At 70.6% G+C, this 56,051-nt stretch carries 54 protein-coding genes (2 of these 54 only partly in view); 24 read left to right on the forward strand and 30 right to left on the reverse strand.

Features of this window, described 5'->3' with window-relative positions; genetic code table 11:
* A protein-coding gene (locus tag ABC271_RS01985; RefSeq protein WP_412923244.1) for an SDR family NAD(P)-dependent oxidoreductase crosses the window boundary here: on the reverse strand, positions 1-169 show its beginning. Its footprint begins 536 nt before the window's first position; only the first 169 of its 705 coding nucleotides appear in the window; the start codon lies at positions 167-169; its stop codon lies off the left edge, out of view.
* A gap of 97 nt (positions 170-266) precedes the next feature.
* Entirely contained in the window at positions 267-752 is a 486-nt protein-coding gene (locus tag ABC271_RS01990; protein WP_412923245.1) for a pyridoxamine 5'-phosphate oxidase family protein, read from the reverse strand.
* Positions 753-981: 229 nt separating this feature from the next.
* Here ABC271_RS01990 and ABC271_RS01995 point away from each other — a divergent pair, with 229 nt between their 5' ends.
* The 4 genes from ABC271_RS01995 (at position 982) to ABC271_RS02010 (ending at position 5,967) form a co-directional block, all read left to right on the forward strand.
* Positions 982-2,025 carry an alpha/beta hydrolase gene (locus ABC271_RS01995; RefSeq protein ID WP_412923246.1) on the forward strand — a complete coding sequence of 348 codons (1,044 nt, stop codon included), beginning with the start codon at positions 982-984 and terminating at the stop codon, positions 2,023-2,025.
* A gap of 156 nt (positions 2,026-2,181) precedes the next feature.
* Complete coding sequence (locus ABC271_RS02000; RefSeq protein ID WP_412923247.1) at positions 2,182-3,558, forward strand: amidohydrolase family protein; 1,377 nt, start codon at positions 2,182-2,184, stop codon at positions 3,556-3,558.
* Between the two features lie 226 nt (positions 3,559-3,784).
* A complete protein-coding gene (locus ABC271_RS02005) occupies positions 3,785-5,116 on the forward strand; it encodes a carboxypeptidase-like regulatory domain-containing protein (RefSeq protein WP_412923248.1) in 1,332 nt (443 codons plus the stop codon).
* 62 nt (positions 5,117-5,178) lie between these two features.
* Complete coding sequence (locus tag ABC271_RS02010) at positions 5,179-5,967, forward strand: alpha/beta fold hydrolase (protein WP_412923249.1); 789 nt, start codon at positions 5,179-5,181, stop codon at positions 5,965-5,967.
* 186 nt (positions 5,968-6,153) lie between these two features.
* Here ABC271_RS02010 and ABC271_RS02015 read toward each other — a convergent pair whose 3' ends face one another.
* The 8 genes from ABC271_RS02015 to ABC271_RS02050 form a co-directional block, all read right to left on the reverse strand.
* Complete coding sequence (locus ABC271_RS02015; protein WP_412923250.1) at positions 6,154-7,362, reverse strand: MFS transporter; 1,209 nt, start codon at positions 7,360-7,362, stop codon at positions 6,154-6,156.
* The gene (locus ABC271_RS02020) at positions 7,359-8,138 is read right to left on the reverse strand and encodes a creatininase family protein (RefSeq protein WP_412923251.1); all 780 of its coding nucleotides are present in this window, start codon (positions 8,136-8,138) and stop codon (positions 7,359-7,361) included. Before ABC271_RS02020 ends, ABC271_RS02015 begins: the two co-directional genes overlap by 4 nt.
* Positions 8,135-9,463, reverse strand: a complete 1,329-nt coding sequence (locus ABC271_RS02025) for an FAD-binding oxidoreductase (protein WP_412923252.1) — start codon at positions 9,461-9,463, stop codon at positions 8,135-8,137. Before ABC271_RS02025 ends, ABC271_RS02020 begins: the two co-directional genes overlap by 4 nt.
* Before the next feature lie 186 nt (positions 9,464-9,649).
* On the reverse strand, positions 9,650-10,831 hold the full coding sequence (locus tag ABC271_RS02030; protein WP_412923253.1) for an ABC transporter substrate-binding protein: 1,182 nt from the start codon (positions 10,829-10,831) through the stop codon (positions 9,650-9,652).
* Positions 10,832-10,972: 141 nt separating this feature from the next.
* A complete protein-coding gene (locus tag ABC271_RS02035; RefSeq protein ID WP_412923254.1) occupies positions 10,973-11,869 on the reverse strand; it encodes an ABC transporter permease in 897 nt (298 codons plus the stop codon).
* A complete protein-coding gene (locus tag ABC271_RS02040; RefSeq protein WP_412923255.1) occupies positions 11,866-12,645 on the reverse strand; it encodes an ABC transporter ATP-binding protein in 780 nt (259 codons plus the stop codon). The genes ABC271_RS02035 and ABC271_RS02040 overlap by 4 nt, the downstream gene beginning before the upstream one ends.
* Before the next feature lie 7 nt (positions 12,646-12,652).
* Complete coding sequence (locus ABC271_RS02045; protein WP_412923256.1) at positions 12,653-13,936, reverse strand: amidohydrolase family protein; 1,284 nt, start codon at positions 13,934-13,936, stop codon at positions 12,653-12,655.
* Positions 13,937-14,154: 218 nt separating this feature from the next.
* Positions 14,155-15,339, reverse strand: coding sequence for a glycosyltransferase family 4 protein (locus ABC271_RS02050; protein WP_412923257.1), 1,185 nt, complete (start codon positions 15,337-15,339; stop codon positions 14,155-14,157).
* Positions 15,340-15,583: 244 nt separating this feature from the next.
* On the opposite strand from ABC271_RS02050, the gene ABC271_RS02055 reads away from it, so the two are divergent.
* Together ABC271_RS02055 and ABC271_RS02060 are read left to right on the forward strand one after the other, a co-directional pair.
* Complete coding sequence (locus tag ABC271_RS02055; RefSeq protein ID WP_412923258.1) at positions 15,584-16,810, forward strand: glycosyltransferase family 4 protein; 1,227 nt, start codon at positions 15,584-15,586, stop codon at positions 16,808-16,810.
* Positions 16,807-17,817: a glycosyltransferase gene (locus ABC271_RS02060; RefSeq protein WP_412923259.1), complete on the forward strand. Its 1,011-nt coding sequence runs from the start codon at positions 16,807-16,809 to the stop codon at positions 17,815-17,817. Before ABC271_RS02055 ends, ABC271_RS02060 begins: the two co-directional genes overlap by 4 nt.
* Positions 17,818-17,848: 31 nt before the next feature.
* Here ABC271_RS02060 and ABC271_RS02065 read toward each other — a convergent pair whose 3' ends face one another.
* Genes ABC271_RS02065 through ABC271_RS02080 form a run of 4 tightly spaced genes read right to left on the reverse strand, consistent with a single transcriptional unit; the run spans position 17,849 to position 21,697 of the window.
* Positions 17,849-18,796 carry a PDR/VanB family oxidoreductase gene (locus ABC271_RS02065; protein WP_412923260.1) on the reverse strand — a complete coding sequence of 316 codons (948 nt, stop codon included), beginning with the start codon at positions 18,794-18,796 and terminating at the stop codon, positions 17,849-17,851.
* Positions 18,793-19,428 carry a helix-turn-helix domain-containing protein gene (locus tag ABC271_RS02070; RefSeq protein WP_412923261.1) on the reverse strand — a complete coding sequence of 212 codons (636 nt, stop codon included), beginning with the start codon at positions 19,426-19,428 and terminating at the stop codon, positions 18,793-18,795. Before ABC271_RS02070 ends, ABC271_RS02065 begins: the two co-directional genes overlap by 4 nt.
* The gene (locus tag ABC271_RS02075) at positions 19,425-20,723 is read right to left on the reverse strand and encodes an amidohydrolase family protein (protein WP_412923262.1); all 1,299 of its coding nucleotides are present in this window, start codon (positions 20,721-20,723) and stop codon (positions 19,425-19,427) included. Before ABC271_RS02075 ends, ABC271_RS02070 begins: the two co-directional genes overlap by 4 nt.
* Positions 20,720-21,697 carry an XdhC family protein gene (locus tag ABC271_RS02080; protein WP_412923263.1) on the reverse strand — a complete coding sequence of 326 codons (978 nt, stop codon included), beginning with the start codon at positions 21,695-21,697 and terminating at the stop codon, positions 20,720-20,722. Before ABC271_RS02080 ends, ABC271_RS02075 begins: the two co-directional genes overlap by 4 nt.
* 51 nt (positions 21,698-21,748) lie before the next feature.
* Here ABC271_RS02080 and ABC271_RS02085 point away from each other — a divergent pair, with 51 nt between their 5' ends.
* Positions 21,749-22,333 carry a nucleotidyltransferase family protein gene (locus ABC271_RS02085; protein ID WP_412926090.1) on the forward strand — a complete coding sequence of 195 codons (585 nt, stop codon included), beginning with the start codon at positions 21,749-21,751 and terminating at the stop codon, positions 22,331-22,333.
* Here the strand turns inward: ABC271_RS02085 and ABC271_RS02090 are convergent, their stop codons facing one another.
* Positions 22,334-22,912 (reverse strand): TetR/AcrR family transcriptional regulator, encoded by a 579-nt coding sequence (locus ABC271_RS02090; protein WP_412923264.1) that lies wholly within the window; start codon positions 22,910-22,912, stop codon positions 22,334-22,336.
* Between the two features lie 83 nt (positions 22,913-22,995).
* Here ABC271_RS02090 and ABC271_RS02095 point away from each other — a divergent pair, with 83 nt between their 5' ends.
* From ABC271_RS02095 to ABC271_RS02120, 6 genes are all read left to right on the forward strand, one after another.
* Positions 22,996-23,877 carry an NAD-dependent epimerase/dehydratase family protein gene (locus tag ABC271_RS02095; protein WP_412923265.1) on the forward strand — a complete coding sequence of 294 codons (882 nt, stop codon included), beginning with the start codon at positions 22,996-22,998 and terminating at the stop codon, positions 23,875-23,877.
* Between the two features lie 242 nt (positions 23,878-24,119).
* Entirely contained in the window at positions 24,120-25,238 is a 1,119-nt protein-coding gene (gene chvE, locus ABC271_RS02100) for a multiple monosaccharide ABC transporter substrate-binding protein (protein ID WP_412923266.1), read from the forward strand.
* Positions 25,239-25,313: 75 nt separating this feature from the next.
* A complete protein-coding gene (mmsA, locus tag ABC271_RS02105; RefSeq protein ID WP_412923267.1) occupies positions 25,314-26,843 on the forward strand; it encodes a multiple monosaccharide ABC transporter ATP-binding protein in 1,530 nt (509 codons plus the stop codon).
* 5 nt (positions 26,844-26,848) lie between these two features.
* On the forward strand, positions 26,849-28,069 hold the full coding sequence (gene mmsB / locus ABC271_RS02110) for a multiple monosaccharide ABC transporter permease (RefSeq protein WP_412923268.1): 1,221 nt from the start codon (positions 26,849-26,851) through the stop codon (positions 28,067-28,069).
* A gap of 87 nt (positions 28,070-28,156) precedes the next feature.
* Positions 28,157-29,368, forward strand: coding sequence for an ROK family protein (locus ABC271_RS02115; protein WP_412923269.1), 1,212 nt, complete (start codon positions 28,157-28,159; stop codon positions 29,366-29,368).
* A gap of 142 nt (positions 29,369-29,510) precedes the next feature.
* A complete protein-coding gene (locus ABC271_RS02120; protein ID WP_412923270.1) occupies positions 29,511-30,368 on the forward strand; it encodes a lytic transglycosylase domain-containing protein in 858 nt (285 codons plus the stop codon).
* A 7-nt stretch (positions 30,369-30,375) separates the two neighbouring features.
* On the opposite strand, the gene ABC271_RS02125 is transcribed toward ABC271_RS02120, so the two are convergent.
* The 7 genes from ABC271_RS02125 to purS form a co-directional block, all read right to left on the reverse strand.
* Positions 30,376-31,299: a 2-hydroxyacid dehydrogenase gene (locus ABC271_RS02125; RefSeq protein ID WP_412923271.1), complete on the reverse strand. Its 924-nt coding sequence runs from the start codon at positions 31,297-31,299 to the stop codon at positions 30,376-30,378.
* A gap of 46 nt (positions 31,300-31,345) precedes the next feature.
* The gene (locus ABC271_RS02130; RefSeq protein ID WP_412923272.1) at positions 31,346-32,800 is read right to left on the reverse strand and encodes an FAD-dependent oxidoreductase; all 1,455 of its coding nucleotides are present in this window, start codon (positions 32,798-32,800) and stop codon (positions 31,346-31,348) included.
* Positions 32,797-33,288 (reverse strand): ureidoglycolate lyase, encoded by a 492-nt coding sequence (locus ABC271_RS02135; RefSeq protein ID WP_412923273.1) that lies wholly within the window; start codon positions 33,286-33,288, stop codon positions 32,797-32,799. The genes ABC271_RS02130 and ABC271_RS02135 overlap by 4 nt, the downstream gene beginning before the upstream one ends.
* Before the next feature lie 63 nt (positions 33,289-33,351).
* A complete protein-coding gene (locus tag ABC271_RS02140; RefSeq protein WP_412923274.1) occupies positions 33,352-34,080 on the reverse strand; it encodes a GntR family transcriptional regulator in 729 nt (242 codons plus the stop codon).
* 23 nt (positions 34,081-34,103) lie between these two features.
* The gene (locus ABC271_RS02145; RefSeq protein ID WP_412923275.1) at positions 34,104-35,552 is read right to left on the reverse strand and encodes a LuxR C-terminal-related transcriptional regulator; all 1,449 of its coding nucleotides are present in this window, start codon (positions 35,550-35,552) and stop codon (positions 34,104-34,106) included.
* A 252-nt stretch (positions 35,553-35,804) separates the two neighbouring features.
* Positions 35,805-36,512 carry a phosphoribosylformylglycinamidine synthase subunit PurQ gene (gene purQ, locus ABC271_RS02150; RefSeq protein WP_412923276.1) on the reverse strand — a complete coding sequence of 236 codons (708 nt, stop codon included), beginning with the start codon at positions 36,510-36,512 and terminating at the stop codon, positions 35,805-35,807.
* The gene (purS, locus tag ABC271_RS02155; protein ID WP_022878640.1) at positions 36,509-36,757 is read right to left on the reverse strand and encodes a phosphoribosylformylglycinamidine synthase subunit PurS; all 249 of its coding nucleotides are present in this window, start codon (positions 36,755-36,757) and stop codon (positions 36,509-36,511) included. Before purS ends, purQ begins: the two co-directional genes overlap by 4 nt.
* Positions 36,758-37,009: 252 nt before the next feature.
* Between purS and ABC271_RS02160 the strand changes: the two genes are divergently transcribed.
* From ABC271_RS02160 to ABC271_RS02185, 6 genes are all read left to right on the forward strand, one after another.
* Positions 37,010-38,281, forward strand: coding sequence for an ABC transporter substrate-binding protein (locus ABC271_RS02160; protein WP_412923277.1), 1,272 nt, complete (start codon positions 37,010-37,012; stop codon positions 38,279-38,281).
* A gap of 76 nt (positions 38,282-38,357) precedes the next feature.
* Complete coding sequence (locus tag ABC271_RS02165) at positions 38,358-39,416, forward strand: carbohydrate ABC transporter permease (RefSeq protein WP_412923278.1); 1,059 nt, start codon at positions 38,358-38,360, stop codon at positions 39,414-39,416.
* The gene (locus tag ABC271_RS02170; RefSeq protein WP_412923279.1) at positions 39,413-40,318 is read left to right on the forward strand and encodes a carbohydrate ABC transporter permease; all 906 of its coding nucleotides are present in this window, start codon (positions 39,413-39,415) and stop codon (positions 40,316-40,318) included. Before ABC271_RS02165 ends, ABC271_RS02170 begins: the two co-directional genes overlap by 4 nt.
* A 29-nt stretch (positions 40,319-40,347) precedes the next feature.
* A complete protein-coding gene (locus ABC271_RS02175) occupies positions 40,348-41,823 on the forward strand; it encodes a glycoside hydrolase family 1 protein (protein ID WP_412923280.1) in 1,476 nt (491 codons plus the stop codon).
* A gap of 143 nt (positions 41,824-41,966) precedes the next feature.
* Positions 41,967-42,980 (forward strand): LacI family DNA-binding transcriptional regulator, encoded by a 1,014-nt coding sequence (locus ABC271_RS02180; RefSeq protein WP_412923281.1) that lies wholly within the window; start codon positions 41,967-41,969, stop codon positions 42,978-42,980.
* Positions 42,981-43,107: 127 nt separating this feature from the next.
* Positions 43,108-43,674, forward strand: coding sequence for a hypothetical protein (locus ABC271_RS02185; protein WP_412923282.1), 567 nt, complete (start codon positions 43,108-43,110; stop codon positions 43,672-43,674).
* Between the two features lie 3 nt (positions 43,675-43,677).
* Here the strand turns inward: ABC271_RS02185 and ABC271_RS02190 are convergent, their stop codons facing one another.
* The 5 genes from ABC271_RS02190 to ABC271_RS02210 form a co-directional block, all read right to left on the reverse strand.
* On the reverse strand, positions 43,678-44,469 hold the full coding sequence (locus tag ABC271_RS02190; RefSeq protein ID WP_412923283.1) for a MerR family transcriptional regulator: 792 nt from the start codon (positions 44,467-44,469) through the stop codon (positions 43,678-43,680).
* Positions 44,462-44,971, reverse strand: coding sequence for a VOC family protein (locus ABC271_RS02195; RefSeq protein WP_412923284.1), 510 nt, complete (start codon positions 44,969-44,971; stop codon positions 44,462-44,464). The genes ABC271_RS02190 and ABC271_RS02195 overlap by 8 nt, the downstream gene beginning before the upstream one ends.
* Positions 44,972-45,016: 45 nt before the next feature.
* The gene (gene nhaA, locus ABC271_RS02200) at positions 45,017-46,348 is read right to left on the reverse strand and encodes a Na+/H+ antiporter NhaA (protein WP_412923285.1); all 1,332 of its coding nucleotides are present in this window, start codon (positions 46,346-46,348) and stop codon (positions 45,017-45,019) included.
* A 193-nt stretch (positions 46,349-46,541) separates the two neighbouring features.
* Positions 46,542-47,879: a uracil-xanthine permease family protein gene (locus tag ABC271_RS02205; protein ID WP_412923286.1), complete on the reverse strand. Its 1,338-nt coding sequence runs from the start codon at positions 47,877-47,879 to the stop codon at positions 46,542-46,544.
* 135 nt (positions 47,880-48,014) lie between these two features.
* Entirely contained in the window at positions 48,015-48,944 is a 930-nt protein-coding gene (locus ABC271_RS02210; protein WP_412923287.1) for a phosphoribosylaminoimidazolesuccinocarboxamide synthase, read from the reverse strand.
* A gap of 119 nt (positions 48,945-49,063) precedes the next feature.
* On the opposite strand from ABC271_RS02210, the gene ABC271_RS02215 reads away from it, so the two are divergent.
* The 3 genes from ABC271_RS02215 to ABC271_RS02225 all read left to right on the forward strand — a co-directional run bounded on the left by ABC271_RS02215 (position 49,064) and on the right by ABC271_RS02225 (position 53,159).
* Entirely contained in the window at positions 49,064-50,767 is a 1,704-nt protein-coding gene (locus ABC271_RS02215) for a BCCT family transporter (protein ID WP_412923288.1), read from the forward strand.
* Between the two features lie 110 nt (positions 50,768-50,877).
* The gene (locus ABC271_RS02220) at positions 50,878-51,498 is read left to right on the forward strand and encodes a PadR family transcriptional regulator (RefSeq protein WP_412923289.1); all 621 of its coding nucleotides are present in this window, start codon (positions 50,878-50,880) and stop codon (positions 51,496-51,498) included.
* On the forward strand, positions 51,495-53,159 hold the full coding sequence (locus ABC271_RS02225) for an MFS transporter (protein ID WP_412923290.1): 1,665 nt from the start codon (positions 51,495-51,497) through the stop codon (positions 53,157-53,159). Before ABC271_RS02220 ends, ABC271_RS02225 begins: the two co-directional genes overlap by 4 nt.
* Before the next feature lie 123 nt (positions 53,160-53,282).
* Here ABC271_RS02225 and ABC271_RS02230 read toward each other — a convergent pair whose 3' ends face one another.
* Together ABC271_RS02230 and purD are read right to left on the reverse strand one after the other, a co-directional pair.
* On the reverse strand, positions 53,283-53,459 hold the full coding sequence (locus tag ABC271_RS02230) for a hypothetical protein (protein WP_412923291.1): 177 nt from the start codon (positions 53,457-53,459) through the stop codon (positions 53,283-53,285).
* Between the two features lie 331 nt (positions 53,460-53,790).
* Entirely contained in the window at positions 53,791-55,062 is a 1,272-nt protein-coding gene (gene purD / locus ABC271_RS02235; RefSeq protein WP_412923292.1) for a phosphoribosylamine--glycine ligase, read from the reverse strand.
* 146 nt (positions 55,063-55,208) lie between these two features.
* On the opposite strand from purD, the gene ABC271_RS02240 reads away from it, so the two are divergent.
* On the forward strand, positions 55,209-55,565 hold the full coding sequence (locus tag ABC271_RS02240; protein WP_412923293.1) for a sterol carrier family protein: 357 nt from the start codon (positions 55,209-55,211) through the stop codon (positions 55,563-55,565).
* A 60-nt stretch (positions 55,566-55,625) separates the two neighbouring features.
* On the forward strand, positions 55,626-55,961 hold the full coding sequence (locus tag ABC271_RS02245; protein WP_412923294.1) for a potassium transporter Trk: 336 nt from the start codon (positions 55,626-55,628) through the stop codon (positions 55,959-55,961).
* Positions 55,962-55,986: 25 nt separating this feature from the next.
* Here the strand turns inward: ABC271_RS02245 and ABC271_RS02250 are convergent, their stop codons facing one another.
* Positions 55,987-56,051, reverse strand: partial view of a zinc-binding alcohol dehydrogenase gene (locus tag ABC271_RS02250; protein ID WP_412923295.1) — the 3' portion only. The gene runs 547 nt beyond the window's last position; only the last 65 of its 612 coding nucleotides appear in the window; the start codon falls outside the window, past its right edge; its stop codon occupies positions 55,987-55,989.

Consider the following 56,051-nt stretch of genomic DNA (forward strand, 5'->3'; position numbering starts at 1 on the left):
GCCGCGTATCGAGAGGGTCGAGCAGATCGACCGGGAAGAAGGATGCCGATCCCCCGGCGGGTGCGCGCCGGTCGAGGACGGCGACTCGAGCGCCGTCGGCGGCGAAGCGCTCCACGATCGCGGCGCCGATGCCGCCGGAACCTCCTGTCACGATGACGCGTTGCGACATGGTTCTCCCTTCACACGGTGTCGAGCCCCCTCGGCGTCACCGTACGCGCCGGCCGGAACGCGCTCGCGACGCGCGTGTTTCCGCGGCGTAACGGGGCTCAGCCCGCGAGCAGCGCCCACACGGCGGCGACGTCGACCTCGAGCCGGGCGTCGGTGCCGCGCGAGCGCCACGCGTCGCGATCGAACACGAACGCCCGCGTGACCTCGAGCACGTAAAGACGCTTCGCCGGCACGGCGAGCACGGCGGCCGGGTCGTCGTCGCCGGCGTCGCGGGGGAGGCGTGCGGCGAGGATGTCGCGGATCGCCGAGGCCTCGGCATCCACCTCCCGCGCCGCGAACTCCAGCTGCACCCCGTCGGCGTCGGCGGGCGCGGCCGACGAGTCGAACACGACCCCGGATGCCACCCCCGACGCCGCGATCGCGCGGGCGTGCCGCGACGAGACGTCCGACTCGACGTACAGGCCGCGGGGGAGGAGTCGGTACTGCGCCGCGGCCGTCCAGGGTCCGTCGGCGTCCGCGGTACCGATCACGACGAAGTGCTGCGCGCGCAGGATCGCCGCCGCGCGCCGCTCGGGAGAGGTCATGCGGCCATCGTCGGTGGTACGGGCGACGCGCGTGTTTCCGCGCCGTAACGCTTGCTGGGCGCTCGACCGGGCGAGGTCCTCGCGCCCGTACGGTGGCAGTGGCGGCGTGCCGGGCGGTTCCTTCGGGTGCTTGGTGTCCGAGACCCGCGGACCGTGTCGCGTGGCATCCGCGTGTCCTGGACACTCGAGGCCCGCATCCGCACCCGACCCCACCCACCCGAGGAGAACCGTGACCGACAGCGTGCACCCCGCGATCACCGACCCCGACGTGCGCGCGCACCTCGCGCGGCTCGCAGCCCGGGCGGGCACGATCCCCTCGGGAGCCACGGATGCCGACGGCGACGACGCTGCGCGGATCGCCGAGCTGCGCGCGAACCCGTCGTGGGTGCGGCTGCCCGACGACGCGCACGTCGAGTCGATCGACACGGATGCCGACGGCCTCGCGCTGCGGATGTACCGGCCGCGCGCCGGGCACCGCGGAACGCTCGTGTTCGCCCACGGCGGCGGATGGGTCGCCGGCGACCTCGACAACAACGACGCCCTGTGTCGCGCGCTCGCCGTGGCCACCGGCGCCCAGGTGCTGAGCGTCGACTACCGGCTCGCGCCCGAGCATCCCTTCCCGGCCGGACTCGACGACCTCGACCGCGCCCTGCGGTTCGCCGCGGACGGGGCCGGCGGGCTCGTGCCCGACCGCGAGCTGCTGGGTGTCGCCGGACACAGCGCGGGCGGGAACCTCGCGGCCGCGCTCGCCCTCCGCTCGCGCGAGGGCCGCGCTCCCGGCATCCGTGTGCAGGTGCTGCTCTGCCCCGTGCTCGACGCTCCCGACCCCGACCGCCCCAGCTACCGCGCCCACACCGAGAACCTGCCCCTCACCGCGAAGGGGATGCAGTGGTACTGGGGGCTGTATCTCGGCGGCGCGGGGGCGGCGGGCGGTGCGCACCCGGCCGCCGGGGCGGTCGACGCGGCGAGGGATGGGGCGCACCCGGCCGCCACGGCGGTGACGGATGCCACGGCCCCGGTGCCCGTCGAGGCCGCGCCGCTGCGCGCCCCCGACCTCGCCGGTTCGGCTCCGGCGGTGATCATCGCGGCGGGCGTCGACCCGCTCTCCGACGAGGCCGAGGAGTACGCCGGGCGGTTGGCGGCATCCGGAACCCCCGTCGAGTTCGTGCGCCGCGAGGGTGTGCCGCACCTGTTCCTGGTGTTCCCGTCGACGCCCGCGCGCGACGCCGTGCTCGCCGCCGTCGCGCCGGCGGTGCGCGCCGCGTTCGCCTGAGTCGCTCGAACCTCGTCCCACTTATGGTTGCCTGGGCGGCTCCCAACCGACCATAAGTGGGACATGCTCCGTCAGAAGTGGGACGAGGAAGCCCCGCAAACGCCCCGCCGCACGCTCGGAACACCGCGGAAACACGCGATTGTTACCGTCATCAACATGTCGCTTCTGGTCACGAACGCACGGCTCATCACGGTCCCCGCGGGCACCGACGACCCCGGCTACATCGAGCGCGGGTACATGCTCGTCGAGGACGGACGCATCGCCGCGATCGGCGCCGGCGACCCCGATCCGGGAGTCACCGCCGACGAGATCCTCGACGTGGACGGCAAGTTCGTCGCTCCCGGATTCGTCTCCTCGCACAGCCACCTGTTCACGAGCGGCTCCCGTGGACTCGGCGTCGATCAGACGCTCTACGGCTGGTGCACCTCGATGTTCAGCGTCCTCAACAACGCCTCTCCCGACCAGATCTACTGGGCGACGCTGCACGGTTCGCTCGACTTCCTCGCCAACGGCGTGACCACCGCGTACAACTTCACCGACCCCCTCTTGCCGTGGGAGCCCATGGTCGAGGGCAAGCGCGCCGACGGCGGCGGTGTCCTGCGCGACCACGCGTGGCACACGCGACAGGCCGACGGATGCCACGACGCGGGCCTCCGCTTCGTCGACTCCATCGCGCTCGATGCCACCGTCGGCACCGACGACGAGATCTTCGCCCGGTTCGAGGCATCCCTGGATCACGTCCTCGCGATGAATCCCGACATCGCGCTCGGCGCCTCGATCATGGGGCAGGTGCAGTGGTCGACGCGGCCGGATGCCGCCGAGATCGAGGTCGCGGTCATGGACCGCTTCGGCGTAACCAACCAGGCGCACTTCCTCGAGACGTACGAGGCGATCGAGCACCAGCAGACGAAGTTCCAGCTGTACAAGAACGCCGGCGCGCTGCGGCCGGGCATGATGTTCGGGCACTTCATCCAGACGACGCCCGAGATCATCGCGGATGCCGCCGCCGGCGGTGCCGCGATGTCGTGGCAGCCGGCATCCAACGGGCGTCTGGCGTCGGGGATCGCCCGTGTGCCCGAGATGCTCGACCTCGGCATGAAGGTCGGCATGGGCCTCGACGACCAGGCCTGCACCGACGTCGCCGACCCGTGGCAGAACATGCGGATGGGCATGTTCATGCAGCGCGCCCGCACCCACGACCCGCTGTCGATGATGCCCGAGCGCGTGCTGCGTCTGCACACCCTCGGTGGCGCCGAGATCTTGGGCGTCGACGACCGAGTCGGCAGCCTCGAGGTGGGCAAGTTCGCCGACTTCGTGGTGGTCGACCCGCGGCTCCCCGACGTCGGACCGCTTTGGAACCCCGTGCGCAGCTACGTGCTCGCGTGCGGCCTGCGCAACCTGAAGCAGGTGTACGTCGGCGGCGAGCTCGTGAACGAGAACGGCGTCTCGACGAACCCGCTCGCGGCCGAGGCATCCGAGGTGCTGCACACGCAGCTCCCCGCGCTGGCGGACGAGTTCGGCGTCATCCTGTAGCAGCGCTGCGCCATGACGGGGGTTTCTCCGACCGCGAGACCTCATCGCGGCGACTTCTCCCGCGCGGCCCGCGCACGACATTTCGGCGAAATGAAGTTCTCGCCCCGGGCAGGACCTGAGGGGACAGTCCGGCCGGAAACAGGCGCGGGAACTGATATACAGAAACAACGCGGGAAGGCTGACTCGAGAGTACGTGTCGCCGGCCACGCGCCGGAGATGGGGCTCCATGTCGAAAGTCAAACTAGGTCGCACGCGGCTGGCAGTGACCGCCATAGCAGTGGTGGTCGCGGTGGGTCTCAGCGTGCCGGCGCACGCAGAGGCACAGGCGGCCGAGCCGACGCCCATTCCGACGATTTCGGCGTCGGCTAAAGCGACGCCGACGCCGACGCCGACCACGACCCCGAGTCCCTCCGCTTCGGCGGCGCCGACACTCGCTCCAGCGACGCCGGCTGCTACGGCGCCGACTCCCGTGCCTGCGGCCTCGAACACCGCCGCACCGGTCCCGACGAATTCTCCGACGTCATCTTCCGATGTTTCTCCGTCGCCGACGCCCACCGCGTCTGCCGGCATCCCCTCGGCGCCCGTGTCGGACGGCTCAGGAGCGAGGGTCGCGGCGGCCCCCGCAAAGGGGATCATCACAGGGCACATCTCAGTGCCGTCTTCGTTGCGGAAAGAATATCCAGCCGGCTACATCGAGATCCGGGCCTACCCCGTCGAGCGTGGCGGCGCCGGATATCGCACGTCAACAACCTCGATCCCGAACATTTTCGACTATCGACTCGACCTCGCGCCGGGTGACTACAAGTTGCTGTTTCTCGCCAGAGGAGGGCTGCCGGTCGTCGATCAATGGTGGGGAGGAGGCAGCACCTACGCCGAGGGGGCGACGGTGACAGCCGTGAGTGGGAGCGGCCATGTGACGGCCGGAATCGACATCACGATGGCCGCCTCTCCCCTCGCCACAGCTGGAGGCAAAGTCACTTTGCCCGGGGAGATGTCGCTCGCCAATAATCCCACCCGGGCACAGATCATCATTCCCTCGTCGGGGAAAGTGATCCGCGAAGAGGTCGTGCAGGCTGACGGGAAGTGGACGGCGCCGTACCTGACTCCCGGGAGCTACTGGGTTCGGTTTGTCACGAACAACCCTCGAGTGTTTGCGGCGTGGTGGTCAGGTAGCGATTCCGGCTCTCGGACGGCGGTCACGCTCGCCCCTCAGGAGGTCAGGTCGGACCTGAACGTCGTCATGACGAAGTACTCTTCGATCAGAGGTCGGGTGATCATGCCGGCGGGAGTAACGCTACCGGCTGGGCAGATCAAGGTAGACGTCTTCTCCAGCACGAACTCGCGTGATGTCGTTGCCTCAGCCACCGTTCAAGCGAACACAGGTTTCTACATCGACGGCCTTCGGGCTGGAACGTATCGCGTCCGCTTTTCGTCGACGACGGTGCCGATCAAGACGCAGTGGTGGAGCACCGGCACGAGTCATGCGACCGGCGGCGACCTCACCCTTGCCGCGTCTGAACAGCGAAACTGGGTCAACGTGACCTTGGCGAAGAAGTAGAGGCAGAAGGCTGCCTGCCGGGCCACTCCGCCACCTGACTTCGAGAGTCTGAACCTGGGCGGATGCGCACGACCATCGCGGGCCTCGACGTCCACACGTCCCACGACGATCTCTCCGGACGCGACGTGCTGCTGTGGCACCACGGATCGCCGCAGACGGGAGCGATCCTCCCGCCGGTGCAGGCGGCTGCCGACGCCCGCGGACTCGCCGTCGTGTCCGTCGCGCGCCCCGCGTACGCGTTCTCGCCGCGCATTCCGGGCCGGACCGTAGCCGATGTCGCCGCGGGGCTGCGCCCTGTACTCGAGGCGCTCGGCGTGGCATCCGTCGTCTCGGTCGGGGCTTCGGGCGGCGGCCCACACGCGCTCGCGTGCGCGGCCGCGATGCCCGGGCTCGTCCGCCGTGTCGTGACGTTCGCGTCTCCCGCGCCGTTCGACGGCAGCGACGACTGGTTCGCCGGGATGCAGGCGCCGCAGGCGATCCGCGCGGCGGTGACTGGGGAGGACGCGCGCCGTCGGTTCGCCGAGACCGACGAGTTCGATCCGGATTCCTTCGTGGATGCCGACTACGCGGCGCTGCAAGGGGAGTGGGCATCGCTCGGGGCCGACGTCGGGGCGTCCGCCGCGTACGGTGACGACGGCCTCATCGACGACGACCTCGCATTCGTCCGGCCGTGGGGGTTCGCGCTGACCGACGTCGCGGCATCCGTTCTGCTCGTCCACGGAGAACGAGACCGCGTGATCCCGCCCCGACACGCGCGGCTACTCGCCGCGGGTCTGCCGAACGCGTCACTCGAGCTTCACCCCAGCGACGGGCACGTGTCGGTGCTGCGGCACCTCGCCGCGTCGCTGTAGCCTCCCCGTCGCGCTCCTCGACCTCGTGCCTCCGCACCCCGTCCAGTCCCGCATCCAGTTTCGCGACACTCCATTCCGCCGGCAACATCCGCGCAGCCTGCAAGGAGCTCGTCGGCGCGATGAAGTCTCGGCGTACCCGCGACGCAGCCCCGCCGCCCAACCCGCGTCAGCGCCGCACCACCCGCGTCAGCGCCGCACCGCTCGCAGCACCCCTTCACCCGCGGCCGCGACCACCGCGGTGCACGCCAGGGCCACGGCGATGGTGACGAGCGCGGTCGCGGGGCCCGTGGCATCCAGGGCCGATCCGGCGATCACGCCGCCGATGGGGACGCCGAGCGACATGGCCGCGGTCGGGTAGGCGAGCGTCTCGGTCACGCGTCCTTCGGGGGCGCGGGCGGATGCCACGAGGATCCCCGAGATCATCACGGGCGACAGCAGCAGTCCGAGGAGCAGGATCGCGAGGAATAGCACCGGGGTCAGCCCCTGCGTGAGGGGTAGCGCGAGCGCAGCGACCGCCGCCGCGGCGGCGAACCCGATGAAGCGGGTGATCGGCGACACCCTCCACGCCCGCGCCCCGGTGATCACCGACCCCACCGCGATCGCGAGCGCCAGCGCGCTGAACGCGGGGCCCGCGAGCCACGGACGTCCGCCGACCTCGGCCCATCCGACCAGCGTGACGTCGAACGCCCCGAACACGCCGCCCAGCGCGATGCACGCGAGAGCGACGGGCACGACCCCGGCGGGGGGAAGCACGAACCGCGCGCGGCCGGTCGCGCCGGTCGCCGTCGGTTGTGTGCCGCGCTGCGATGCCAGCCACACCCCGCCGATCACGCCGAGCGTGAGCGACCCGAGCATCGCGAGCGCCGGGTTGAGCGCGGCGGCCACCGCGGTGATGGCGGGCGGTCCGGAGATGAAGACCATCTGGTCGCCGATCGTCTCCAGCGCGAGGGCGTGAGTCCGCTGCGACTCCGGTGCGAGCACCGTCCACCGTGCACGCACGGCCGAGGTCAGGTCGGGCGTTGCCGCCCCGGTCGCGAACGCGCCCACGAGCCACGTCCAGAACGGCGCATCCGTCAGCACGAGGGCGAGCAGAGCGGATGCCGCGAGCACGAGGCATCCGAGCGAGATGAGGATGACGCGGGCCTGGCCGTGGCGGTCCATGCGCGATGACCACAGCGGAGCGGCCACCGCCATGCCGACGACGAGCGGTGCGACGACGATCCCCGCCGAGGCGAAGCTGCCGGTCGCCGACGAGACGAGCAGGATGATGCCGAGCGACAGCGTGGCCCGCGGGAAGCGGGCCAGGACCCCGGCGGCGACGAACGACCGCGCGCCGGGGAGGCGCAGCACCTGCGCGTACGCGCGGATGCCCGTGGCCTCGGCCGCGACGCTCACGCGGTGTAGTCGAATCGGCTGATCTCCTCGAGCGCCTCGACGACGAACGACACGCTGTCCTCGAACAGCTCGGCGCCGTGCGCGGCGTTCGCGCCCGTCGGGTCGCCGAGCACCCCGGTGGGGCCGAAGTCGTTCGAGAGCCAGCCGAAGGTCACGGGCTTGCCATTGAAGCCGATGTGCCGGAAGTCGCCGATGTGCGCGGGCACGGTCGCTTCGAATTTCGACGCGTCCACGAGCTCGGGCCGCAGGTGCATGATCATGCTCGTCTCGCCGTGCCCGGCGTGGATGCCGGTGCCGTGCTCGTCCGGGCCGCCGTCGGTGCCCGTGAACGAGGGCACACGCGCGGCCGGCATGAAGAACGTGCGCAGGCCGAAGCGTCGGCGCAGCTCGCGGTTCGCGACGTTGAGCAGCGCGACATTGCCGCCGTGACCGTTCAGGAACACGAGCGTACGCGCGCGCGTGGTGAGCAGGGAGCGGCCGATGTCGACGATCGTCTGCATCATGGTCTCGGGCGTGAGCCACAGCGTGCCCGGTGCCCACGAGTGCTCGTCCGACTTCGTGATCGACAGCGTCGGCAGCTGCCAGACGTCGAGGCCCTGGGCGGCGGCGCGCGCAACGGCGGCCGTGGCGGAGGCCTCGGCCACGATGGCATCCGTCGCCAGGGGCAGGTGGGGGCCGTGGTGCTCGATGGCTCCCGTCGGCAGGACGATGATCGATTTCTCGGTGAGGGCCTCTGCCGCGGCGGGACCGCTGAGCTCCGCGAGCAGGCGGCTCATCGGATCGCCCCCTTCCGTGCACCGGCGTACGCCGGGTCGAGCTTGCCGGGATTCAGCAGCCCGTTCGGGTCGGTGCTCTTGGCGAGCTCGGCGGTCTGCTCGACGTTGAAGTCGACGTTCCACTGGTGCGGGTTGTGCACGCCCACGCCGATCGCGTTGAGATCGGCGATACCGCGGTACACGTCCTCCTCACTGACGTAGGGCGCGGCGAGCATCCCGATCGGGTGGAGCTTGGTCGACTCGATGTGGAGCTTCGCGCCGGGGAACACCGCCTCGACGGCGTCCACGTCCTCCGCCAGCGGAGTGCCCGCGACCTCGAGGTGGAACACCTCGTGCGGCTGGCTCTTCTGGTACCACTCGATCGGGTGGTTGTAGCTGAGCATCGACAGGCGGATGCTGGCCTGCGGCCCCTCGCGCACGGCCTCCACGCGGCCACCCGCTCCCTCGACGATCGCCGTGACGGTGTCGATGAGCGACGCGTCGATGATGGCCCGCAGGCTCGACCGGCCCTCGGGGATCGCCTCGTCGGCGGGGAGGGCCGCCGAGATCTCGGGTCCGTCGCCCGACACCAGGCGCGGCGTGGGGTCGAGGTTGCCGATGGTCTGCAGCACCGAGAGCGTGCCGGCGAAGTCGGGGAAGCTGGCCCACAGACCGCGCCACTCGCGTAGCGGCTCGAGTCGAACGGTGGCGCGGACGATGACGCCGGCCGTGCCGTAGTTGTGCACGTACTTCTGGGCTTCGTCGCCCTCGACGTGGATGATGTCGGCGCTGCCGTCGGCGTGCACGACGTCGAGCGCGGCGACGAAGCCGCGGTCGTTGGAGCCGTGCTCGATGGAGCCGGTGCCGCCGGAGCCGCCGGAGAGGAAGCCGCCGAGCGTCGACTGCGCGGTCGAGGGGTACATCCACAGCGCCTGGCCGGCGGCCCACGCGGCCTGCTCCAGGAGCACCATGGGGGTCCCTGCCTCGGCGGTGATGAAGCCGTCCCCGACCTCGATGATGGCCTTGGCGCGGGTGGTGTCGACGACGAGGCCGCCCTGCATCGGGATGGCCTGGCCGTAGTTGCCGGTGCCCTTTCCTCGGACGGTGACGGGCACGCCGTGCCGTGCGGCCGCGGCGACCGCGATCGCGATCTGCTCGGCATCCGTGGGGAACACGACGAGGTCGGCGAGGCCGAGGGGGAGCTTGGCGGCGATGATCGGAGACATCGGCGACCCGTCGACGCTGGCGCGCTCGCGCACGCGCGGTTCGGTGCTGACGGCCGCGGGGCCGAGCAGCTCGAGAAGGTCGTCCTCGAGGGAGAGGACGCGGGTGGCGGTGTCGCTCATGGGGGTGTCTCCGGGTGACGCGGGTGGGTGATGTTCCGGTGTCCGATCCCCGAGACTTCATCGGACTGACGACGGTGGCGCAGGCTGCGCGGGGGTTGTCGGCGGGATGAAGTCTCGGCGAACCGAAACCCGGAGGGGGGAGAGGGGGCCGGCCCGGCCCGCGCGAAGCGGACCGGGCCGGATCGATCAGAACGAGATCGAGGTGTCGATGAACTCGTTCGTGTACAGGTCGGCGGGGGTGTAGCCGGACGCGGGCGGGGTGCCCAGGTCGGTGTAGACCTTGCTCGCCTTCTCGAAGAAGTCCGCGAAGCGGGCGTCGTCGAAGTTGCCGTAGGTCGAGTCGGGGCCGTCGCCGACGAGGCCGAGGTCGACCTGCGTCTTGACCGAGTAGTCCGCCACGCCCTGCGTGTAGGTCCAACCGGTGTTGTACTCCTCGACGAGCTTGAGGATCAGGTCGTTCGCGGCCTTCGGGTCCTCGTAGTACGCGACGCCGGCCTTCTGCAGGACGGGGACGAGCTTCGTGAGGCAGGGCGAGAGCTCGTCGAAGTCCGCGGCCTTCACGGACATCGAGGACTGGTAGGTCTGCCATCCGGAGTCGTGGATCAGGGCGAACTTCACCGGCTTGCCCCAGGCCGAGACCTCGTTCTGGTAGACGTACGGCTCAGCCGAGGCGAAGCCCTGCTGCATGTCCTTGCCGCCGGCGGCGACGAAGTTCGACGGGGTGCCGTCGTACGAGCCGTCGAGGATGTCGGCGCTGGCGAGCCCGGCGCTCTTGAGGTACTCGATGTACGCCGAGCCGTCGAAGAAGCGCCAGACGCCCTTGTTCGCCTCGAGCGCGGGCTTGACGTCCTCGATCGTCTTCACGTCGGGGTAGGTCTCGGGGTCCCACATGACCATGGTCGGGCTGATGTCCAGCGGCGCCATGACGGCCTTGGTGGGCGTGGTGCTCGAGAGCTGGATCGCCTCGTCGGTGCTGACGTAGCCGAGGGTGATCGCGTCGTCCTGGTACATCTGGGCCGACACGGTCTGGAAGCCGATGGCGGGGCCGCCGGCGCGGATCTCGAGGTTCACTCCGGTGTACTCGCCGTCCGACATCAGCGGGCCGATGACGGCCTTGGTGTTGGCGTCGACCGTGTAGTCGTCCTTGATCATCTCGTAGAGGTGGCCGTGCTCGGCCTCCGGGTTCCAGTCGGTCTGGACGACGATGGTCGCGGGGCAGTCGGCCGACAGGTCGACCGAGCCGATCGTCATGTCGCTGCTGCTCGGTGCCGCCTGATCCGCGGCGCTGCCGGCGCACGAGGTGAGCGTGAGGGCGATCGCGAACGCGCCGGTGACGGCGGTACCGCGGACGAGGGTGCTGCGCTTCATGCTGTTTCGCTTTCTGTGACGGGTGGAACTCTCGGGTACGGAGGTGGTGCAGGAGGGGTCGGATGCCACGCCCGCGGGCACGCCCGAGGGCGCGGTGCCGTGGCATCCGGGGTCTGTGCGGTGCGGGTGATGCCCGCGTGATCAGCGCGCTGCTTCGTACCAGCGGCCGACGGCGACCTTCGACAGCCAGCCGAAGAAGGCGAAGATGACCACGCCGAGAAGGCACGCCGCGAGGATCGAGGCGAACAGCTCGGCGCTCTGCAGGCGCGACTGGTAGTTGGAGATGAGCGAGCCGATGCCCGGTTCGCCGCGGCGGAAGAAGTAGTCGCCGACGATCGCGCCGATGACCGAGAGGCCTGCCGAGGTGCGCATGCCGACGAAGATCGACGGGAGTGCGGCGGGGAGGGTGAGCTTGGTGAGCACCGTCCACTTGTTCGCCTTCTGGAGGCGGAACAGCTCCCGCTGCGACTTGTCCACCGACTGCAGGCCGAACAGGGTGTTCGAGACCATCGGGAACAGGGCGATCAGGATGCAGACGATGACGCGGGCGGTGAACTCGTACCCGAACCAGAAGCCGACCAGCGGCACGAGCGCGAGGATCGGGATGCACTGCAGGATCACCGCGTAGGCGTAGGTGCTGCGCTCGACCCAGCGGGCCAGCGACATCGCGATGGCCCAGCCGATGCCGAGGATCATGGCGACCGCGAGACCGGTCAGGGCGACACCCGTGGTGCGGAACAGCGCCACCCAGATGTCGACGCTGACCTGCGGGTTGAAGAAGCCCTTCGTGAACATCTCGTGCGGCATCGGCAGGAGGAAGCCCTTGCCGGTGGCGGTGAGGAGGCCCGCGATGAGGTACCAGACGCCCACGAGCACGGCGAGGACGCCGAGCGGCGGGCCCGCCATGATCAGCGCGCGGGCGACCGGGCCGCGACCGCGCGGCGGAGCCTTGGGGCCCGCGTCGCCCGACGGGGCCGGGGTGGATGCCGTGGGCTCGGACGCCTCGGAGACGACCGGCTCTGCAGAGGTGGTGCTCATGAGTGTCCTTCCCGGAGGGCGTGGGAGACCTCGCCGACGAGCTTGGCGAACTCGCCCGTGTAGCGGATCTCGGGGTCGCGCGGCATGTCGAAGGGGACTTCGAACGTGTCGACGAGGTGGCCGGGGCGACCGGACATCACGACGACCTTGGTGGAGAGGTAGACCGCTTCGGAGACCGAGTGGGTGATGAAGAGTCCGCCGAACTTCTGCTCGACGAAGATCTTGAGGAGCTCGTCGTTCAGGCGTTCGCGGGTGATCTCGTCGAGGGCGCCGAACGGCTCGTCGAACAGGAACAGTTCGGGGTCGAGCGTGAGCGAACGGGCGAGCGAAGCGCGCATCTTCATGCCGCCCGACATCTGCTTGGGCAGGTGCTTCTCGAAGCCGTTGAGGCCGACGAGATCGATGGCCCATTTGGCCTTCGGGGTGCGCACCCGCTTGGGCTGCCAGTTGAGCTCGGCGAGGAGTTCGACATTCGACTGCACGTCCCGCCAGGGCAGGAGCGTCGCGTCCTGGAAGACGTAGCCGATGCGGTCGGTGTTGACCGTCGCGTCTCCTTCGCTGGCGGACTCGAGCCCGGACGCGATGCGCAGCAGGGTCGACTTGCCGCAGCCGGACGGGCCGACGACGCTGACGAACTCGCCGCGCTGGACGACGAGGTCGACCCCCGAGAGGGCGGTGGTGCCGTTGGGGAACGTCATGGCGACGTTCCGGAAGTCCAGCAGCGGCGCGGCGGGGTCCGCGAGCGTGGCTGCCGGTGTGGGGGAGGCGAGGGTCACGAAACGCTCACTTTCCGGTCGGGACGAGGGTCGGAAGCGCCGGTGCGGGTGCGTCGGCGAGGGGTGTGTGGGAAGGGAGCGCCGTCTGCGTCGACACCGTCGTGCGGCTGACGACGCGCCCGCGGTACAGGACGACGCGGTCGGCGGAGGCGAAGGCGACCGCGTCGCCGAGCGAGTCGGCGCGGACGGCGACCAGGTCGGCGCGGGCACCGGGGACCGGACCCGCGAACGGGAGGCCCATGACGTCGCGCGCACCGGTGGTGACGGCATCCACCGCGTCTTCGGGGGCGAGGTGCCCCGCGGCGACGAGGAGGGACGCGGTCTCGAGGTGGTCGCAACGGCCCACGGGGTTGAACGGGTCGCGGACGTTGTCGGCTCCCGCCGCGACGCGCACGCCGGCGGCCTTGAGTCGGCCGATCGGCGCGATTCCGCGGGGCACCGCGTGGTCGGCATCCCAGCCCTGGAGGTAGAGGTTGGTGATGGGCAGGGCGATGATGCCGATGTCGGCGGCGCGCACCTCGTCGGCCAAGGCTGCGAGGTCTTCCGTCGGCATCATGCTCAGCCGGACGCAGTGGCCCGCCGCACGCGTGCGGTGCCAGCCGGTGACGGCCCGCGCGTACGCGGCGAGCGTGTCCGCCCCGGCGAGGCTCTCGTCGGTGTGCAGGTCGAGGCCGACGTCGCGGCGCCGAGCGATCGCGATGAGGCGGTCGAGGTCGGCGAGCGGGTCGTCCGCGAGGTGCGGCGCGCCGCCGACGAGGTCGATGCCCGCATCGAGGGCGGCGTCGAACACCGCGTCGGGCACGGTCGGGCCGCCGAGGGCGACGAGCTCGATGTCCATCAGGCCGCGGAGCTCTTCGCGCAGCCGCACGAGGGCGCGGGCGCCGATCAGGGCGTCGTCGCCGCGGAGCAGGTCGACGTGAGTGCGTACGGCGGTGATTCCGGATGCCAGCATGCGCAGGGCCGTGGAGCGAGCCCGGTCGAGCGTCTCGTCCTCGTCGAGCGTCAGGGCGAACGCCTGCCAGCTCTCGATCGCCCGGACGAGATCGCCGAACGGGGGCTGGATGGCATCCCACGACTGCGACTTGTCGAGGTGCGCGTGCGGCTCCGCGCCCGCGGCCGTGACCACGTAACCGGTCAGGTCGAGGATCTCGCCCGCGGTCTCGGGAAGCGGGGTCCCCGCGGGAACCACCGCGACGACCGTGTCGCCGTCGATCGCGATGTCCACGAGCGCGCCGGAGGCCAGGCGCGCGTTGCGGATCTCGCTGATCGAAAGGGGTGGAGCGGCGGACACGAGGACCTCCGGAGAATGAGGGAAGGGATGCCGCGGCGTCGAGGCGGGAGCCGTCGGGAGCGGCGGTCCAGTGTTGGTGTGACCAACATCTGGGTTGTTTCCGATGCTAGGAACCGGTCGTTTCCGCCGTATTTCCCGCTCGTGACCCTCGTGACAAACCTGCCGCGGCAGGGCGTGCCGCGGCACGCCGCCCCACGGGGAAGGAGAGATGCCGGGGCTCAGCTCGCGGCGTCGAACAGGTCGCGCGCTTCGCGGTAGATCGCCTCGATGCGATCGACGTGCTGATGGAAGTCGAGTTCGACCGCGCTCGCCGCAGCGCCGGAGGTGACCGTCTCCCGGAGGACGGGGTCGTTCGCGATGCGACGCAGAGCCTCGGCCAGCGTTGAGGGCGTGGCATCCGTCGACACGACCCCGTTGCGACCGTCGGTGACCAGTTCCCCGGCAGCCGGGGGAGTCGCGACGACGGGGCGACCGAGCAGGAGGCTCTCCGCGATGACGAGGCCGAAGGTCTCGGGCCACAACGAGGGGAAGACGAGGGCGGTCGACGAGCGGATCAAGGCGCTCTTGGCCTCGGCGTCGACCCAGCCGACGTACCGCACCCGGTCACCCACCGCCGCCTGGACGGTCGCGCGCTCGGGCCCGTCGCCCGCGATGACCAGGTCGGCATCGAGCTGCGCCTCGTTCCACGCGCGCAGCAGGAGGTCGACGCCCTTCGACTCCTGCAGCCTGCCGAGGAACACGAACAGGGGGCGCGGCGGCATCTCGATCTCGTCGGCGGACAGGGGAGGCGTCGGCCAGCCGTGCGGCACGACGCGACCGATCGCCCCGCCGGCGCCGAAGCCGAGCTCCGCGTGACGGAGCCGGGTGCGCTCGCTGGGGAAGACGATCACGGTCGCCTTGCGAGCGGAACGGGCGACGATGCGCGCCCGCAGGCGCTGGGCGACCTCGAGTCGCGGGGGCAGGACGCCATCGCGAAGAGTGGTGGATGCCGTGTCGACGAGGCAGAAGTCGTGGGCGGTGTGCACGACGGGTGCGCGGTGGGCGCGGAGCACGCTGGCGCCCACGCCCTGGAAACGGTGGATGTGAATGACGTCGCGGCCGTCCTGCACGTGACGGTAGGCCCGGGGACGTCTGACGGCATGAACGAGGTCGAGGCCGTGGAAGACCACGCGGGCGAGGGGGGAGGAGCCTCGTCGGTCGGGTGCGTACGGGCGCCAGGTCGGGCGAATCGTGACGCGGATGCCGGCGGCGGCCGCCCGGGCGATACTCTCGCCGTCCGCGACGGCCGTCACGATCTCCACATCGTGGCCGCGTTCCCACTGCTCCGCGGCGAGGGCGAAGAGGTAAGCCTCCGCCCCGCCCCAGGGGAGGGCGAACGTGCTGTGGAGATGGGTGATCTTCATGACGATCTGCCCTCCTCCCGCCCGGCCCGGATCGCTGCCGCACACACAGTACGTGCGGCCTCGAGCCCGCGAAGCGTCTTCGTCCCCGTACGCGTGCGAGCGGGCCCGGTGTTCATGCGCTCCCTCGTGATTCCGCTGCGATCACCTCACCCGGTGCCGACGGATCCGGGCGTCGACGGGGCGCTGTCGGGGCCTCGGCATGCTGATTCCCTGTGCCGGCCGCGCGGTACGCAGGGGAGGGTGCATGCGGATCGTGAGTCTGTCGCCGAGCGTGCCGTATGACGGCATCCCCCACGCGGGTGGCCAGTACCTGCTCCGCCACCTCCGGGTGCTACGGGAACTGGGGCACGCTGTGACGGTCGTGTCGTTCGATGGGCCGGAGAATCGGGCCGCGGCCGAATCGCTCGATGAGGGCATCGCCGTCGTCCTCGTGCCCGTCGATCGGCCGCGATCGGCTCGAGCGCGTCGATTCGTCGAGGTCGTCGAGCGTCAGGAGCGACGGCTCTTCCCGGTCCGCCCGGTCGCACGGCGTCGCCGCGCGCTCCGTCTCAGCGCGGCGGCGCAGACGGCACTGTCCGCCGCGGACATCGTCGAGTACCAGTGGAGCGAGAGCGGGTGGTTCGGCCTCCGCCGCCGCCCGGTGGGTGGGGCGCGCCACATCGTGGTCGCTCACGACGTCGTGTCGCAGAGCTATGAACGCTTCCTCGCCGCGGCCGGCGCGGTGTGGAGTCCTCGGGGACTCCTCGCCCGGTGGCGTCGGGCCAGCGTGGGCCGTGACGAGCGGTCTGTCTATCGCCACGCCGACGCCGTCGTCTCGTTCAGTGCGAAGGATGCCGCGTTCGTCCGCCGGATCGCCGGGTCGGCGGCGCGGGCGATCGTCGTCCGTCCACCGCTGGCCGACGGCGTCGAGGTGTCGATGCGCGAGGGGGATCCGGCTCCCACCGTGTTGTTCGTGGGCGCGTTCGACCGGTCGGTCAATTCCGAGGCGGCGCTCTGGGCCATGGCCGACATCGCCCCGCGGGTGCTCGCGGTGCAGCCCGACGCGCGCTTCGTCTTCGCCGGGGCGCGTCCGACCGCCGAGATGCGTCGAGTGGCCGCCGCGCGTCCGGAGTCGTTCGTCGTCACGGGTCGTCTGGACTCGCTCGACACGGCGTACGCCGCCGCCGACGTGGTGCTCGTGCCCCTGCGGGCCGGTGCCGGCGTGAAGTTCAAGACGGTCGAGGCGATGCTGCGCGGCATCCCGGTGGTCGCGACGGGTGTCGGCGTCGAGGGGATCGTCGACGACCGCATCCGCGCCTTCGCGGTCGCCGACGATGCCCGCGGGCTCGCCTCGGGCATCGTTCGGGCCCTCGCCGATCCGGACGCCGCGCGCCGCGAGGCCCTGCGATACCGCGACGCCGTCGCGGACGAGTTCTCCGGGAGCGCCTTCCGACGTTCCCTGGCCGCCATCTATCGAGGAGGCACACCGTGACCGGATCCCGCCCGACCGTCGCCGGCGCGACGGTCACCTACGGTGCGCGGCACGCGTCGTGCCTCGCGGTCGTCGCCCGCATGGTGGAGGAGGGTGTGGACACGGTGCTCATCGTCGACAACGGCTCCGTCCCCGCAGCCGCGGCCGCTCTGGACGCCGCCGCGGCGCAGAGCGGGGGACGGATCACGGTGAAGCGGATGCCGCGGAACGAGGGGTCGGCCCCGGCTTTCGCCGCCGCGATCGCCGGCGCGTGCGACGCGGACACGGAGTACGTGTGGCTCCTCGACGACGACAATCTGGCGCAACCGGGAGCGCTCGACCGGTTGCTCGCCGCCGACCGCGCTCTGCGAGACGAGGGGGTCGCTCTGACCGCCGCGGCACCGCTCCGCGCGCCGGAGGCCGACGCGCGGACCATCGCCCACGTCGTCGCGACCGAGACCGCGCGCGAGAGCCCGCGCGAGGCGATCTCGTTCGCCGGCGTCGAGGCGGGTCTGTACGCCCGCCGCCTTCTCGAGCGCCTCGGCGTGCGTCGCCCGCGCGCCCGGTCCCGGGGGACCGACCTCGCTTACGCACCCTACGGTGGGCTGCTGGCCCGAGCCGAGGTCCTGCGAGCCCTCGGCCTGCCGCGCGCCGATTTCGTGCTGTACGGCGACGACCTCGAGTACACCTCCCGGATCGTCGCGCGCGGGGGTCGCATCGGCCACGTCCGCGATGCCGTCGTCGTCGACCCCCGCGGGGAACGATGGATGCCGCCGGGCTTCGAGGTGCGGGCGATGTTCCTGTCGACGAGCCCGGCGTTGCTGTACTACTTCCTCCGCAACCGTCTGCATCGCGAACTGGGGACGGGGCGACGGTGGAGCATTCCGCGTGCGGGGAACGCGGCGCTGTTCTTCGCGCTCTGTGCCGGGTGTGCCATCGTGACGCGCCGATGGTCGAAGCTGCCGATCATCCGTCGGGCGGTCGGCGACGCTGTGGCCGGCCGTCTCGGGCGTCAGGTGGAGATCTGACCGCAGACGGGTGAGCTGCTGGGTGAGCCGCCTAAAGCTCGATCGTGATGCGCGGGCACGCCGCCCGCGAGACGCACAGCATCATCGTGCGGTTCGCCTCCTGCTCCTCCGGTGACAGCACTGAGTCGCGGTGCTCGACGTCCCCGTCGATCACGGGCACTTCGCACGTTCCGCACGTGCCGACGCGGCAGCTCGACGGGACCACGGCGCCGTACTCCTCGACGACCTCGAGGATCGACTTCTCCGGCGGCACGGTCACCGTCAGCCCCGACATCATGAGGTCGACCTCGAAAGGCTCCGACCACACCGGCGGCCCTAGGACCTTCGCCTCGAACCGCTCGACGTGGAGGCTGCCGCGCGGCCACCCCGACATCGTGGCATCCAGGGCCTCCAGGAGGCGCGCGGGGCCGCACGCGTAGACGACCGCCCGCGAGACGGGAGTGCCGAGGCGTGCGTCGAGGTCGAGACGTCGGCCCTCGTCCGCGGCGAACACCTCCACACGGTCGCCGTAGCGCTCGACGAGCTCGTCGACGAACGCCATCGTGCTCCGCGAGCGGCCGGTGTAGAGCAGCGTCCACGCGGCCCCCGCGGTCTCGGCGGCCTCGATCATCGGAACGATCGGGGTGATGCCGATGCCCCCGGCGACGAAGACGTACGAGCGCCCCGCGGTCGGAGCGAAGAGGAAGTGGTTCGCGGGGCCGCGCACGCGCAGCGCGGTGCCCGGGTGGGCGTTTTCGTGCAGCCACACCGATCCTTCGCGCTCGCGGAGCACGCCGATGCGCCACGTGCCCCGTTCGCTCGGCGAGCCGCACAGCGAGTACTGGCGCTCCACCCCACCGGGGAGCACGACGTCGATGTGCGCGCCCGGCGACCAGTGCGGCAGTACTCCACCCGGCCGCTCGAGGTCGAGCACGACGACGCCGTCCGCCGCCTCCCGGCGCTCGCGGACGGTCACCTCGAACGTCAGACCGCCGCTCATGCTTCTCCTTCGCCGGGGTCGGGGGCGCCGTGCACCAGTTCCTTCACGATCAGCAGGCGGTAGGGCGCACCGCCGGGCGAGTGCCACCGGTGCGGTGTGCCGGACCGACAGTAGACCGAGTCGCCGACGGACAGGGTCGTCTCGCCGAACGGCCCGAGCGAGATCACGATCGAGCCCTCCAGCACGGTGAGGAACTCGTCCTCCTCGTGCACGTAGTGGTCGCCGGGTTCGGGGTTCGCGCCGGTGAACTCCATCGGCTCGAAGCGACGCGGACCCTCGGCGAGCATCCGGGCGCTGCCTTCGGCATAGGGTCCGACGAGCCCCTCGTCGGCGCGCACGAACGTGGGGTGCGCGCTTTCGTCGGGACGCGGCGGTTCGGAGGCGGCGATGAGCTCGACGCGGCTCGTGCCCAGGGCGCGCGCCAGCCTCTCCAGGCTCGCCATGCTCGGGCGGGCCAGACCGCGCTCGAGTTGGCTCAGGAACGGATGCGAGAGCGCCGCCGCCTCGGCCAGCTGGGTCAGCGTCAACCCGCGCGCTTTGCGCAGACCGCGCAGGTGCGCCCCGAGACGTTCGTCGCCGGTGGAGCCGGTGGCGGGATCATCGGCGGGGATCGCGGGAGCCATGGTGGTCATCGTCCCACCCTCTCGAACAGTCGCGCGGTGATCTCGGCTTCGTCGGCGGTTGTGAGCCGTCCATCCTCCACGACGAGGCGCCCGGCGGCGACGACCGCGCGCGGACGGCGGCCGGGAGATGCCCACAGCAATCCCGCCACGCGATCGGCGACGCCGGCATCCGCGACGCCCGAGACGTCCCACAGGCAGAGGTCGGCGGCCGACCCCGGCGTGAGCCTCCCCAGCTCGGGGCGCCCGAGGCCGTCGGCCGATCCCGCGGTCGCCATCGACAGGACCGTGGATGCCGCGAGCTGGGGGCCCACGAGGGCGGAGACCTGCATCGCGAGACGGGCGTCCGCGAGGAGGTGTCCGGCGTCGTTGCTGCCGCCGCCGCTCGTGCCGAGCCCCACCGGGATGCCGGCATCCCGAAGCTTCGCCACCGGAGCGACGCCCCATCCCATCGGTACGTCGCATCCCGGCGCGTGGGTCGCGGTCACACCGGCGGCGGCGAGCCGGGCGATCTCTTCGTCGGTGACGCCGCACAGGTGGGCGAGGGTCACGTCGGGCGCGAGCCAGCCCCAGTCCTCGAGCAGGTCGATCGGACGCCGGCCGTAGGTCGAGAGCGCGATCTCGACGTCCACGACCTCGTTCGCCTGCGTGCGGCGACGGAGCCCCCGGCGCTCAGCGACCTCGCCGAGCAGCGCGAACGTCTCGCGGGAGTCGCTGTGGACTCCGGCGGGGCCGACAGCCACTTGCAGCATCCCGTCCGCGCTCACACCGGCCGGGCGCCCGTCCACGAGCGCGGCGGCGATCGCCTCGGCCGACAGTGCGGCTTCCTCCGGGTCGTCCCGCGCGGCACCGCGCACGAACGCCAGCCGCGCACCGACCTGGGCGGCGGCATCCGCGGCGGCGCGGGCAATCCCGACCGTGTCGGCCCCCGACGGCCACGTGAGGTGATGGTCGGCGACCGTCGTGACTCCGCTGAGCAGCGCCTCCGCGAGCCCCGCGCTCGCCGCGATCCCGGTCAGCTCGGGGTCGACACCCGCCGCGGCGTACGCGCTCGCCATCGCGGGCAGCCATTCGCGCATCGGGATGCCGCGGGTTCCGGGCAGAGTCCGGAACGCCGTCTGCAGGAGGTGGTGGTGGGCGTTGACGAGACCGGGAGTCACGACGCAGCCGCTCGCATCCACGACCGTCGCGCCCGCGGGCGCCGGGGTGTCCATGATGATCCCGTCGACGCTCACGACATCGCCCGCGCGGACCCGGCCCTCGGCTTCGACGACCGCGACCGCGTCGCGGATGACGAGCGCCGTCATCGCGCCATCACCGGCGTCGGGACCGCGCAGCCGGGCGCGGCGCCGGCGTGCAGGGGGCCGTCCGTCGAGCTCAGGGGCAGGGCGCTCGCGCGGCGGCGTGCCGCGACGATCTCGGCGATGACCGACAGTGCCGTTTCTTCGGGCGTCTCCGCGCCGAGATCGAGGCCCAGGGGGGAACGCAGCCGCCCGAGCTCGGCATCCGTCACTCCCGCCTGCGTGAGCAGCGCGGCCCGCCGCGCGACGGTCGCCCGCGATCCCATGGCGCCGACGAAGCCCACGGGAAGTCGCAGTGCCGTGCGGATGGCCGGGATGTCGAGGCGTTCGTCGTGCGTCAGGACGCATACCGCGGTGCGCTCGTCCGGCGATTCCAGCGAAGCGAGGTAGTCGTGCGGCGCGGCGACGACCAGTTCGGATGCCTCGGGGAATCGGTCGCGCGTCACCATCAGCGCCCAGGCGTCGCACACCGTCACGGCGAAACCCGCTGCCGCCCCCACGCGGCACAGGGCCGCCGCGTGCTCACCCGCGCCGAGGACGACGAGCCGGGGGCGCGACGGTCGGTGCAGCTCCAGCACCGTCTCGTCCGTCAGGTCGAGATCGATCGCGCTCTCGCGGCCGGCCGCGGCCGCCACGAGGGCATCGCGCACCCGGGTGTCGTCGCCGTCGATCGGGTAGGCCACCACCTCGATCGCCCCGCCGCACGCGAGTCCCGCGGTGACGATCGCGTCGTCCGGGCCGGTGAAACCGAAGCTCCCGCGACGGACCTCGCCCGAGCGGAGCGCGTCCAGTCCGAGCATCACGGCGTCGCCTTCGACGCAGCCGCCCGAGAGCGAGCCGATGACGCGCGCGTCGGACGTCACCGCGAGGGTCGCGCCCACGCCGCGCGGAGCGCTCCGCACGACACGAGTCACCGTGACGGCCGCGACGGGTACCCCGCGTTCGATCAGGGGCAGCAGATCGGCGGCCAGTTCGAGCATGCTGGCGACCGTATCCCCGCCGTGTTTCACGCACGCTACGCTGTCGTGACCATGCCCTCCGCGACCGGTTCCGCCCCCGTCGGAGAGACGCCCGCCGGCCTCGTTCTCGCCGCCGGCGCCGGTCGTCGGTTCGGGGGCCCCAAGGCTCTCGCCCGCGATTCCCTCGGTGTCCCGTGGGTCGAGAAGGCCGTCCGTGCGCTCCGCGCGGGCGGGTGCGACCCCGTCCTCGTCGTCCTGGGTGCCGCGGCCGACGCGGCGGGGCACCTCGTCCCCGCGGGGACGACCATCGTGCGCGCGGAGGGGTGGAGCGAGGGCGTGTCAGCGTCTCTGCGCGCGGGCCTGGAGGCCGTGGCATCCACGTCCGCTCCCGCGGTCGTCGTGATTCCCGTCGACACCCCGGATCTCCCCGTCGCGGCCGTCACGCGGTTGGCCTCGCGCACGAGCGACGATGCGCTGGCGTTCGCCGCCTACGACGGCGCTCCCGGGCATCCGGTCGTGATCGGCCGGGACCACTGGATCGCGGTGGCCGCTACGGTACGCGGCGATGTCGGCGCGCGTCCGTACCTTCGGGCGCACGGCGCCGAGGCCGTCGAGTGCGCCGACCTGTGGTCGGGAGCCGACCGCGACGTCCGCTGATCAGCCGAGGCCGCTGGCCGCGGCCCGGAGCTCGTCGAGCACGCGGAGGACATGCGGGGCGAGCCCCTGCTCATCACCGCGGGGGTCGTCGGACCAGCGCTGATAACCCTGCTTGAAGGCCAGCACCCCCATCTCGCTGGCGAGGTGCGCCGTCGCCGCGGGCACGCCGCGCTCGCTCAGCGCTGCCGACATCGCGGCGGCCATTCCGACGCTCTTGAGCGCGTCCCGTTCCTGGAGCTCGACACTGGCGGCGACGGCCGCTTTCAATCGAGGTCCGAGTGCACGGTTCTGCGGGCCCATCTCGCTCGACGCGCGCGCGAGCCCGGCGGCGACCGCTTCCAGTGGGCTGGCGTTCGAGGGTGCCTCGGCGATCCCCTCGGACAGGAGGCGACTGAGCGTCTCCTGTCCCGCCACGAGGAGTTCCCGCTTGTCAGGGAAATGACGGAAGAACGTGCTCTTGGTCACGCCGGCGCGCTCGGCGATCTCGGTCACCGTCGTGGCGTCGTACCCCTGCTCCGTGAACAGGTCGACGGCCGCGACGACGAGTCGCTCGCGCGCTCCCGGTTCCCATCGAGCCATACCGGAATCCTATCCGATGGGACAATTGTCCCGTCGGGGCGTATGGTGATGGGATAAAAGTCCCATCACTGAAAGGTTTCGCCATGATCGTTTTCGTCACCGGTGGCACCGGCACGATCGGCACGGCCGTCGTCGCCGAACTGCTTACCCATGGCCACTCCGTCCTCGGACTGGCGCGGTCGGATGACTCGGCGTCCGCACTCCTCGCCGCGGGTGCGGACGTCCTCCGCGGCTCGCTCACCGACCTCGACGTCCTGCGCGAGGGCGCGTCACGAGCGGACGGGGTCATCAGTCTCGCCTTCAGCCGCGATTACGGCAGTGCGGAGGCGCTGGATCGAGGTCTCGTCGAGGAGCGGGAGGCGATGGCGACCCTCGGAGGCGCGCTGATCGGGACCGGGAAGCCGATCGTCACGGTGTCCGGCACGCCGTGGGTGCCGGGGCGCGCGGCGACCGAGTCCGACCCGCTCCCGCTCGAAGGTCCCGTGGCCAGCCGCGCACTCGCCGTCACGGCTCTGCTCGACCTGTCCGCGCGCGGGGTGCGGGCTTCCGCGGTCCGCATGCCGCGAACGGTGCACGAGCACGGTGAGGGAGGATTCGCCGGGCTCCTCGCCGCGGCGGCGCGACGGACCGGCGTCGCCGGCTACCCCGGTGACGGGCAGCAGCGCTGGCCCGCGGTACACGCCCGCGACGCCGCCGCTCTGTTCCGTCTGGCCCTAGAGTCGGCGCCCGGGGGAAGCGCGTGGCACGCCGTTGCGGATGAGGGGGACCGCGTGGTCGACATCGCGACGGTCATCGGCCGACGCCTCCAGCTTCCGGTGCGATCGGTCCCCGAGGAGACCTTCGGCCCCTTCGGTTCGATCTTCGCGATGGACCAGCCCGCGTCGAGTGCCCTCACCCGGCAGGTGTTGGGGTGGGAGCCTCGGCATCCGTCGCTCCTTGCCGATCTGGAGGAACTGCAGCCCTAGCGGTTGCGGCCGAGGTGCGTGACGGAGTGGGGCTCGAGCCCCACTCCGTTATCTGTTCGTTGCACTCGGCCCGCGTCGAAGCTCTGGACAAATCCCGGCACCCGGGGATATGTTCACGGAGCCGTCATAATTAACGACGGCACCAGGAAGCCGGGACGAGGACGTACCCGATCCGACGCCGGGGAGGGCGCCGGGTACGGACCACGGGGGTCCCTGCAGTTCAGAGAGGAACGCAGATCACAATGCTGAAGAAAATTCTGACCGGTGCGGCCATCGCGGCTCTCGCCGTCGGACTCGGAGCGTGTAGCTCCACGCGTCCCGCCGACGGCGGCGGCGACGCCGCCGGGGGCAGCAGCGAGTGCAACGTCGGCATCGCGATGCCGACCCGCAGCCTCGAGCGCTGGATCAACGACGGTGAGCAGCTCCAGAAGAAGCTCCAGGACGCCGGCTGCACCGTCGACCTGCAGTACGCCGACAACAAGACCGACCAGCAGATCAGCCAGATCCAGAACCAGATCTCGGGCGGCGCGAAGATCCTCGTGATCGCCGCCATCGACGGTTCGACGCTCGGCCCGGTCCTGCAGGAGGCCAAGGCCCAGAACGCGACGGTCATCGCGTACGACCGCCTCATCAACGGCAGCGAGAACGTCGACTACTACGCCACGTTCGACAACTACAAGGTGGGCACCCTCCAGGGTCAGTACATCGAGGAGCAGCTCGGCCTGAAGGACGGCAAGGGTCCCTTCAACCTCGAGCCCTTCGCCGGCAGCCCCGACGACAACAACGCGAAGTTCTTCTTCGCCGGTGCGTGGGACGTGCTGAAGCCGTACGTCGACAAGGGTCAGCTCGTCGTCCCGAGCGGCAAGTCGCCCGCCAACGACGACGCGTGGGCCAGCATCGGCATCCAGGGCTGGGCCTCCGACAAGGCGCAAGCCGAGATGGACAACCGCCTCTCGTCGTTCTACGGCGACGGCAAGAAGGTCAACGTCGTCCTGTCGCCCAACGACAGCCTCGCGATCGGTATCGAAGCATCCCTCAAGTCGGCCGGCTACACCGCCGGCGCCGACTACCCGATCATCACGGGCCAGGATGCCGACAAGGCCAACGTCAAGGCGATCCTCGACGGTCTGCAGTCGATGACGGTCTGGAAGGACACCCGCGCGCTGGGTGACCGCGTCTTCACGATGATCCAGGAGATCAAGGACGGCAAGGAGGTCGAGGTCAACGACACCGAGACCTACGACAACGGCAAGAAGGTCGTCCCGTCGTACCTGCTGACGCCTGAGGTCGTCGTCAAGGACGACGTGCAGTCCAAGCTCATCGACTCGGGCTTCCTGAAGGCCTCTGACGTCGGGCTCTGATCCGCAACTGCGGCGGGGCGGGTTCGCCCGCCCCGCCGCTCTATCTGTCGCCGCGCGGCGACGGAGGGAGACACCATGACCGAACCGATCCTGCGCATGTCGGGGATCTCCAAGTCGTTCAACGGCGTGCCGGCCCTGGCCGACGTCTCGGTCGACGTGCACCGCGGTGAGGTGCACGCGATCTGCGGCGAGAACGGCGCGGGGAAGTCGACGCTGATGAAGGTCCTCAGCGGGGTCTACCCCGCCGGGAGCTTCGACGGCACGATCACCCTCGAGGGCGAGCCGGTCGCGTTCCGCTCGATCAACGACAGCGAGGCCGCCGGCATCGTCATCATCCACCAGGAGCTGGCCCTCAGCCCCTACCTCTCGATCGCCGAGAACATCTTCCTCGGCAACGAGAAGTCCAAGCGCGGCGTCATCGACTGGAACGCGACGAACACCGCCGCCGCCGAACTGCTCAAGCGCGTCGGCCTGCGCGAGAACCCGGCGACGAAGATCTACGAGCTCGGCGTCGGAAAGCAGCAGCTCGTCGAGATCGCCAAGGCGCTGGCCAAGGAAGTGAAGCTCCTCATCCTCGACGAGCCCACCGCCGCCCTCAACGACGACGACTCCGCGCACCTGCTCGACCTCATCGACCAGCTGCGCGACCAGGGGATCACCTGCATCATCATCAGCCACAAGCTGAAGGAGGTGCTCCGCATCGCCGACCGCATCACGATCATCCGCGACGGCCGGACGATCGAGACGATGCGGCGCGACGACCCCGAAACCGACGAGGGACGCATCATCCGCGCCATGGTCGGTCGCGACCTCAACAGCCTCTTCCCCCCGCGCGAGCCCGACATCGGCGAGGAGCTGTTCCGCGTCGAGCACTGGACCGTCCACCACCCCGTCGACACCGAGCGCGTCGTCATCGACGACGCGTCCTTCATGGTGCGCGCGGGCGAGATCGTGGGCTTCGCCGGTCTCATGGGCGCCGGGCGCACCGAGCTCGCGATGAGCATCTTCGGCCGCATGTACGGCACCGGGATCTCGGGAGAGGTCTACAAGGACGGTCAGCAGATCGACGTGCGCACGGTGGATGCCGCCATCAAGAACGGCATCGCCTACGCCACGGAGGACCGCAAGAAGTACGGTCTGAACCTCATCGGCGACATCCAGGTCAACGTCTCGGCCTCCGCCCTCGCCCGCCTCGCGCGTCTCGGCGTCGTCGACCGGTACCGCGAGTACAAGGTCGCCGATTCGTACCGCTACAAGATGAACATCAAGGCGCCCAGCGTCGCCGCGATCACCGGACGCCTCTCCGGCGGGAACCAGCAGAAGGTCGTCCTGTCGAAGTGGATGTTCACCGGACCCGACGTGCTGATCCTCGACGAGCCCACCCGTGGCATCGACGTCGGGGCGAAGTACGAGATCTACGGCATCATCAACGAACTCGCGGCCCAGGGGAAGGCCGTCATCGTCATCTCGTCGGAGCTGCCCGAGGTCATCGGCCTCTCCGACCGCATCTACACCATCTCCGAAGGACGCATCACGGCCGAGGTCAGCCGTGAGGATGCCACCCAGGAGACGCTCATGCGGCACATGACCGCCGGAAGGAACTGACAGCAATGGCCACCGCATCCACCCAGACGGTCGAAGCGCCGACGCAACCCGGGCCGCGGCGCCGCGGTCTTCTCGCGCGCATCAACTTCCGGCAGTTCGGCATCCTCGCCGCCCTGGTCATCATCATCGTGCTGTTCCAGGTGCTCACCGGCGGACGCCTGCTGCTCCCGGGCAACGTCAACAACCTCATCCAGCAGAACGCCTACGTGCTGATCCTCGCGATCGGCATGGTCATGGTCATCATCGCCGGTCACATCGACCTGTCGGTCGGATCGGTCGTCGCGATGGTCGGCGCGATCGCGGCGATCGCGATGAATCAGTGGGGCCTGCCCTGGTTCGTCGCGGTGATCCTGTCGCTCATCGTCGGCGCGATCGTCGGGGCCTGGCAGGGATTCTGGGTCGCCTTCGTCGGGATACCCGCGTTCATCGTGACCCTCGCGGGCATGCTGCTCTTCCGCGGACTCACGCTCGTTCTGCTCACCGGCGGCACGATCAGCGGTCTGCCCGACGGCTTCACGGCGATCGGCGCCGGGTGGCTGCCGCCCGTCCTCGGCTACGTCGGCAACTGGGACAGCCTCACCCTCGTCCTCGGTGCGATCGCGAGCGTGCTCCTCATCGTGCAGCAGCTGCGCACCCGCGCCACGCTGCGCCGTCTCGAACTGCCCCGCGAGGTCGCGTGGTCGTTCTGGCTGAAGAACGCGATCGCGGTCGTCGCGATCATGGCCGTGGCCTTCACGATCGCCGCGTACAACGGCACGCCGATCGTGCTCATCATCCTGGCCGTGCTCGTGCTCGCCTACACGTTCGTCCTGAACCGCACGACGTTCGGTCGTCACATCTACGCGATGGGCGGCAACCTGTTCGCCGCCGTGATGAGCGGCGTGAAGACGAAGTGGGTCAACTTCTTCATCTTCGTGAACATGGGTGTGCTCGCCGGTCTCGCCGCGGTCGTGAGCACGGCGCGCGCCGGCGGTGCCGTGGCATCCGCGGGTCAGAACTACGAACTGGATGCCATCGCCGCGGTGTTCATCGGTGGCGCCGCGGTCCAGGGCGGTATCGGTACCGTCGTGGGCGCGGTCGTCGGTGGTCTCGTGATGGGCGTGCTCAACATGGGCCTGTCCATCCTCAGCGTCGACGCGGCCTGGCAGATGGCCATCAAGGGCATCGTGCTGCTGCTGGCCGTCGCGTTCGACATCTTCAACAAGCGACGCAACGGCGGTGCCTGATCGGGTGGGGAGCGTGGCCGTGGGCCGTGCTCCCCACACCGGCGAGGACCGGGGGGCGCTCGATGCGAGAATGGGGGAGGTGCCCTCATGACTCCTGCCGTGTTCGAGCCCGCGACGCCGCTCGCACCGCCCGCAGGTCGTACGACGAACGACCTCATCCGCCAGCAGAACCTCGCGTCCGTGCTGTCGTTGCTCCACCTCCGGGGAGCGCTCTCACGGGCCCAGCTGGGTGCAACGATCGGTCTGAATCGTTCGACGGTCACGGGCCTGGTCATGGAGTTGACCGAACTGGGGCTCGTCCGCGAGGTCGCCGCCGGTGAGCGGACCGGCAAGGTCGGTCGCCCCACGCTCGACATCGAGCCCGAGGATCACGTCGCGGCGCTGAGCGTCCGCGCCGAACCGCACGCCATCACGGTCGCGCTCGTCGGGCTCGGTGGCGTCGTCCACGCGCGGCTCCGGCACGACACGGCCAGTGCGCCGTCCCCGCGTCGCTTCGTGCAGATCGTCGCGTCGTCGGTCGAGGCGATGCGGGCCGACATCGACCGGCACTACCGCGTCGTCGGCGCGGGTCTCGCCGTCCCCGGGCTCGTGAACGCCAACGGCTCGGTGCTGGTGTCGCCGACACTGGGGTGGCGGCGCGATCCGGTGGCCGCGCGGTTGAGCGACGAGCTCGGCATCCCGGTCTCCGCCGGCAACGACGCGAGCATCGGCGCGCTCGCCGAGTCGCGGTTCGGCGTCGGCGTCGGGGTGTCGAACCTCCTCTACCTCGGCGGCGCGATGCACAGCATCGGCGGCGGCCTCATCATCGACGGCACGCTCCTGCGCGGGACCTCGGGCTACGCCGGCGAACTCGGCCACACCGTCATCGATCCCCGCGGGCGCGCGTGCGTGTGCGGGCGGAACGGATGCCTCGAGGCCGAGGTCCGGCTCGACCTCCTCGAGCCGCTGCTCGGTCGCCGGAAGCTCGACGAGGACGAGCTCGATGTCGAGCTCGGGGTCGCCCGCGACCCGCGGGTGATGGCCGAGGTCACGCGCCAGGTCGAGGTTCTGTCGCTCGCGCTGACGAACTTCGTCAACGCGTTCAGCCCCGAGACGGTCGTGTTGTCCGGGTACCTCGGTGCACTCCTGTCGGTGAGTCGCGAGCGCCTCGCCGAGGCCGTACGCGTCCACCCGCTCGGCGCGGAGGGGCGAACGATCCGCCTCGAACGCGCGCACCTGCGTTCGCGCCTCATGCTCATCGGCCCCGCCGAGCTCGCGTTCGCGGACCTCCTGGCGAATCCGGCCGGTTTCCGCGGCTGACGCCGGGCGCGCGCTGCCGAACGTCCGGCGACGTGGCGCCCGTGCTCCCGCGGCGACGGGCGTCGTTCACCCGCTGGTCAATCACGGGGGCTAGCCTCGCCGCGGCATGCGCTACCCGAGCGGATGCCAGGGGAGGGCCCGCGTGGATCTCGACGCCGGCCGCGGTCGTTCGTGGTCATCCGTGCTCGCCGCCGTTGCGGCGGTGCTGTTCGTCGGCATCGCGATCGCACTCGTCGTGTCGGCGCAGACCGCGGGGCGTGAGCGTCCGCTCGGGGAGCGCGTCGCGGCCTTCTCCCCCGTGGCGGCGGCCGCAGAGCCGGTGCCCGCCGACATCACCACGACGGTGAACCCCGATGCCACGGCCGTCACCGGCTCCGAAAGCACCGAGACGCAGACCGCCGATCCCGCGCCGGCGGACGCCCCGTCCACGGTGCAGCTCGTCACCGCGGACGCGACCTGGAGCGCGCGGACCGCCGCAGCCACCGGCATCCCGGAACGCGCCCTCCGCGCCTACGCCTCGGCCGCGCTGACCCTGAAGGCCGAGCAGCCGGGCTGCGGACTGGGGTGGAACACGCTCGCCGGGATCGGTGCGATCGAGTCCGCGCACGGCACCCACTCGGGAGGTCACCTGGATGCCGCCGGCTACCCGCAGCCGGCGATCAGGGGCATCCCCCTCGACGGCAGCGCAAGCGCCGAGATCGCCGACACCGACGGCGGTGAGTGGGACGGGGATGCCACCTGGGATCGCGCGGTCGGACCGCTGCAGTTCATCCCCGCCACGTGGCAGCGGTGGGGTGCCGACGGCAATGGCGACGGTGTGGCCGACCCGAACCAGATCGATGACGCCGCCCTCGCGGCAGGCCGCTACCTCTGCGCGGCCGGCGAGATGACGAGTGCCACGGGCTGGCGACGGGCGATCTTCTCCTACAACCACCTCGACAGCTACGTCGACGACGTCGCCGCGGCGGCGAACACCTACGCTGCGCGCGCCGCGGGCTGAGCGCGCATCAGCTGCGCAGCACGACGTTCTCGGGCTCCTCGCCCGCGAGGAAGTGGTCGATCTGCCGACGCACGAGCCGCGCGATGCGCGGGCGCATGGAGTCGGTCGCGCCACCGACGTGCGGAGCGATCAGCACGCCGTCCAGCGACCACAGCGGGTGATCGGCGGGCAGCGGCTCGGGGTCGGTGACATCCAGTGCTGCGCGGATGCGTCCCCTCCGCACGTGGTCGACCAGAGCGTCGGTGTCGACCACCGGACCGCGGCCGACGTTCACCACGAGCGCGCCGTCGGGCAGGGCCGACAGGGCTGCATCGTCGACGAGGTGCCGGGTCTTCTCGCCGCCGGGCAGCGAAGCGATGAGCACGTCGGTTCCCGCGAGGACGTCGTACAGCTCGCCGAGCGGGAGGACTTCCACATCGTCCTGCAGCCGGCCGTGCGAGGCGACCGCGCGCAGCTCGACCTCGAAGGGCTTCAGGCGTGCAGCGATGGCGCGGCCGACGCCGCCGAAGCCGAGCAGCGTGACGCGGGCATCGGCGAGGCCCGGCGCCCACAGGCCCTTCCATTCCGCTCGGTCCTGCGCGCGGACGAAGGCGGGGAGCGACCGCTGGGCTGCCAGCGCCAGTGTGACGGCGAGTTCGGCCGTCGCCGTCTCGTGCACGCTCGTCGCGTTGGCGAACGCGATGCCGGCGGGGAGGCGCCCCTCGACGTTGTCGTACCCGATGGACTGTCCCTGCACGAGCCGCGTCGTCACTTCGGACAGCCGGGCGATGACGGTGTCCATCGACATGTACGGCGGCACCACGATGTCGATGTGCGGGCGGGGTGCGGCATCCGTCATGTCCCAGACGAGCACCTCCACCCCTTCGGGCAACGGCAGCAGGTCATCTCGGAGCTGCGCGGTGGGCACGGACACGACGAGCGAGGAAGTCACCCGCCCCACGCTACCCGCGCGTGCGTGGGGCAGCACGTCGTGTCGGTCAACCGGGGACATCCGCGGGCGCGGGCCGCCGACCGATGTGCACCCCGACCGGAACGTCGTACGCGAGGTACTCCGCCATCAGCGCGTCCGCGTCGCGGGTGAAGAGTCGACGCGAGAGTGCCGCGGCGAGCTTCGTCGCCCCGCCGACCAGGCCGGGGATCTGATGGCTCAGCATGCCCTGGCTGATCCGCGCGCCGTGATTGAACATGTGGATGCGTGACAGCGCCGAGTGTTCCGGTGCGCTGCGGCTGACCAGACCGAAGTCGTCGTCGAGATAGGGGAACGCGGCGAGACCCGGGCTCTCCGCCGCTTGCGCCGGAGTGAGGCGGTCGGCCCAGAGCGTGGCATCCGGGGCCACCGTCGACAGCTCCGGACGGCTGGCGAGATCCGCGACGATCCCCGTCGCCGCGATGACGACGTCGTAGCGGTGGATGCCGTGCGGCGTCGTCACCACGATGTCGTCGCCGTCCCACTCGGCACCGTGCCACGGCGACGACGTGAGGAAGCGGAACTCGTCGAAGGCGTGCGCGCGCCAGATCGCGTTCTGCGTCGCGGGCTGGTCGACCGCGGAGAGGTGCACGTTGAACGTCCACTTCTGCGCGTCGGTGAGCGAGCCGTAGTTCTCGATGAGACCTGCGAACTCCATCCACCGGTACGGGCTCACCTGCGGCATCGCCGGGCGACGCATGTGCACGTCGACCGCGGCGGCGCCGTGCTCGAGGGCCGTCGCGGCGTTGTCGAACGCGCCGGTGCCCGCCCCGAGGATGCCCACGCGTTTTCCGGCGAGGGCGGGGAAATCGATCGCGTCGTGAGTGTGGTGGACGCGTTCCGCGGGGAGGCCGGCGAGGAGGGCGGGGAGGTGCCGACCGCCCGCGCCCTCGATCCCCGTCGCGAGGACGACATGGCGGGCCAGCAGCACCCAGGAGCCGTCGGGGCCGTCGAGCTGCAGGCGCAGGGGGCCGTCGGCATCCGTCGCCGTGATCCTCGTGACCGTGGTCGAGCCGACGACCTCGACACCCGCGACCGTGCGGTACCACTGCAGGAATCCCTGCCACGCGACGGTGGGGAAGAAGGCGATCTCGTCCCACGCCGCTTCGCCGTACACGGCTTCGAACCACGCGCGCGGGCTCTCCGCCGGAACGCCCCACGTCGGCCACGCGATGTCCTTCGGCGTGCGGAGGGTGTGCATGCGGGCGTACGTCGTCCAGGGGCCGGTCGCGTCGGCCGGCGCCGCGTCGAGCACGACGACGTCGTCGATCCCGCGGGCGCGCAGACCGCGGGCGAGGACGAGCCCCGCCTGCCCGGCGCCGACGATCACGACCGGGTGTTCCCCGTCGCGCTCACCGACCCACGACCGTCCGTCCCCCGCGCTGAGGTGTTCCTGGTGCGCGGCCTCCCGTTCGAGCGCGGCCAACCGCGCCGATGCGTCGCGGAGGGGTGCGAGCGTGCTCACTCGGGGATGACGACCCGCACGCCGTACGCGTCGTCGAGCCGGAAGTTGTGGTGGTCGGTGACGTTCGTGTCGTCGAGTTCGAGATTGACGAAGTCCATGCTCGGCTCGGCGAAGAACGGACCCGCGTGCCACGTGCCCTTGAGCATCGTGATCGCGGTGCGCGGCGGGATGCGGAACGCGCGCAGGTCGTCGAGACCGGGCTGGTCGATGCCGGCGGGCGCGACGGCGATGGTCCACTCGACGTCACCGACGGACATGAGCGTCTGCGTGGTCTCGAGGTGCCGCGTGACGCGCGTGAACTCGGGCTTCTTGTCGTCGAGCGACATGAGGTAGAACCGCGGGATGCCGCCGGACACGTCGAGCACGGCCTCCTCCGACGTGAAGGGTGTGCCGTCGGCCATGGGGGTGAGGACGACGCCGAACGGGGCGAACGTTTCTGCGGTGACCGTCTCGGCGGTCAGCGGGTGGGCGGGGAGCGTGTCGGTCATGCCCCCAAGCTACGCCTGTCCGACAAGTGCTCACCATACTTGTCTGACATGTTCACGACGCTGTTACGATCCCGAAACGCCCCGATCGTGCCGGACCCGACGGATCAGCGCGTTCCGTAGCCCGGCGGGCGCGGCCACCTGCACTTCGCGGGACCAGTACCCGACGTCGTCGCCCGTCCCGTATCCGCAGTACGTCATCTCGACGACCGGGGTGCCCTCGGCCGTCGCGAGCAGCGCCGCGCGCTCGGCATCCAGGCCCACCGCATCGACCCACAGGGTCTCCCACGCGACCCGGATGCCGTTGGCCTCCTCGGCGAGGTCGAACACGGGTCGCCGCGGGTCGAGGTCGACCTCGCGCGCGAGCGGAACGAGGTCTTCCGCGAGGGCGTAGGGGGCCCCGTCGACCCGCCACACTTTGACGGTGCGGAACACCCGGGTGCCGTCCGGGAGGTCGTCGAAGCGGCCCGGGTCGCCGCCCCGGAGCACGTGCACCCCGGATGCCGCGACCTCGAGCAGCGGTTCGTAACCGGCGGACCGGATCGACAGGGAGTGGTCGAACTGTTCGTCGATGCGGCGCCCGACGTCGGGGAGGCGTCGGTTCGGTGTCGTTCGCGTGCCCTGCGTGCGGTGGACGTAGCCGCGCTCCTCGAGGCGCACGAGCGCTTCACGCACCGAGGCCCGGCTCGCTCCCGTGAGCTCGGCGAGGCGTGGCTCGGACGGCAACGTCTCGAGGTCGCCGCTCCAGAGGGCGAGGATCCGGTCGATGACGGCGTCCTGGTCTGTCGCGCGCATGGGCCTCTCGTTCCGTGCGAGCCTCACGGCCAATCGTCGGGACGCTGCAGCAGCTCCACGGCGTCCTCTCGGCTCGACACTCCCAGCTTGCCGTAGATCGACCGGACCTGAGACTTCACCGTGTTCACCGACACGTTGCGCACCCGCGCGATCTCGGGGATGCCCAGGGGCGAGGTGAGCAGGTAGGCCAACTCGCGTTCGGTCGTGGTGAGGGCGGCAAAGGCTCCCGATCCGTTGGAGCGGGCGGCGATCATCGGGAGGATCTGGCGCATCATCGCGACCGTCGGAGCCAGGCCGGGGTTGTGTTCGACGACGAGGCTGAGCAGCCGTTCGGTGTCGTCGAAGGGGATCATTAGGAACGGCGTGACCGAGCCTCCCGTGCGCCCGATCAGCTGGACGACGGATTCCATGCTCTGCACGGCGCGCTTCTCGCTTCCGAGCCGGAGGAAGGCGACCGCTCTCCGCGTCAACACGGGCGTGAGGGTTCGGAGACAGTGCTCGTCGAGCAGCGCGACACATGCGTTGGTGGTTTCGATGACCTCGCGTTCACGGCCCATCTGAAGCAGGACGCCCGCGCGCTGCATCGGGAAGCAGACCGCGTGGCCCGGGTGCGTGGCGGCGTTCGCCATCACGGCCATCGCCTCGTCGAACTCGCCCTGGGCGGCGAGCATGTCCGCGTGGAGGCCCAGAAGAAGATCGCGCACGATCCGGAAGCTGCGGGTGCGGCCGGATCCGTGCAGCAGCTGTCGACTGTCGGCGAGGCCCGTGGTGAGGTTGCGATCGATGAACATGGCCGTCACCCGGATCATCCCGACGCTGAATGCCCAGTAGGGATCGTCCGGCTGCGCAGCTTCCAGTTCGTCGGCGATCTCTCGCATATGGTCCATGTCGGCGGTGCTGACGGTGACCAGCCCATCGCCCAGGAGCAGGCAGTGGGAGGTGTTCTCGATGGACCATCCCTCGTCGACGAACACGCGCCGGGCCTCGTCGATCGCGACCGTGGCCGCGGGGTATTCCGCATTCAACCCGAGGTTCAGGGCCTGAACGCTGAGTGCGCGATATCGCTGCGCGGGTGTCTCCGCGAACATCAGCGCCTCGGCGGCGTAATGACCGCCGATCTGCGGCCAGCCGATGGCGGCGCAGTACTCGGCGACGCTCGCGAAGAGTCCCGACCGGGCCGGTCCCGACAGCGCGGCGGGCCGCGTCAGGCGCCCGGTGTCGAAGTAGCGTGAGACCAGGTCGATGCCGTCGCCCAGCGCATCGTTGCGGGCGCGCGCGACGAGCATCGCCGACAGCAGCATCGCGCGCGTGTCGGTCCAGACGAGCGGCGGGGGGCCCGGTTCGGCCTCGGCGAGCAGCGAGAGGTGCCGGGGAAGAGGCTGTCCGTGTCCGGGCTCCAATCGCGCGAACGTGTGCGCGGCCGCGGCACGCAGAGTGGCGCTGTGCCCGGTGGCACCGTGTGAATCGCTCATATGACCTCCGTCGCACGAGCGAATCCGCGCCGCTGGCGTGCGCGGCGATCGCGTCGTGGATTGACAGACACCCGGGAAGGGCGGTCGGACGCGAATTCGGGTACACGAGCGGCCGCTGAGACCGCATGCCCCCAGGGAAGCGGCCCCCACAGCGAGGATATGACAAATGTGCCAAGAACGCGCCCGGTTCACCCACCGAAACGAGTGGTCGGCGCGGCGCGACGCCGTGGGGAGGAGAGGTGGTGGGTGGCTTTACGCGGCCGCGGACACGACGGCCGAGATCGCGGACGTGAAGAAGCCCAGCCCATCGACGCCCGAGCGCATCGCGACGGTCGTACCGGGGCCGAAGCCGGGCTCGACCGCGTGCTCGGGGTGCGGCATCAGGCCGACGACGTTGCCTCGCTCGTTCGTGAGGCCGGCGATGTCGTCGAGCGAACCGTTCGGATTCACGCCCAGGTAGCGGAACGCGACGAGCCCCTCGCCGTTGACGCGGGCCAGGGTCTCGGCATCCGCGATGTATCCGCCGTCGGCGTTCTTCAGGGGGATGACGATCTCGTCGCCCTCGTCGAATTCGCTGGTCCACGCCGTCGAGGCGTTGTCGACGCGCAAACGCTGGTCGCGACGGATGAATTGCTGGTGCGCGTTGCGGATCAGGCCGCCGGGCAGCAAGTGCGCCTCGACGAGCATCTGGAAGCCGTTGCAGATGCCGAGGATCGGCATGCCCTTGGCCGCGGCATCCTTCACCTCGGCCATGATCGGCGCGAACGCGGCGATCGCTCCGGCGCGCAGGTAGTCGCCGTAGCTGAATCCGCCGGGGAGGACGAGCGCGTCGACTCCGCGCAGGTCGTGCTCGCCGTGCCACAGGGCGACGGGCTCCGCACCCGCGAGGCGGATCGCGCGCTGCGCGTCGCGGTCGTCGAGCGAGCCCGGGAAGGTGATGACCCCGATGCGCGTCGTCACTCGACGACCTCGATGTTCACCACGTCCTCGATGACCGCGTTCGACAGCATCTCGTCGGCGAGCTCGCGGGCGCGGGCCAGCGTGGCCTCATCGACCTCGCCCTCGACCGTCAGTTCGAAGCGCTTGCCGATGCGGACGTCGGAGAAGCGGTTCTCACCCAGTCGCGACAGGGCACCGGCGACGGCCTTCCCCTGGGGGTCGAGAAGCTCGGCCTTGGGCATGACGTCGACGACGATGGTGGGCATTCCAGCTCCAGGTGTCGGAAGGGCAATGGATGCCATTCTACGTGGCCGTGCCCGGGGTCGACCGACACGCCCCTGTGCGTGGTCGATGCAAGCCCTTGCGTGCTCCCTTCCGATATGGGAGCGCTCTCTTGACACCGTGGGAGCGATCCCATAGCCTCGGTCGCGATCGGTGAGAGCGCTCCCACGGTTCAGAGGTCGAGGGAGCGCCGCGCATAGGAGCACACCGAATCACCCACCACGAAGGAGTGTTCTGTGAAATCACGTGCCCTGCGTCGTACCGCCGTCATCGCGGCCGTCGCCTCCACCTCCGCCCTCGTGCTCGCCGGTTGCTCCGGCAGCGGGGGCACCGCTTCCGGCGACGGCGAGGTCACCCTCACCATCGCGACGTTCAACGACTTCGGGTACACCGATGCGCTCCTGCAGGAGTACATGGACGCCCACCCGAACGTGAAGATCGTCCACAACAAGGCCGCGACGAGCAACGACGCGCGCGAGAACTACTTTCAGAAGCTCGGCAAGACCGGCCTCGCCGACATCGAGGCGATCGAGGTCGACTGGCTCCCCGAGGTCATGGAGTACGCCGACCTCCTCGCCCCCGTGCCCGACGACCTGAAGAGCCGCTGGCTCGACTACAAGGTGGAGGCCGCGACGAGCCCCGAGGGCAACCTCATCGGCTACGGCACCGACATCGGACCCGAGGGCGTCTGCTACCGCTCCGACCTGTTCGCCGCGGCGGGCCTGCCCACCGACCGCGCCGAGGTCGCAAAGCTCCTCCAGGGTGACTGGTCGACCTACTTCGAGGTCGGCGACAAGTACGTGGCCGCGACCGGCAAGGCGTTCTTCGACTCCGCCGGCGGCACCTACCAGGGCGCCATCAACCAGGTGGAGGCCGCGTACGAGAACCCCGACAACGGAGAGATCACCGCCACCTCCAACCCCGAGGTCAAGAAGATCTACGACCAGGTGCTCAAGGCCAGCGCGACGCAGTCGGCGCACCTCGGCCAGTGGTCCGACGACTGGTTCGCCGGGCTCTCCAACGGCGCTTTCGCCACGATGCTCTGCCCCGGCTGGATGCTCGGCGTCATCGAGGGCAACGCCCCCGACGTCAAGGGCTGGGACATCGCCAACGTGTTCCCCGGCGGCGCCGGCAACTGGGGTGGCTCGTACCTGACCGTCCCCGCCAACGGTAAGAACGTCGAGGCCGCACAGGAGCTCGCCGACTGGCTCACCGACCCCGAGACGCAGGTCAAGGCGTTCGAGAACGCGGGCACCTTCCCGAGCCAGACCGACGCCCTCAAGGCCGACGCCCTGCTCGGTAGCACCAACGCCTACTTCAACGACGCCCCCGTCGGCGAGATGCTCTCGGAGCGCGCTCAGGCCGTGAAGGTGTCGCCGTACAAGGGGAAGTTCTACTTCCAGATCAATGACGCCATGCAGAAGGCGCTGACGCGTGTCGAAGACGGCACGCAGGATGCCACCTCCTCCTGGCAGCAGTGGGTGACCGAGGTCGACGCCCTTTCCTGACCCGCGCGAACGGATGCCAGGGGCTGCTGCTTCGGCCCCTGGCATCCGTCGCCCGTCCCCCTGGAGGAGACAGAACGTGACCAGCACACTTGAACGGCAGACCCCGACGGCGCCGCCGTCCGCTGGGGGACGCCAGCCCCGGCGCGTGGGTTTCAGCAAGCGCCGCAGCGCGTGGGACCTGAAACTCTCGCCCTACCTCTACATCTCGCCGTTCTTCATCCTGTTCGCGGTCACGGGGCTCTTCCCCATCGCGTACACCGCGGTGATCTCGTTCATGGACTGGGACCTGGTCCGCAACTCGGGGCACTTCATCGGCTTCGACCAGTACGCGTGGGTGCTCAGCCAGCCGAAGTTCTGGATCGCCCTGCGCAACACGTTCAGCATCTTCCTGCTCTCGAGCGTCCCGCAGCTGATCCTCGCGATCTTCATCGCCGCGATGCTCGACCAGAACATCCGCGCCAAGACCTTCTGGCGCATGAGTGTTCTGATCCCCTACGTCATGGCCCCGGTGGCCGTGGCCCTCATCTTCAGCAACATGTTCGGCGACCAGTACGGCGTCGTGAACACCACGCTGCAGAGCCTCGGTCTCCCCGCCGTGCCCTGGCATTCGGATGCCTTCGCGAGCCACATCGCGATCGCGACGATGGTGAACTTCCGCTGGACCGGGTACAACACCCTGATCCTGCTCGCTGCGATGCAGGCCGTACCTCGCGAGTACTACGAAGCGGCAACCGTCGACGGCGCGGGGAAGATCCGGCAGTTCTTCTCGATCACGCTGCCGAGCCTCAAGCCCACGCTGATCTTCGTCATCATCACCTCGACGATCGGCGGCCTGCAGATCTTCGACGAGCCCCGCATGTACGACCAGTACGGCACCGGCGGCGCGGACAACCAGTGGCTCACCGTCACGCTCTGGCTCTACAACGTCGGGTGGGGGGAGTGGAACTTCGGGCGCGCCGCGGCGCTGGCCTGGATCCTGTTCCTCATCATCCTCGCCATCGGCGTGATCAACCTGTTCATCACGCGCTCCGTCGTGCGCGACGAGGGTCGGCGCGACGCGCGCTCCCGTCGCGAGGTCCGCGCTCAGGCGCGCGCCGCGAAGAAGCAGCTCGCGCGAGAGGAGGCGGCACGATGAGTTCCGTCAACGCCGTTCCCGTCCCCGTCGTCGACCCGGATCTGCCCTCGGCGCCGCGCCGACGTCCGCGCCCGGTGCGCGGCTCGCGGCCGAGCTGGATCGTGTACGCCGCGCTCGGCGCGGTGCTGCTGGCGAGCGTGTTCCCCTTCTACTGGTCGCTGCTCATCGGATCCGGCGACTCGTCCACGATCCGCGACGCCAACCGGTCGTGGATCCCCGGCGGCAACTTCTTCGCCAACGCCGCCGCCGTCATCAGCGACCCGGCGGTGAACTTCTGGCCCGCGCTGCTGAACTCGATCATCAGCTCGGGGCTGATCGCGGCATCCGTCGTCTTCTTCTCCACCCTCGCGGGGTGGGCCTTCGCGAAGCTGAAGTTCCGCGGCGGCCCGTGGCTGCTGGTCTTCGTGGTGGCGACGATGGCCGTGCCGACGCAGCTCGGCGTCGTCCCGTTGTACATCCTGTTCAGCGAACTGGGGTGGACCGGGCAGCTCGGCGCCATCATCATTCCGGCGCTCACCAGCGCGTTCGGCGTGTTCTGGATGACGCAGTACCTGCGCCAGGCGGTGCCCGACGAGCTCATCGAGGCGGCGCGCGTCGATGGTGCCAGCTCGTTCCGCACGTTCCTCACGGTGGGTGTCCCTGCGGCGCGCCCCGCCGCGGCGATGCTCGCGCTGTTCACGTTCGTGAGCGCGTGGAACAACTTCTTCTGGCCGTTCATCGTGCTCGATCGGCAGAACCCGACCCTGCCGGTAGCGCTCTCGCTGCTGCAGTCCAACTACTTCGTCGACTACTCCATCGTGCTCGCGGGCGTGCTGCTGTCGACGATCCCGCTGCTGCTGCTGTTCGTGTTCGCCGGGAAGCAGCTGGTCAGTGGCATCATGCAAGGGGCGGTCAAGGGATGACACTTGCGCCCACGGAAGGAACCCGATCCATGTCCCACACCCGAGCCTTTCCCGAGGGCTTCCTGTTCGGTGCGGCGACCGCCGCGTACCAGATCGAGGGAGCCGCGTTCGAGGACGGGCGCACGGCCTCGATCTGGGACGCTTTCAGCCGGGTCCCCGACGCGGTGATCAACGGCGACAACGGCGACGTCGCGTGCGACCACTACCACCGGTATCGCGATGACGTGCAGGTGATGAAGCGTCTCGGGCTGCAGACCTACCGCTTCTCGACCTCCTGGTCGCGTGTGCGTCCGGACGGCGGCGCGCTCAACCCGAAGGGCGTCGACTTCTACGAGCGTCTCGTGGACGAGCTGCTGGATGCCGGCATCCTCCCGTGGCTGACCCTGTACCACTGGGATCTTCCCCAGGCCCTGCAGGACCGCGGCGGCTGGGCCGTCCGCGAGACGAGCGACCTCTTCACCGAGTACGCGCTCGACATGCACGACGCACTCGGCGACCGCGTGAACGTGTGGACGACGCTGAACGAACCGTGGTGCTCCTCGTTCCTCAGCTACACCGCCGGCGCCCACGCGCCCGGTCGGTACTCGCAGGCCGAGGGAATGCTCGCCGCGCATCACCTGCTGCTCGGGCACGGCCAGACCGTGCGCGAGCTGCGCGCCCGTGACGCGTCGCTCAACCTGGGGCTCACGCTGAACCTGACGGTCGCGGATGCCGTCGACCCGTCGAACGCCGCCGACCTCGACGCCGCGCGTCGCATCGATGGTCAGTTCAACCGCTGGTTCCTCGACCCGGTGTTCCGCGGCAGCTACCCGGCCGACATCATCCAGGACTTCCGGAACGTGGATGCCGAGGCCGTGCGGCGCTGGCAGGACGCCGTTCGGCCGGGCGACCTCGAGGTCATCTCGACCCCGATCGACACGCTCGGCGTGAACTACTACCACGGGGAGTTCGTCGGTGGGACTCCACCACTCGTCGACCCGCCCGGGGGCGACGCCCCGACGGTGCGACCGATCTCGTCGCCGTTCCCCGCGCACGAGAACCTCTACTGGCACGATCGCGGGCTGCCGCGCACGACGATGGGGTGGGAGGTGCAGCCCGACGGGCTCACCCAGCTGCTGGAACGCGTGAGCACGGAGTACTCCGCCGAGCGCGGCGTCGCGCTCTACGTCACCGAGAACGGCGCCGCCTACGACGACGTCCCGGTCACGGAGGACGGCGAGACGCGCGTCCACGACGTCGAGCGCGTGGAGTTCGTCGAGGCGCACCTCGCGGCCGTCCTGGATGCCGTCGATCGCGGTGTCGACGTGCGGGGCTACTTCTACTGGTCGTTGCTCGACAATTTCGAGTGGGCGTGGGGCTACGAGAAGCGCTTCGGCATCGTGCACGTCGACTACGCGACGCAGGAGCGAGCGGTGAAGGACTCCGGCCTCGCCTACGCGCGGGTCATCGCGGAGCGGGCACTGCGCGCGGACGTTGCGGTCGCCGACGAACTGCCCGCCGCCTGATCTCGAGCGCGGGAGCTCGGGCGATCGCACGGCCCGTCCGCGGTCGTGCCGAGCGGAATCCCTCGACCGCGGAGGAGTACGCTCGCAACGTCGCCGGGAGTGATCCGGCGTACCGTCGCGTCCCTGAACCCGGGAGGAGGCCGATGGATCTCGCCCCTGCGCGAGGCGCCGCCACCATCGAAGAGGTCGCCGCCCGAGCCGGCGTCTCCCGTTCCACCGTGTCGCGCGTGGTCAACGGGTCGACGGCCGTGTCGCCCACCGCCCTCGAGGCCGTGCGCCGTGCCATCGAGGAATTGCAGTACGTCCCCAACCGGGCCGCACGGTCGCTCGCCAGCCGCCAGACGCGCGCGATCGCGCTCGTCATCCCCGAAGACACCGACCGCTTCTTCGGCGACCCGTTCTTCGGGTCCATCGTCGCGGGGATCTCGCAGGTCATCGGCGACTCCGACTACGTCATGAACATGCTGATCGCGAGCGATGACGCGAGCGCCAAGGCCCTCGGGTACCTTCGCAGCGGCAGCGTGGACGGCGCGATCGTGGCCTCGCACCATACGAGCGACACCTTCGTCGACCGCCTCGCCGACACGGTCCCCGTCGTGTTCGGCGGACGCCCCGCGCGCGTGCGACCCACCGACCACTACGTCGACGTCGACAACATCCAGGGCGGGCGGGATGCCACCCGCTACCTGCTCGACCGCGGTCACCGCCGTGTCGCGACCGTCGCCGGGCCCGCCGACATGCCCGCGGGCATCGACCGTCTCCAGGGGTTTCGGGACGTCCTCGCGGAGGCCGGGCTCGAGCCCGTGGGTGTCGAGGACGGCGACTTCACCGAAGCGGGCGGCGCCGAGGCGATGCGCCGAATGCTGGCATCCGGGGATCTTCCCGAGGCGCTCTTCGTCGCCAGCGACCTCATGGCCCGTGGCGTCTACACGGCACTCCGCGAGCGTGGGCACGAACCGGGACGCGACATCGCCGTGATCGGCTTCGACGACTCCGCGGTCGCGACCTCCCTCGTACCTGCCCTGACGACGGTTCGGCAGCCCTCGCGCGATCAGGGCCGGCAGATGGCGACGATGCTGCTGGACGTCCTCGCGGGTCGGGTGACGGCCAACACTGCGATCCTGCCGACCGAGATCATCGTGCGCGCTTCGGCGTGAGCGCTTCCCCGATCGGGGCGACAAGCGACGCGCCCAGCCGCTAGCCTGAGCGCACGGCGGCGCGCGCACCCGAATCCGCGCCCGCGCGAGAGGACCGACGATGCGTCGATGGAGAAGTGTTTCCGCTGTGGCCGCGCTGGTGGCGCTGGCGAGCCTGACCGGATGCGTGCCCGAGGAGGCGACTCCCGTCGCGTCCGAGACGTCCACGCCGTCGGTGACGGTGGTGACGCCGTCGGCCACGCCCGCGCCCACGTCCTCGCCCAGTTCGACCTCGACCAGCGTGGCGGCCAACGTTCCGGCATCCTGTGACGACCTCGGCACCGCGAGCAGCCGCGCCGAGACCGTCGGTGATCTCACCGCCCAGCACGCCGACGGGTTCGTCCGCCCCGCCCCGCCGAACGCGACCACCGTGCTGTCGTGCAACTGGATCCAGGAGGAAGCCGCCGCGGTGCTGCTGATCGTCAGCACCGCGAGCGACGCCGACGTGACCGACGGGCTCGCGCAGCTGACGTCCGAGGGATACCAGTGCCAGCCGGCGCAGGACTTCGGAGCGCAGTACTGCTCGCGCCCCGGCGATGCGGCGAGCAGCGAGGACGTCATCGTCGCGCGCGACGACGTGTGGATCTACCTCGAGACCGTCAACGTCAACGCGCGGGCGTGGCTGTCCGACATCGCCGCCCAGATCTACGGCTGACCCTCACTCCCACGTCGCGGTGTCGGGGTCGATGCCGTGCGCCCGGGCGCTCGCGTCGATCGCGTCCCGGAGCCACACGGCGAGGCCGGGGTGCACGCCGTCGTAGTGCGCCGCGAAACGCGGGTCCGCCGCGTACATGCGGCCCAGGCATACCTGCATCGATCGTGTGATCCGGAAGTACGCCGAGAACACCTCGCGGTGCCGTTCGACGAGATCGTTCGCGCGCTCGTCTCCGGGGAGGGCGCCGGATGCCAGGGCGTCGCCGAGTTCGCGCTCGAGAGCCGTGACCGCCGAGGTGACGGCCGCCCAGTCGGCGGGCGTCCGCGACGCCGACCGCTCGGCGTACTGCTGCCACTGTTCCGTGCCGCGGTAGCGTTCGGCCGCCTCGGCCGCCCACGCGGGGTCCCAGTCCCGGCCGAACGCGGCGGTCTGCTCGTCTTCGGAGAGAAGGATGCCGCGCTCCTGCGCCGCGATCATGCGTTCGAGGTCGTCGTCGAGGTCGCGCAGCTGCTCCATGCGCTGCGCGAGTTGCGCGCGCTGAACCCGCAGCTGCGCGGCGACGTCGCCGCCGGCGTCGTCGAGCACCGCGCGGATGGAGTCGAGGTCGAGGCCGAGTTCGCGGTACACGAGGATCCGGCGGAGGCGTTCGAGGTCGTCGCGGGTGTACAGCCGGTAGCCGGCGGTGGAGCGCGCCGCGGGCCGCGCGAGCCCGATCTCGTCCCAGTGGTGCAGGGTGCGCACCGTCACCCCGAGGCGCGCGGCAGTCTCGCCGACGGGGAGACCCTGGTCAGTCATGGTGTCCATTGTCGGTGCCGATGCCCACGCTCCGGAGGTTTCGTCCTTCGGCGCTGTCAGGATCGAAGACCTTCGCCGCGGTGAAGGTCACGCGGACGTTCTCGGGTGTGACCACGTCGATGTCGCGCGTGTTCCAGGGGCTGTCGTGCGAGTCCGCGTCGACGCCCACCTCGCGCAGTGCCGCGAGGATCTCCGGGATCTGCCCGAGCACGCACGCGAAGCTGACGCGGGAGGTGGGGACGATCTCGTTCCCCTCGCCCGCGACGAGCAGGACGTCCTGGAACGCCCATCGCCGGAGATGCACCATCCGGCCCGGGATGCCGAACAGCTCGAAGAACCCGAGCCCGCGCGTCCAGAAGTCGACCGAGGCGGCGAGGTCGGACGTGGAGAGGGTGACGAACATCGGCATCCCGTAGATGCCCCGGAACAGCGGTGGGGCGACGGCATCCGGTCCGGGCGGGGGAACGGGGCTGATCTCGAAAGCGTCGGAGGAGCGGGTCATGAGTCCAGGCTCAGGGCTCACGCCGCGTGAGGGTCAAGCCGCCGATCAGCTTCTCGGGGGCAGCGGCTGCTGGTACACGTCCGGAACGTCGTCGCCGTCGGCATCCACCTCTTCCGCCGCCGCGAGCTGCTTGTAGCGGCGGTTGCGGGCGAGCAGGACGATGGCGGCGAAGACGGATGCCAGGAGCGAGGCCACCATGATCGCGATCTTCGCGTCGTCGGTGTGGGGTGAGCCGGCGGGGAAGCTGAGCTCGGCGATCAGCAGCGACACCGTGAATCCGATGCCCGCGAGCAGGCCGACACCGGCGAGGTCGATCCATTTCAGCGCCGGGTCGAGGCGCACCTTCGTCACCAGCGTGAGGAGGCGGACCCCGAGCAGGATGCCGATCGGCTTGCCGAGCACGAGCCCGGCGACGACGCCGACGGTGACCGGGTCCATGACCGCGCGGGCGAGACCCTCGGCGCCGCCGATCGCGACGCCCGCGGCGAAGAACGCGAAGATCGGCACCGCGATGCCCGCCGACAGGGGGCGGAAGCGGTGCTCGAACTGCTCGGCGAGGTCCATGCCGCGGATCTCGGGCTGACGCTTCGAGGGGGCGACCGGAATGGTGAACGCCAGCGCGACGCCGGCGATCGTGGCGTGGACGCCCGACGCGTGCAGGAACGCCCACGCGGCGAAACCGATCGGCAGCAGCACGACCCACGCCGCCCACGGGGTGCGGGCGAACCAGGCGCGGCCGCGATGCGCGATGACGCCGTAGATCGCGACGAGCACCGCGAAGACGGCGAGCGGCAGGAGCGAGATGTCGCTCGTGTAGAACAGCGCGATGATGGCGATCGCGATGAGATCGTCGACGACCGCGAGCGTGAGCAGGAAGATGCGCAACGGTCCCGGCAGGTGCGAACCGACGAGCGCGAGCACGGCGACGGCGAACGCGATGTCGGTCGCGGCGGGGATCGCCCAGCCGGCGAGCAGGCTCGGCTGCGAAGAGACGACGGCGACGTAGATGAGCGCGGGCACGGCGACGCCCGCCGCGGCGGCGGTGATCGGGACGATGGCGGTGCTGAAGCGGCGAAGGCTCCCCACGACGATCTCGCGCTTCAGCTCGAGACCGACCATGAAGAAGAAGATCGCGAGCAGGCCGTCGGCCGCCCACGCGCCGACGCTCAGTTCGAGGTGCCACGGCTCGTACCCGAACCGCAGGTCGCGCAGGGCGAAGTACGCGTCCGAGGCGGGGGAGTTGGCCCAGATGATCGCCGCGATCGCGGCGATCACGAGCAGCATGCCGCCCACGGACTCTCGGCGGAGCACGGTGGTGACGCGGTGGACTTCGCGGTAGCCCGGCCAGCTCGGCGCGCGGGTGGGGGTTTCGGTCATGGCATCTGCTTTCGGGGTCGATCGACACGATCGTCGACCAGACTTCCCGACACGCCCGCGCCAGTTTACCTGGGCGACCTGAACGTTGCCGAAAGCCCACGATCCGGCCGGGAGCACACGTTCGGGTCGGCCGGAACGTGGGCGCTCGACCCGAACGGGTGCTTTCGAGCGCGGATGCCGCCCGCGCGGGGCCTCAGGACGGGTCGCCGCCTAGGGGACCCACCGCGGGGATCGGGCCGCCGTCGTCGGCACCGGTCTTGCGGGCGCGGGCGATCGCGTTGCCCAGGTGGTAGATGACCAGGGCGGCGACGGCGCCGAGCACGATCGCGCCGAGCTGGAAGTCGCCCCACTGCATCGTGAACCCCGCGATCGCGAGCACCAGCGCGACCGCGCCCGTGTACTGGTTGACCGGGCGCGAGAAGTCGACGCGGTTGTCGACCCAGATCTTGATCCCGATGATGCCGATCAGGCCGTAGAGCGCCGTCGTGACCCCACCGAGCACTCCGGCGGGGATCGTGTTGAACACCGCACCGACCTTGGGTGAGAGGCTCAGCACGATCGCGGTGAGCCCGGCGACCCAGTACACGGCGGTCGAGTAGACGCGGGTCGCGGCCATGACGCCGATGTTCTCGCCGTACGTCGTCGTGCCCGAGCCGCCGAACGTTCCCGCGAGGGTCGTGGCGACGCCGTCGGCGATCAGCGCGCGTCCGGTGGAACGGTTGGCCGTGGCATCCGTCATCGCCGCCACGCCCCGGACGTGCCCGACGTTCTCGGCCACGAGCACCAGAACGACCGGGAGGAACATCGCGATGACCGACCACGTCTGCGGCGACGCGAAGTTCGCGAGGTGGAACTCGGGCAGGCCGATCCACGGCGCGGACTCGACCGGCGCGAAGTCGATGAGCGTCTCACCGGTCGTGACCTGGATCAGCACGGTCGCGACGTAGCCGACGATGACGCCGAGGAAGATCGAGATGCGCCCGAGGAATCCGCGGAACAGCACGCTGAAGAGGATCACCGCGACGAGCGTGATCGTGCCGGGCAGGGGTTGGAGCTGGAAGTTCTGCCACGCGACGGGGGCCAGGTTGAAGCCGATGAGCGCGACGATCGCCCCGGCGACCACCGGCGGCATGACCTTGTCGACCCACCCGAGCCCGACGAACTGCACCACGACGCCGATGAGGGCGAGCAGGATGCCGACGGCCACGATGCCCGCGAGGGCGGAACCCGTTCCGCCGATCGTGGTCGCCGCGGTCACGGGCGCGATGAACGCGAACGACGACCCGAGGTAGCTGGGGAGCCGGTTGCGGGTGACGAGGAGGAAGAGCAGCGTCCCCACGCCCGAGAACAGCAGCGTCGTCGACACCGGGAACCCGGTGAGCACGGGCACGAGGAACGTCGCGCCGAACATCGCGATGACGTGCTGCAGTCCGATCGCGACCGTGGCTCCCCAGTTGAGGCGCTCGCCCGGGGCGACGACCGCTCCCGGCGCGACCGTGCGCCCGTTTCCGTGCAGCTTCCACTGGAACATGTGTCTCTCCTCGCGGTGGTGGGGAATGGATGCCGAAATCACTCGCGTTTCGCGAGCGGACCCGCGCATGCCGCGAATCCCGGGTTGTCTCGACGAGGCCGGGTCATCTCGGCGCCGGCGCGGGCGCCGGGCGCGTCAGGACGTCAGGCGGCTCAGCAGCTCGGCGTAGCGGGCGCGGGTGCGCGTCACGATCTCGTCGGGGAGGGCGGGGGGCTCGCCTTGCTTGTCCCAGTGGGCGGCGAGCCAGTCGCGGACGATCTGCTTGTCGAAGCTCGCCATGCGCTCGGCCGGGGTCGTGCCCGTGCGCCAGGCTTCGGCATCCCAGTACCGCGACGAGTCCGACGTCAACACCTCGTCGGCGAGGGTCAGCACGCCCTCGGCGTCGTAGCCGAACTCGAACTTCGTGTCGGCGAGGATCAGGCCGCGCTTCTCGGCGATCGCTGCGGCGCGGCGGTAGATCTCCAGCGACAGGTCGCGCAGGGCGGCCGCGGTCTCGGCGCCGACGAGCTCGACGGATCGCTCGTACGTGATGTTCTCGTCGTGCTCGCCCATCGGCGCTTTGTAGGCGGGGGTATAGAGAGGCTCGGGCAGCCGATCGCCATCGCCCAGTCCGTCGGGGAGCGGGATGCCGCACACCGTACGGGTCGCCTGATACTCGGCCCACCCCGACCCGGTCAGGTAGCCGCGCACGACGCACTCGATCGGCTGCATGTCGAGCGACCGGACGAGCATCGCGCGACCCCGCACGGCATCCGGGATCAGCTCGACGGCGTCGTCGCCCTCGAGCACGTGGTCGGCGGCGAGATGATTCGGGATGCCACGCCCCCCGTCGGCGCCGGCGAGCCGGTCGAACCACCACAGGCTCAGCGTCGTCAGCAGTACACCCTTGTCGGGGATGCCGGGGCTCAGGACGTGGTCGAAGGCACTGACCCGATCGCTCGCGACCACCAGCAGATGCGCGGGCGCGGCTCCCTCGGCCGTGTCGGCGGGGACGTACAGGTCGCGGACCTTGCCCGAATAGATGTGGCGCCAGCCGTCGAGCGCGAGGGGGGAGTCGGGGATCACCCGCTCATTATCGCGGGTCGGCCGGGCCGCCCACGGCCGCGATGAGCGAGATTTTGTCACATCCCGGCCGCGCGCGCCCGCCCCCCGGCGTTTCGGGGGCGCCTCGCTACCGTCGAAGGATGACCGAGGCGAACCCCGACACCGCGGCATCCATCGATCCTCCCGACGGCAGCTCCCACCGCACCCTCCGCGGCTGGGTGTTCTGGCCGGCGTCGGCCATCGCGCTGACGTTCATCGCCTTCGCGCTGCTCTTCCCCTCCGCGGCCGAGGTCGCGTTCGGCGCGCTGCAGACGGCGATCGTCTCGGCGTTCAACTGGTACTACGTCCTCATCGCGGCGTTCTTCGTCGTCTTCGCCCTCACGATGGGATTCAGTCGATTCGGCCGCATCAAGCTCGGCGGCGACGACGACGAGCCGGAGTTCTCGACCCTGTCGTGGTTCTCGCTGCTGTTCGCCGCCGGCATGGGCATCGGTCTGGTGTTCTACGGCGTGAGCGAGCCGCTGAGTCACTTCACCTCCCCGCGACCGGGCGTCGACGGCTCGGCGACGGAGATCGCGCAGCAGGCGATGTCGCAGACGTTCCTCCACTGGGGCGTGCACGCGTGGTCGATCTACGTTGTGATCGGTCTCGCGCTGGCCTACGCCTTCCATCGCCGCAAGCGCCCGCGCACGATCCGCTGGGCGCTGGAGCCGATCCTGGGCGCCCGGCTGGTGCAGGGCGGGTGGGGCAATGCGATCGATGTCGCCGCCCTCGTGGGCACGCTGTTCGGGGTCGCGACCTCGCTCGGACTCGGCGTCATCCAGATCAGCGCCGGCCTCGACTTCCTCGGCGTCGTGCCGCCCTCGATCGTCAGCCAGGCGATCCTCATCGGCATCATCACCGGGTTCGTGCTGTTCTCGGTGCTGTCGGGCGTCGGCCGCGGCATGAAGTGGCTGTCGAACATCAACCTCGTTCTCGCCGGCATCCTGATGCTCTACCTGCTGTTCGTGGGACCGACCGAGTTCCTGCTGCGCGACGTCGTGCAGTCGATCGGCAACTACATTCAGAACTTCGTCGGCCTCTCCTTCACGGTGAGCGCCTACTCCGGTGAGGCGGGCGTGGCCTGGCAGGGCGCGTGGACCGCCTTCTACTGGGGCTGGTGGATGTCGTGGGCCCCGTTCGTCGGGATCTTCATCGCGCGCATCTCGCGCGGCCGGACGGTCCGCGAGTTCGTCACCGGAGTGATCCTGGTGCCCACGCTCGTCGGCATCCTGTGGTTCACGGTGCTCGGCGGCTCGGCCATCTACGCGGAGTTGACCGGCTCGGCGACGTTCGTCGGCGCCGATGGGACGATCGATGTGTCGACGGCGCTCTTCCAGCTGCTCGAGACGGTGCCGGGCTCGGTGTTCCTCGTCATCGGGTTCCTCGTCCTCATCGGGATCTTCTTCATCACCTCGGCCGACTCCGGCGCGCTCGTGATGAGCATGATCGCCACCGGCGGAGAGGAGGAGCCGCCCCGCTGGACGCGCGTGTTCTTCACCCTCGCGACGTCGGTGATCGCCTTCGCCCTCCTCATCGCGGGGGGACTGACGGCGCTCCAGACGGCGGCGATCAGCATCGCTCTGCCGTTCAGCCTCGTGCTGCTCGCGATCTGCTGGGCCACCGTCGTGGCGTTCCGGCGCGAGCTGAAGGCGTACGACCGCGCCGAGCGTGCGCGACTGCGCGAGCAGATCGGCGAGCACTACGGCCTGGAGGTCGAGGAGGCCAACCAGAGCGGCATCTTCGGCCTGCCGGCGCGGTGGCGGCGCCGCCGTGCGGCCGACGCCGACGCCCCGGAGGAGTGACGCCCCTCCGCACCCGGCACACCGAAATGTTAACCGCCGCGGGGGTCTCCCACCGCCTTCTGTGCGATATAGTCCACATGGACTAGTCGACACGGACCATGGAGGGGTGGATGCCAGAACCCACGCGACTCACACCGCTCGCGGTGATGCTCCTGGCGACCCTGCGCGAGGGCGACATGCATCCCTACGAGATGCTCCGACTGCTGCGCGATCGTGGCGACGATCGGCTCGTCCCGCTGCAGAAGGGCACGATCTACCACACGATCGCGCGCCTCGAACGGGAGGGCCTCGTCGCCGAGGTCGGCGTCGACCGCGACGGCAACCGCCCCGAGCGCACGACGTATCGCCTGCTCGACGCCGGACGCAACGCCGTGGACGCCTGGGTCCGCGCGGAACTGCCGCAGATCGACCGTCCCGGCGACTTCCGCGTCGCCCTGGCCGAAGCCCACAATCTCGACCGTGACGACGTCGTCGCGCTCCTCGACCGGCGGCGGGAACTCCTCGTCGCCTCCCGCGACGAGCACCGTGACGGGCTGTCCCGTGCACGCGACCGCGCGGTCCCGCACCAGTACATGATCGAGGTCGAGCGGCAGTCCGTTCTCCTCGACGCCGAACTCGCCTGGCAGGACTCCCTGCGCAACGGCCTGATCGCCGGCACCTTCCCGTGGGGCGCCGACGGCCTTCCTCACCACCTCGAACGACTCCGCGTCTCGAAGGAGACCACCGCATGACCGATTCCCGCGCCGCCTCCGTGGCATCCGCTCCGCCCGAACGCAGCCCGTGGCCCGCCCTCTGGGCGCTGGTCATCGGGTTCTTCATGATCCTCGTCGACACCACGATCGTCTCGGTGGCCAACCCGGCCATCAAGGCGGCGCTCGATCCGAACACCAACAACCTCGACAACGTCGTGTGGGTCACCAGCGCCTACCTGCTCACGTACGCCGTGCCGCTGCTCATCACCGGTCGTCTCGGCGACCGCTTCGGACCCAAGAACATCTACCTGACGGGCCTGGCGATCTTCACGATCGCCTCGCTCGCGTGCGGCCTGGCCACCTCGCTCGAGATGCTGATCGTCGCCCGCGCCGTCCAGGGCCTCGGCGCCGCGCTCATGACGCCCCAGACGATGGCGGTCATCACCCGCACCTTCCCTGCGCAGCGCCGCGGCGCAGCCATGGGGCTGTGGGGGGCCACCGCCGGTGTCGCGACGCTCGTGGGTCCGCTCGCGGGCGGCCTGCTGGTCGACGGCCTCGGGTGGGAGTGGATCTTCTTCATCAACATCCCGGTCGGCGTCATCGGCTTCATCGCCGCGCTGGTGCTCGTGCCGCAGCTGCCCAAGACCGCGCACAAGTTCGACATCCTCGGCGTCGTGCTGAGCGCCGTGGGGCTCTTCCTCATCGTGTTCGGCCTCCAGGAGGGCGAGCACTACTCGTGGGCCGCGTGGATCTGGGCGATGGTGGCCGCCGGAGTCGTCGTGATGGGCGTGTTCATCTGGACGCAGGCCCGGAGCAAGGGCGAACCCCTCGTGCCGCTCGACCTCTTCCGCGAGCGCAACTTCTCGGTGGCGAACCTCGCGATCGCGACCGTGGGATTCACCGTGACGAGCATGGCCCTGCCGCAGATGTTCTACCTCCAGCTGGCGCGCGGCCTCACCCCGACCGAGTCGGCGCTGCTGCTCATCCCGCTCGCGATCCTCTCGGGCGTCCTGGCGCCGTTCGCGGGGAAGCTGCTCGATCGCACCGACCCGCGGTTCCTGCTCGTGCCCGGACTCCTGCTGGTCGGCGGCTCGCTCGCGTTGTACGCCGCGCTCATCTTCGGCGACGCTCCCATCTGGGCGTTCCTGATCCCGTCCGCGCTGATGGGCGTCGGAAACGCCGGCATGTGGGGTCCGCTCGCCACGACGGCGACGCGCAACCTCCCGCCGCGCCAGGCCGGCGCCGGCGCGGGCATCTACAACACCACCCGCACCGTCGGATCGGTGATCGGTTCGGCATCCATCGCCGCGTTCATGCAGGCGCGCCTCGAGGCCAATCTGCCCGGAGCGGGCGATGCCGGAACGAGCTTCGGTGGGGGAGTGCTCCCGCCGCAGATCGTCGAGGGCTTCTCCACCGCTATGGGTCAGTCGCTACTCCTCCCCATCGGCGTGATCGTCCTCGGACTCGTGGCCGTGCTGTTCATGCGGCGGCCCTCGGTGATCCGTGCCCACGGGACGCCCCTCGACGCCGCTCCGGCGCAGGCTTCGGCGGCTCCGGCCGGACAGGGTTCGGCTCCGGCGGCTCCGGCCGGGCAGGGTTCGGCTCCGGCGGCTCCGGCCGGGCAGGGTTCGGCTCCCGCGCCGACCTCTCCTGCGCGGACCGCTCCCGCGGCCGCGGGCACCGCTCCCTCGGGCGAGTAGCCCGGCCGAGGTTCGGCCCGGGTCGGGTCCGCCGAGACTGCACGCGCCCGACATCTCCCTTGCATTCTGCGGGGGAGATGTCGGGCGGTTGCTGTTTCGGCGGGAACCGCGTGCCGGCCGGCCTCAGGGCGTGATGTCGTCGACGAAGCGGTGGGCCTCGTCGATCAGCGCGGCCCACGTCTCGGAGGCATCCGGCGAGATCTCTGCCCACTCCCGCAGGGGCCGACCGCGCATGACCATGGGGGCGCCGATCCCGTCCGCCGCGAGCTCGCCGATCCGCTCTTCGGGCAGCTTCACCACGAGAGAGCCCTGGTGCGACGAACGCGAATATCTTCGCGCGCACGCGGAGACCGTCGGTGCCGAACATGCGGCCGATGTCGACGTCGGGCAGCGCACACAGACGCTCCGCGATCGGGTCGAAGATCACGTGCCCGCGCGCCATGGCATCCCGGTCCACCATGCGCTCACGGTAGCCCGATCCGGATGCCGGGGCGAGGGGTGCTCGGTGCCGAAACGCCGAGACTTCATCGCGCCGACATCTCCCTTGAAGATTGCGCGGGGGATGTCAGCGCGATGAAGTCTCGCGGATCAGACGGATGCCGCGGCACCGCGGGCGAGACGGCGTCGCGCGTCAGTCCTCGACGACGCGGGCGGCGATGTCGGTGCGGTACTGACCGCCCTCGAGGCCGATCAGGCTCAGCGCCTCGTACGCGGCGGAGCGGGCCTCGCGGAACGTCGTCCCGAGGGCGACCACGTTGAGAACGCGGCCTCCGGTCGCGTGCAGCCGCCCTCCCCGGAGCATGGTCGCCGCGTGCGCGAGGTGCACCCCGTCGACCTCTTCGGCGTCATCGACGCCGGTGAGCGGGCGCCCGGTGATCGGAGCCTCGGGGTAGCCCTCGCTCGCCAGCACGACCGTGACGGCGGTCGCCTCGGCGAACGCGGGACGCGGCTGGTCCTCGAGCGTGCCGGAGGCCGCGGCCATGAGCAGCGTCGACAGCGGGTCGACGAGCCGCGGCAGGACCACCTGCGTCTCGGGGTCGCCGAAGCGCGCGTTGAACTCGATGACCTTCACGCCCGCCTCGGTGAGGATGAGCCCGGCGTACAGGAGTCCGATGAAGGGGGTGCCCTCGGCATCCATCTGCCGGATCACCGGCTCGGCCACCTCGCGCGTGACGTGGTCGACGAACTCCTCCTCGCCGCCGAAGCGCTCCAGCAGCCACGGCAACGGCGAATACGCCCCCATGCCGCCGGTGTTGGGGCCCTCGTCGCCGTCGCGCAGGCGCTTGAAGTCCTGCGCGGGACTGAGGGGCAGCACCCGGTCGCCGTCGCTGAGGAAGAAGAGCGAGACCTCGGGCCCGGCGAGGAACTCCTCGATGAGCACGGGACCCGTCGGCAGGTACGCCTCGGCGTGCGCGAGTGCCGCTGCGCGGTCGGTCGTCACGATGACGCCCTTACCCGCGGCGAGACCGTCGGCCTTCACGACGTGCGGGGCGCCGAGGTCGTCCAGCGCCGCCTCGACGCCGGCGAGATCGTGCGCGCGCACGGCTCGTCCGGTCGGGACGCCCGCGGCATCCATGATCCGCTTGGCGTAGGTCTTCGATCCCTCGAGCTGCGCCGCCGCCTTGCCCGGACCGAACACCGGGATGCCGCGCTCGCGCAGCGCATCGGCCACGCCGGCGACCAGCGGAGCTTCGGGACCGATCACGACGAGGTCGATCGCCTCGGTGTTCGCGAACTCGGTGACGGCGACCGGATCGTTCGCGTCGAGGTCGACGACGTGGGCGTCGCGGGCGATGCCGGCATTGCCGGGGGCGGCGTAGATCGCGTGCGAGACCTCTTCCGAGCGCAGGGCGAGGATGATGGCGTGCTCGCGCGCGCCCGAACCGAGGACCAGGATTCTCACGCGGCCAGCCTATCGAGCGCCTCGGACACCGCCTTTATCCGTCGAAGGCCCAGGACTCGGCGTCGGGCCCGGACACGTGCCGGCGTGTCATGGACACTCGACAGGGGCGACGGTCGGGCGAGAGGGGCCCGAGTACCGTGGATGCCATGCCCCCTCGCCGCATCGACACCGGAGACGGCCGCGCGGCGCTCGCCGCCGTGGCCGCGGGCGACGCGCCCCGGACGGCGACCGCGACCGCCGTGCGGTATCTGCTGCAACTGCTCGTCGAGAAGGCGCCGGGGAACTCGGTCGAGATGCGCGTGCCGCCGTTCGGTGCCGTCCAGGTCATCGAGGGGCCGCGCCACACCCGCGGCACCCCGCCCAACGTCGTCGAGACCGACGCGGCGACCTGGATCGCCGTGGCCACCGGCGTGGAGAGCTGGGCGGATGCCGCTGCCTCGGGCCGGATCGTCGCCTCCGGCGTGCGCGCCGACCTGAGCGCGCTGCTGCCGCTGCGCCCGTGACCGATTCGACGTCGGGCAATCGGCGACCCGCGGAACCTGCCGCGGTGGGACAATGTGAGCATGGCTGAGCAGCCCGCCCCTGAACGCAAGCCCCTCGTGCACGAGGAGATCGTGACGCTGCGCGTGCGCCGCGCGCCCAAGTACGGCGTCTTCCTGGCCGCGGGTGCGCTCCTTGGCATCCTGGCGGCTCTCATCTTGACGTTCGCGATCGACGGCTCCGACCTCAGCCCGTACACGCAGGTCGTCTACTCGCAGCTGCAGGTCTTTGGTTTCACGGCGCTCATCTGCGTCGTCGTCGGCGTGACGTTGGGCGCGATCGCCGCGCTCATCTCCGAGCGAGTGGTGGGCCGGAAGATCCGTGACGTCGCGGTCGACCACGAGCGCTACCGCTACTGACGCCGCCCGCGGGCGCCCCCGCGGCTCACGCCAGCTCGGCGATGATCGGGTGGATGGCGGTGTCGAACGCGACGACATCGCTGCGCAGGC

It is taken from the genome of Microbacterium canaveralium (genome assembly GCF_047238045.1).
GTDB lineage: Bacteria > Actinomycetota > Actinomycetes > Actinomycetales > Microbacteriaceae > Microbacterium.

What these genes read in the sequence shown, in the direction of transcription:
- ABC271_RS02225 (WP_412923290.1), top strand. Translation starts at nt 51,495, where the DNA reads ATGACCGATTCCCGCGCCGCCTCCGTGGCATCCGCTCCGCCCGAACGC.
- ABC271_RS02215 (WP_412923288.1), top strand. Translation starts at nt 49,064, where the DNA reads ATGACCGAGGCGAACCCCGACACCGCGGCATCCATCGATCCTCCCGAC.
- mmsB (WP_412923268.1), top strand. Translation starts at nt 26,849, where the DNA reads ATGGCCACCGCATCCACCCAGACGGTCGAAGCGCCGACGCAACCCGGG.
- ABC271_RS02190 (WP_412923283.1), bottom strand. Translation starts at nt 44,469, where the DNA reads ATGACTGACCAGGGTCTCCCCGTCGGCGAGACTGCCGCGCGCCTCGGG.
- ABC271_RS02220 (WP_412923289.1), top strand. Translation starts at nt 50,878, where the DNA reads ATGCCAGAACCCACGCGACTCACACCGCTCGCGGTGATGCTCCTGGCG.
- ABC271_RS02005 (WP_412923248.1), top strand. Translation starts at nt 3,785, where the DNA reads ATGTCGAAAGTCAAACTAGGTCGCACGCGGCTGGCAGTGACCGCCATA.
- ABC271_RS02035 (WP_412923254.1), bottom strand. Translation starts at nt 11,869, where the DNA reads ATGAGCACCACCTCTGCAGAGCCGGTCGTCTCCGAGGCGTCCGAGCCC.
- ABC271_RS02145 (WP_412923275.1), bottom strand. Translation starts at nt 35,552, where the DNA reads ATGAGCGATTCACACGGTGCCACCGGGCACAGCGCCACTCTGCGTGCC.
- ABC271_RS02055 (WP_412923258.1), top strand. Translation starts at nt 15,584, where the DNA reads ATGCGGATCGTGAGTCTGTCGCCGAGCGTGCCGTATGACGGCATCCCC.
- mmsA (WP_412923267.1), top strand. Translation starts at nt 25,314, where the DNA reads ATGACCGAACCGATCCTGCGCATGTCGGGGATCTCCAAGTCGTTCAAC.
- ABC271_RS02205 (WP_412923286.1), bottom strand. Translation starts at nt 47,879, where the DNA reads ATGTTCCAGTGGAAGCTGCACGGAAACGGGCGCACGGTCGCGCCGGGA.
- ABC271_RS02245 (WP_412923294.1), top strand. Translation starts at nt 55,626, where the DNA reads ATGGCTGAGCAGCCCGCCCCTGAACGCAAGCCCCTCGTGCACGAGGAG.
- ABC271_RS02000 (WP_412923247.1), top strand. Translation starts at nt 2,182, where the DNA reads ATGTCGCTTCTGGTCACGAACGCACGGCTCATCACGGTCCCCGCGGGC.
- ABC271_RS02070 (WP_412923261.1), bottom strand. Translation starts at nt 19,428, where the DNA reads ATGACCACCATGGCTCCCGCGATCCCCGCCGATGATCCCGCCACCGGC.
- ABC271_RS02180 (WP_412923281.1), top strand. Translation starts at nt 41,967, where the DNA reads ATGGATCTCGCCCCTGCGCGAGGCGCCGCCACCATCGAAGAGGTCGCC.
- ABC271_RS02085 (WP_412926090.1), top strand. Translation starts at nt 21,749, where the DNA reads ATGCCCTCCGCGACCGGTTCCGCCCCCGTCGGAGAGACGCCCGCCGGC.
- ABC271_RS02050 (WP_412923257.1), bottom strand. Translation starts at nt 15,339, where the DNA reads ATGAAGATCACCCATCTCCACAGCACGTTCGCCCTCCCCTGGGGCGGG.
- ABC271_RS02020 (WP_412923251.1), bottom strand. Translation starts at nt 8,138, where the DNA reads ATGAGCCGCCTGCTCGCGGAGCTCAGCGGTCCCGCCGCGGCAGAGGCC.
- ABC271_RS02195 (WP_412923284.1), bottom strand. Translation starts at nt 44,971, where the DNA reads ATGACCCGCTCCTCCGACGCTTTCGAGATCAGCCCCGTTCCCCCGCCC.
- ABC271_RS02025 (WP_412923252.1), bottom strand. Translation starts at nt 9,463, where the DNA reads ATGAGCGACACCGCCACCCGCGTCCTCTCCCTCGAGGACGACCTTCTC.
- ABC271_RS02170 (WP_412923279.1), top strand. Translation starts at nt 39,413, where the DNA reads ATGAGTTCCGTCAACGCCGTTCCCGTCCCCGTCGTCGACCCGGATCTG.
- ABC271_RS02115 (WP_412923269.1), top strand. Translation starts at nt 28,157, where the DNA reads ATGACTCCTGCCGTGTTCGAGCCCGCGACGCCGCTCGCACCGCCCGCA.
- ABC271_RS02175 (WP_412923280.1), top strand. Translation starts at nt 40,348, where the DNA reads ATGTCCCACACCCGAGCCTTTCCCGAGGGCTTCCTGTTCGGTGCGGCG.
- purS (WP_022878640.1), bottom strand. Translation starts at nt 36,757, where the DNA reads ATGCCCACCATCGTCGTCGACGTCATGCCCAAGGCCGAGCTTCTCGAC.
- ABC271_RS02075 (WP_412923262.1), bottom strand. Translation starts at nt 20,723, where the DNA reads ATGACGGCGCTCGTCATCCGCGACGCGGTCGCGGTCGTCGAAGCCGAG.
- ABC271_RS02240 (WP_412923293.1), top strand. Translation starts at nt 55,209, where the DNA reads ATGCCCCCTCGCCGCATCGACACCGGAGACGGCCGCGCGGCGCTCGCC.
- ABC271_RS02090 (WP_412923264.1), bottom strand. Translation starts at nt 22,912, where the DNA reads ATGGCTCGATGGGAACCGGGAGCGCGCGAGCGACTCGTCGTCGCGGCC.
- ABC271_RS02140 (WP_412923274.1), bottom strand. Translation starts at nt 34,080, where the DNA reads ATGCGCGCGACAGACCAGGACGCCGTCATCGACCGGATCCTCGCCCTC.
- ABC271_RS02030 (WP_412923253.1), bottom strand. Translation starts at nt 10,831, where the DNA reads ATGAAGCGCAGCACCCTCGTCCGCGGTACCGCCGTCACCGGCGCGTTC.
- ABC271_RS02135 (WP_412923273.1), bottom strand. Translation starts at nt 33,288, where the DNA reads ATGACCGACACGCTCCCCGCCCACCCGCTGACCGCCGAGACGGTCACC.
- ABC271_RS01990 (WP_412923245.1), bottom strand. Translation starts at nt 752, where the DNA reads ATGACCTCTCCCGAGCGGCGCGCGGCGGCGATCCTGCGCGCGCAGCAC.
- chvE (WP_412923266.1), top strand. Translation starts at nt 24,120, where the DNA reads ATGCTGAAGAAAATTCTGACCGGTGCGGCCATCGCGGCTCTCGCCGTC.
- nhaA (WP_412923285.1), bottom strand. Translation starts at nt 46,348, where the DNA reads ATGACCGAAACCCCCACCCGCGCGCCGAGCTGGCCGGGCTACCGCGAA.
- ABC271_RS02095 (WP_412923265.1), top strand. Translation starts at nt 22,996, where the DNA reads ATGATCGTTTTCGTCACCGGTGGCACCGGCACGATCGGCACGGCCGTC.
- ABC271_RS02010 (WP_412923249.1), top strand. Translation starts at nt 5,179, where the DNA reads ATGCGCACGACCATCGCGGGCCTCGACGTCCACACGTCCCACGACGAT.
- ABC271_RS02065 (WP_412923260.1), bottom strand. Translation starts at nt 18,796, where the DNA reads ATGAGCGGCGGTCTGACGTTCGAGGTGACCGTCCGCGAGCGCCGGGAG.
- ABC271_RS02080 (WP_412923263.1), bottom strand. Translation starts at nt 21,697, where the DNA reads ATGCTCGAACTGGCCGCCGATCTGCTGCCCCTGATCGAACGCGGGGTA.